Origin of the sequence: Streptomyces echinoruber (genome assembly GCF_014651135.1) — a bacterium.
Classification (GTDB): domain Bacteria; phylum Actinomycetota; class Actinomycetes; order Streptomycetales; family Streptomycetaceae; genus Streptomyces; species Streptomyces echinoruber.
The window spans coordinates 114,190-155,030 of sequence record NZ_BMWH01000018.1 but is presented as its reverse complement, the minus strand read 5'-3'; the positions used below and the strand labels follow the sequence as shown (position 1 = coordinate 155,030).

Sequence of the window (40,841 nt, the reverse complement as noted above, 5' to 3'; positions counted from 1 at the left end):
GGGGCGCGCGGGCGTCCGGCGCGCGCTCCGGCGCGGGGCGGCGGGCCGCGCACCGGCGCCGGGCCCGGACCGCCGGGCGCGCCGACGCCGGGATGCGCCGCCTGCTGCCGCAGGCGCTGGTCGTCGCCTTCCTGGCCGGCGGCACCACCGCCTTCGTCGCCCAGGACAAGGCCGTCCAGCTCGACGTCGACGGCCGCACCCGCACCCTGCACACCTTCGCCGACGACGTCTCCGGGCTGCTGGCCGAGGAGGGCGTGCGAGTCGGCGCACACGACCTGGTCGCGCCCGCCCCCGGCACCGGTCTGAGCAGCGGCGACGAGATCGCCGTACGGCACGGCCGCCCCGTCCGGCTCACCCTGGACGGCCGACGGCGCCAGGTGTGGACCACGGCCCGCACCGTGGACGAGGCGCTGCGGCAGCTCGGCGTGCGCGCCGAGGGCGCGTACCTGTCGGCCTCCCGCTCCCGGCCCATCGGACGCGCCGGACTCGCCCTCGACGTGCGCACCGAACGCACGGTGACCGTCCTGGCCGACGGCCGCGCCCGCACCGTCCGCACCAACGCCGCCACCGTCCGCGAGGCCGTCGAGGAGGCCGGCGTCACCCTGCGCGGCCAGGACGCCACCTCCGTGCCGCCGGGCAGCTTCCCGCGCGACGGGCAGACCGTCACCGTGCTGCGCGTCACCGGTCGCAGGGAGACCACGGAGGAGCCGATCCCCTTCGCCGTCCGGCGCACCGAGGACCCCTCCCTCCTCACCGGCACCGAGGTCGTCGACCAGCCCGGGCGGGTGGGCGTCCGGCGGATCACCTACGCCCTGCGCGTCGTCAACGGCGTCCGCCAGAAGCCGCACCGCGTGCGCAGCGAGGTCGTGCGCGAGCCCGTCCCGCGTGTCGTGCGGGTCGGCACCCGGCCGCACCCCCGCTCCGTCGCCGGCACCGACCACCTCGACTGGCGGGGCCTGGCCGCCTGCGAGTCCGGCGGCCGGCCGCACGCCGCCGACTCCTCCGGCACCTACGGCGGCCTCTACCAGTTCGACCTGATCACCTGGCACGCCCTCGGCGGCACGGGGCGCCCCCAGGACGCGCCGGCGGAGGAGCAGACCTACCGGGCGAAGAAGCTGTACGTGCGGCGGGGGACGGCGCCGTGGCCGCACTGCGGGGAGCGGCTGCGGTCGTAGGGCCGCCGCCCGTCGCACCGGCCGACCTGGGCCACCGCGCCCGGCCCGCCCCCGTACCCTTGTCCCGTGAGCAGCACCCCCGACGCCCTCCTGGGGCCCGCCGACGTCCGCGAGCTGGCGGCGGCCCTCGGCGTACGCCCGACGAAACAGCGCGGCCAGAACTTCGTGATCGACGCGAACACGGTCCGCCGCATCGTCCGCACCGCCGACGTCCGCCCCGACGACGTCGTCGTGGAGGTCGGCCCGGGTCTCGGCTCGCTCACCCTCGCCCTGCTGGAGGTCGCCGACCGCGTCACGGCGGTGGAGATCGACGACGTCCTGGCCGCGGCCCTGCCGGCGACGATCGCCGCCCGCATGCCCGACCGCGCCGGCCGTTTCGCGCTGGTCCACTCCGACGCGCTGCACGTGACGGAGCTGCCGGGCCCGCCCCCGACGGCACTGGTGGCGAACCTGCCGTACAACGTCGCCGTGCCCGTGCTGCTGCACATGCTCGACACCTTCCCGAGCATCGAGCGCGCCCTGGTCATGGTCCAGGCGGAGGTAGCCGACCGCCTGTCGGCGGCGCCCGGCTCGAAGGTGTACGGCGTGCCGAGCGTGAAGGCGAACTGGTACGCCGAGATCCGGCGGGCCGGCGCGATCGGCCGCAACGTCTTCTGGCCGGCGCCCAACGTCGACAGCGGCCTGGTCTCCCTCACCCGCCGCCCGGAGCCGGTCAGGACCTCCGCGACGAAGGAGGAGGTGTTCGCGGTCGTCGACGCGGCGTTCGCGCAGCGCCGCAAGACGCTGCGGGCGGCGCTGGCCGGCTGGGCCGGGTCGGCGGCGGCCGCGGAGGCCGCGCTGCTGACCGCGGGCATCTCGCCGCAGGCGCGCGGCGAGTCCCTCACCGTCGAGGAGTTCGCGCGCATCGCCGAGCAGCGAAGCGCCGCGGACCCCAAACGCGCCGCCGCACGCGGGAAGATCGCCGGGCAGGCCGGACAAGTCGAACAGGCCGGGCAGGCCGAACAGGCAGCCGCCGCCGGACCCGAAGCAGCCGCCGGACCCGAAGCAGCCGCCGGACCCGAAGCCGTCGCCGAGCGCGCGGCGGCCGTCGCCGCCCACTCCAAGGAGCCCGGTCAGCAGTGAGCGTCACCGTTCGCGTCCCCGCCAAGGTCAACGTGCAGCTCGCGGTGGGCGCCGCCCGCCCCGACGGCTACCACGACCTGGCCAACGTCTTCCTCGCGGTCGGCCTGTACGACGAGGTCACCGCCACCCCGGCCGACGAGCTGCGCGTCACGTGCGCGGGCCCCGACGCCGCCCAGGTCCCCCTGGACCGCACCAACCTCGCCGCCCGCGCCGCCCTCGCCCTCGCCGAGCGGCACGGCCTCGAGGCGGCCGTGCACCTGCACATCGCCAAGGACATCCCGGTCGCCGGCGGCATGGCGGGCGGCAGCGCGGACGGCGCGGCCGCGCTGCTGGCCTGCGACGCGCTGTGGGGCACGGGCGCCGACCGCGAGGAACTCCTCGACATCTGCGCCGAGCTGGGCAGCGACGTGCCGTTCGCGCTGGTCGGCGGGGCGGCGCTGGGCACCGGGCGCGGGGAGCGGCTGACCGCCCTGGAGGTCGGCGGCACCTTCCACTGGGTGTTCGCGGTGGCCGAGCGCGGGCTGTCCACCCCGGCGGTGTTCCGGGAGTTCGACCGGCTGGCCGAGGGCCGCACCCTCCCCGAGCCGGTCGCCTCCCAGGACCTCCTGGACGCTCTCGCCAAGGGCGACGCGGACGCGCTCGCCGACGCCGTCTGCAACGACCTGCAGCCCGCCGCGCTGTCCCTCTTCCCGGAACTGGCCGACACCCTCGCGGCCGGCCGCGCCGCCGGCGCCCTCACCGGCCTGGTCTCCGGCTCGGGCCCCACCACGGCGTTCCTCGTCCGCGACGCCGCGGCGGCGCGGGAGGTGGCTAAGGCCCTGCGCGCGTCGGGCACCTGCCGCACCGCGCGGGTGGCGGCGGGGCCGGTGCCGGGGGCGACGGTGGTCTGACGGTGGTCTGACAGTGGTCCGAGGACGCGGAACCGGAACCGGAACTGGAACCGGAACCGGGCCTCTTCGGGCAGGCCCTACGCTGGAAGGCCGATCCATCCCCGCGCGCAGGAGAGAAATGGCCGTCAACCTGGTCAATGTCGAGAACGTCAGCAAGGTGTACGGCACCCGCACCCTGCTGGACGGCGTGTCGCTCGGCGTGTCCGAGGGGGACCGGATCGGCGTCGTCGGGCGCAACGGTGACGGCAAGACGACCCTGATCCGGATGCTGGCGAAGCTGGAGGAGGCCGACGCCGGCCGGGTCACGCACGCCGGCGGGCTGCGGCTGGGCGTGCTCACCCAGCACGACTCCCTCGACCCCGAGGCGACCGTGCGGCACGAGGTCGTCGGCGACATGGCCGACCACGAGTGGGCGGGCGACGCCCGCATTCGGGACGTGCTGACCGGGCTGTTCGGCGGGCTGGACCTGCCGGGCTTCCCCAAGGGCCTGGACACCGTGATCGGACCGCTCTCCGGCGGCGAGCGGCGCCGCATCGCGCTCGCCAAGCTGCTCATCGCCGAGCAGGACCTGATCGTCCTGGACGAGCCCACCAACCACCTCGACGTCGAGGGCATCGCCTGGCTCGCCCGGCACCTGCAGAGCCGCCGCTCGGCCCTGGTGTGCGTGACGCACGACCGGTGGTTCCTGGACCAGGTGTGCACGCGCATGTGGGACGTGCAGCGCGGCGTGGTGCACGAGTACGAGGGCGGCTACTCCGACTACGTCTTCGCCCGCGCCGAACGCGAGCGCATCGCCGCCTCCGAGGAGGCCAAGCGGCAGAACCTGATCCGCAAGGAGCTGGCGTGGCTGCGCCGCGGCGCCCCCGCCCGCACCTCCAAGCCCCGCTTCCGCGTCGAGGCCGCCAACGAGCTCATCAAGGACGTGCCGCCGCCGCGCGACAGCGGCGAGCTGATGCGGTTCGCCTCGTCCCGGCTCGGCAAGACGGTCTTCGACCTGGAGGACGTCACCGTCCAGGCCGGCCCCAAGGTGCTGCTGGAGCACGTCACCTGGCAGCTCGGCCCCGGCGACCGCATCGGCCTCGTCGGCGTCAACGGCGCCGGCAAGACGTCCCTGCTGCGCGCCCTCGCCGACGCCGCCGCCAGTGACGGCGAGAAGCAGCCCGCGGGCGGCCGCATCCGCGTCGGCCGGACAGTGAAACTGGCCTACCTCTCCCAGGAGGTCGCCGAACTCGACCCCGCATGGCGTGTCCTGGAGGCCGTCCAGCGGGTGCGCGAGCGCGTCGACCTCGGCAAGGGCCGGGAGATGACCGCCAGTCAGCTCTGCGAGACGTTCGGCTTCGACAAGGACAAGCAGTGGACGCCCGTCGGCGACCTCTCCGGCGGCGAGCGGCGCCGGCTGCAACTGCTGCGGCTGCTGATGGACGAGCCCAACGTGCTCTTCCTCGACGAGCCCACCAACGACCTCGACATCGAGACCCTCACCCAGTTGGAGGACCTCCTCGACGGCTGGCCCGGCTCGATGATCGTCATCTCCCACGACCGGTTCTTCATCGAGCGCACCACCGACCGCGTCTACGCCCTGCTCGGCGACGGCACCCTGCGCATGCTGCCCCGCGGCATCGACGAGTATCTGGAGCGGCGGCAGCGGATGGAGCAGCGGGCCGCCGCCTCCGCACCGGCGGCCGCACCGCGGCCCGCGGCCGGCAAGCCCGAGAAGAGCGCCGCCGACCAGCGCGCCGCCAAGAAGGAACTGCAGAAGATCGAGCGGCAGTTGGACCGGATCGCGGAGCAGGAGTCCGCGCTGCACGCCCGGATCGCCGAGCACGCCACCGACTTCGCCAAGGTGGCCGAACTCGACGCCGAGCTGCGGGAACTGGCGGGCCGGCGCGAGGAACTGGAGCTGCGCTGGCTGGAACTCGCCGAGGACGTGTGACCGGCCGAGCCGGGCCGTGAAGAGGGCGTGAAGACGCGTAACGGCGGCATCACGGCCCGGTTCGCCCTTGGGAACAGGGGCGGTCTCGGGCCGGTGCCCGGTCGGCGCCGGGTGATAGAAAGAGCCGTCCGAGAACTGTCTGAGAACTGACTGAAAACGGCTCCGGGTCCAGCGCGTGCCTCGGGGGCGTGGCGAGAAATCAGTGAGCAAGGGGGATGCGCTGATGAGTCAGCCGCCGCACGGTCCGCAGCAGCCGAACCAGCCGCCGCAGGGCGACGGATCCGGCGCACCCGGGGATCCCCGGCAGGCCGTGCCCGCGCCGCCGGCCCAGCCGCCCGGGACACCCCCGGCCCCGCAGACCCCGCCGCCCCCGCAGACCCCGCCGGCCGCCGCACCGCAGCCCGGCTACGGCTATCCGCAGCAGCCCGGCCCGTACGCCCAGCCGGGCCCCTACGGACAACCCGGTCCGTACGCCCAGCCGGGCCCCTACGGACAGCCGGGCCAGCCAGGACAGCCGGGACAGCCGGGCCCGTACGCCCAGCCGCAGCAGCCGGGCGCGGGCCCCTACGGCTACCCGCAGCAGCCCGGTTACGGCTACCCGCAGCCTCCCTATCCGAACGCGCCCGGCATGCCCGGCACTCCGGCGCCCGGCGGCGGCTCCCGCAACCCCCTCAAGGGCAAACCGCTGCTCGCCGCCGCGGCCGCCGTGGTCGCGCTGCTCGTCGTCGGCGGCACGGTGTGGGCCGTCGCCGGCGACGGCGGCGACGGCAAGAAGCCCGTCGCCGGACGGAGCGGCGGCGCCAAGCCCTCCGCCGCCGACAGCCCCGTCAACCCCGGCGACGGCCGCGGCGACGGCGGCGCCGACCCGGAGAACCTCAACGACGGCCGCAAGCCCGGCGAGTCGAAGGTGCTGTGGTACAAGGAGGCGCCCGACGCACCCGGTTCCGGCGCCGACGCCCCCGGCATGTGGATCACCGACAAGACGGCGGTGAAGGCCGCGTACAAGGAGGTCGTCGCCTACAACGTCGGCAACGGCAACCCGACCTGGGACCCCGTCACCTTCCCGCAGAAGATCTGCGCGGTCACCCCGCACCAGTCGGCCGACGACAAGGTCGTCGTCGCCTACGAGAGCGGCACCGGCAGCCGCGCCAAGTGCAACCAGCTCCAGCAGATCGACCTGGACACCGGCAAGAAGGGCTGGCACCTCGAGGTCGACGACGGCGCCCTGTTCGACAACACCGTCACCCTCGACCTGTCCCTCACCGGCAGCACGCTGATGGTGGGCCGCGCGCAGTCCGGCGTCGCCTACGACATCGGCTCCGGCCGGAAGCTGTTCGACAAGCAGCGCTACGGCCAGGCGTGCTTCCCCACCGCGTTCGCCGGCGGCGCCCGGCTGATCTCGGTCGCCTCCTGCGGCGCCGGCGGCTCCAACGAGCACGACGAGGTGCAGGAACTCGACCCGAAGACCGGCAAGGCCCGGTGGACCACGAAGATCCCCAAGGGCTGGCGGGTCACCCGCACCTACTCCCTCGACCCGGTCGTGCTCTACCTGACCGACGAGGACAACAAGCACTGGAACATCTCGACCCTCAAGGACGACGGCACCATCCGCTCCCAGGTCGACACCGAGGAGTCCTTCGCCCCCCAGTGCGGCTGGGCGTTCCTCCAGCGCGAGCTGCAGGGCTGCCGGGGCGTCGCGGCCGACCAGGAGAACCTCTACCTGCCCACCGAGGCCTCCAGCGGCCCCAACGAGATCGTCGCCATCAGCCTCGCCACCGGCAAGGAGAAGTGGCGCGTGAAGTCCCCCGGGGACACCTCGATGATGCCGATGAAGGTCGAGGACGGAAAGCTCATCGCGTACGTGGAGCCGTCCTACGACGCCGGCGGCCAGGTCGTCTCCGTCCCCACGGCCGGTTCCGCGCACCGCACGACGAAGCTGCTGCAGAACCCGCAGAGCACCGCCGAGATCGAGGACGGCTTCTACGCGAAGGACGTCGACTGGGTCGACGGGCGCTTCTACCTCTCCACCACCCGGCTGACCGGCAACGACGACGCGAAGGAGAAGCTGATGCTCGCCTTCGGCAAGTGAGACTCCGCCGCGCCGCACGCCTTTTTTCGCCCCCCGCCCCGCCCGACGGTCCGTTCCCGACGAGGTCCCCGCGATGAGCCAGCCCCCCCAGCAGCCGTCCCAACCCCCCCAGCAGTCGCCGCAGCCCCCTCAGCAGCCGCCGCAGCCGCCCCAGCAACAGGCGGCGCAGCCGCAGCAACCGCAGCAGGACGGCTCGTCGCAGCCGCCGCAGCCGTCGCAGGGCGGCTTCGGTCCGCCCCAGGGTCGGCCGGCCGCCCCGTCGCAGCCGGACACCCCGGATCTGTCCAAGAACCCGCAGCCGGGCTACGGTTACCCGCAGCAGCCCGCCCAGCCTCCGCAGCAGCCCGCGGGCCCGCCCCCGCAGGCACCCGGCTACGGCTACCCGCAAGCTCCCCAACCGCCCCAGCCGCCCCCGGGCTACGGCTACCCGCAGCAGCAGCCCCACCCCTATGCGGCGTACGGCACTCCGCAGCCCGGTTACGGCTACCCGGGTGCCCCCGGTGCACCGGGCGGCCCCGGCTTCCCCACCGTGCCGATGCACCCGCAGGCCCCGCAGCCGGCCGGCGGCGGGAAGCTCAGCGCCCAGGCGCTGATCATCGTCGCCGCGGTGGTCGCCATCGCGCTGATCATCGGCGGCGGCGTGTGGTACGCCACGTCCTCCGGCGGCAGCGGGAAGAAGGACGACACCGCGAGCTCCAGCGGCGGCCAGGACGGCAAGGACGGCAAGGGCGGCGGCACCGGCTCCGGCGGGGAGGAGAAGGCGCCCGCCGACCCGGCCTCGCACGTCCTCTTCCAGGTCCCGATGCCGAAGGCCGACAAGGACAGCACCTACGTCACCTCCGGCTCCTGGCTCACCGACAAGGTGTACGCCAAGAGCGGCATCGCCGAGATCGTCGGCTACGACCCCGACAAGGGCACCAAGCTGTGGACGATCAAGCTGCCCGGCCCGGTGTGCGAGGCCAGCCGCTTCATGACCGACGACCACCGCACGGCGATCCTCTACCAGCCGAAGATGCCCCCCAAGGGCTCCTCGGCCGGCTGCAGCCAGGTCGCCGCGATCGACCTCGACGCCGGCCGGAAGCTGTGGACGCAGACCGCCAAGGAGGGCGACGAGCCGATCAGCTTCGACAACATCACGGTCAGCGCGGACACCGTCGCCGTGGGCAGCACCAGCGGCGGCGCCGCCTTCGACCTCGCCACCGGCAAGGCCCGCTGGACGCCCAAGCCCAGCGACAGCTGCTACGACGCCGGCTACGGCGGCGGGCCCAAGCTGGTCGCGGTGCGCAAGTGCGGCCCGTACGACCAGCGGCAGCTGCACATCCAGACCCTCGACCCGAAGTCCGGGAAGGTCGTCTCCGAGTACGTGATGGCCAAGGGCATCGAGTACGCCAGCGTCGTGTCGACCGACCCGCTGGTGGTCGCCGCCGACGTCGGCGACAGTGCGGGCGACGGCAGCGGCATCTCCGACTTCTTCTCCGTGGACAACCGGACCGGCAGGCTGCGCGCCCGCATCTCCGTGCCCGGCGACAAGTACGCGGCCCGCTGCGACGGCATCACCCGGGTCGAGAAGTGCAGCGGTATCGCGGTCGGCAACGACCGGATCTACGTGCCCACCGAGGAGCACGACGGCAGCGCCGACTACAGCCAGACCAACGAGATCGTCGCGTTCGACCTGGCCACCGGCAAGCCGACCGGGCAGCGCGCGGACGCCGGCGACGGCTACACGATCACGCCGCTGCGCATGGACGGCGGCAACGTCATCGCCTACAAGCGCCCGCCGTACGACAAGGGCGGCCAGATCGTGAGCATCGACGGCGGCAGCTTCAAGGAGACCAAGCTGCTGGAGAACCCCGCCACCGAGGCCGTCCGGGACGCGGAGACGACGATGTCCCCCGACTACGCGGAGATCCTCTACGCGCGGGGCCACCTGTACATGTCGGCCGTGTTCGCCCACAAGACGACGTCGTCGTACGGGCAGGAGTACCTGGCGATCGCGTTCGGCACGGGCGGCTGACCCGGCGCGGGCCCTCTCCGTTCCTCCCGTCCCGCATCCCTCCCGCCGTCCCCGCCGTCCCCGAAAGCACGGAAGGTGCGGAAGGCGAGGAAAGCAGGGAAAGGTGAGGGAAGCGGGAAACGGCGGGGAATGGCGAGGAATAGCGAGGAATTTCGACGATCCGGGACGCTTCTCGCCGGTAGGGGCAGCGCGACGTCGAACGAGCGTGTAGCTTCCGGTGGATCGGACCGGGTGTACGGCGGGCGAGGAGGGCGGGGAGACCTCTTCGCCCGCCGGACCAGTGGGCGGCCCTGGTGGGCGGCCACGGGGTGGGACTGGGGGGTTGCTCGATGGGAGTGCGGCTCATGGTGGTCGACGACCACCGTCTGCACGCCGAGGCGCTGGCCTCGGCGCTGAAGCTGCGGGGCCACCGGGTGCTGGCCGCGGCCGCGCCGGTCGCGGGCGCGGCGGACCTGGTGATCGCGCGCGTGCCGGAGGTGTGCCTGCTGGGCACGGCGACGCCGGCCGAGCCCGGCACGTTCGACCCGGTGGCGAAGATCAAGCGGGAGCGTCCGCAGGTCGCCGTGGTCGTCCTGGGCCCGGTGCCCAGCCCGCGCGGCATCGCCGCCGCGTTCGCCGCGGGCGCCTCGGGCTACGTACGGCACGACGAGCGCATCGAGGGCGTGGAGCGGGCGATGACGAAGGCGCGGGCGGGCGAGGCGGCCGTCGCCCCGCAGCTTCTGCAGGACGCGTTCGCGGAGCTGCTCAACCCCGCCGAGCAGCCCGACGACGAGGGCCGGCGGCTGCTGCAGATGCTCACCCCGCGGGAGGTCGAGGTGCTGGTCCGGGTCGCCGAGGGCGAGGACACCCGGCTCATCGCCGCGGGCATGGGCATCGCCCCCTCCACCGCCCGCACCCACGTGCAGCGCGTCCTGATGAAGCTCAACGTCGGCTCCCGTCTGGAGGCGGCCGCCCTGGCGGCCCGCACGGGCCTGCTGGACCGCGCGGGCCCGCTCGCCCGCGTGCGGCAGGCGGACCCGGCCGGCACCGGGGACGGCCGGCCGGAACTCTAGGGACCGGGCGGCCGACGGGACCGGGCGGCCGACGGGACCGGGCGGCCTTCGGCCCCGGGCGGCCTTCGGCCCCGGAGCCGGCCTTCGGCCCCGGCCCCGCGGGAGGCCGGGCCGCTCAGGGATCAGGTCACGAACCGGGCGGCGCCGGGCCGCCCCGGTCCGGCGCCGCCCGCCGTCACTCCGCCTGCTTCCGCTCCTCCAGCAGCTCCTCCACCGGCGGCGGGGCCGGCGGGCGCAGCTTCATCCAGACCAGGAAGAAGACGCCGAGGAGCAGCATGCCGATGCCGGTCCACAGGTTGATGTTCACGCCCACGGCCTTGTGGATCGCGGCGTCGGAGGCGGTGAGGCCGGCGATCGTGACGATGACGCCGTAGAGCACGAACAGGCCGCCGATGATGCGCCGCAGGTCGAAGATGCGGGCCGCGGTCGCGGACTTCTGCTCCAGCTCGGAGACCTCCCGCAGGACGTCCTGCTCGGAGTACTCGGAGTGCTCGGAGTGCTCGGAGAAGCCGGAGTACCCGGAGTTCTCGGGGGTGCCGGGGTTGTCAGCCATGGTCCTTCAATCCTCCCGCGGTCAGAGCGAGAACGGGATGTAGCACAGGGCGGCCAGGACGATCGCGCTCCAGCCGAGCAGCGCGGGCCTGCGGTACCAGGCGTCGTCGCCGGCGGCGGGAGGCTCGGACATGCCGGGGATGGGGGTGCCCCCGGACGAAGTCTGGGGGAGGGTGCCGTAGACGAGTCCTTGGAGCTGCTCCTCGGTGCGCGGCTTGGTGAACAGCGACACGACGAACATCACCACCGCGCCGGCCACGAAGCCGGCGATCGCGGAGACGAAGTTGGCGCCCTGGTCGGAGGGGATGTCGACGATGCCCTGCTTGTAGAGGACGAAGTAGTTCACCATCGCCGCCGTGGTGCCGGCGAGCAGACCCCAGAAGCCGGACTTCATCGACGCGCGCTTCCAGAACATGCCGACGATGAAGACGACGAACATCGGCACGTTGAAGAAGGAGAACAGCGTCTGCAGGTAGGCCATGATGTTCGAGAACGACGAGGCCAGGAACGCCGTCCCGATCGAGGCGAGCACGCCGATGGCGGTGATGATCCGGCCGAAGCGCACGTAGTAGGAGTCCTCGCGGCCCTTGACGACGTACCTGCTCCAGATGTCGTTGGTGAACACGGTGTTGAAGGACGACACGTTGGCCGCCATGCCCGCCATGAACGCCGCCAGCAGGCCGGTGACCGCGATGCCGAGCACGCCGTTGGGCAGCAGCTCCTGCATCAGGTAGGGGATGGCGTCGTTGTACTGCAGGTCGGAGCCGGAGGTGCCGATCTTCGGCACGAGCGCGGCGGCGGCCAGGCCGGGGATCATCACCAGGAAGACGATGAAGATCTTCGGGAAGGCGGCGATGAGCGGGGTGCGCTGGGCGGCGGAGAGGTTCTTCGCGGACAGCGCGCGCTGCACCTCGGCGAAGTTGGTCGTCCAGTAGCCGAAGGACAGCACGAAGCCGAGGCCGAGGACGATGGTCAGCCAGTTGGCGCCCAGCGGGTTGGGGCTGCCGATGCCGGTGCCGCCCCAGGCGGTGGTGAAGTTCGCGCCGTGCTCGGCGGTGAGCTTGTCGGTCAGGCCGTCCCAGCCGCCGACCTTCTTCAGGCTCAGCGCGACGATCGGGATGAGGGCGGCGAGGATCACGAAGAACTGCAGCACCTCGTTGTAGATCGCCGACGACAGGCCGCCCAGGGTGATGTACGCCAGCACGAAGAAGCCGGCGACGACGATCGCCACCCACTGCGGCCAGCCCAGCAGCGCCTCGACGACGATCGCGAGGGCGTAGAGGTTGACGCCGGAGATGAGGATGGCCGCGAAGGCGAACAGGATCGAACTCAGCAGGTGCGCTCCCCGGTCGAAGCGCAGCAGCAGGAACTCCGGCACGGAGCGGACCTTGGAGCCGTAGTAGAACGGCATCATCACCAGGCCCAGGAAGACCATGGCCGGGATGGCGCCGATCCAGTACCAGTGCACGGTGTACGCGCCGTACTGGGCGCTGTTGGCGGCCATGCCCATGATCTCGGTGGCGGCCAGGTTGGCGGAGATGAACGCCAGGCCGGTGATCCAGGCCGGCAGCGAGCGTCCGGAGAGGAAGAAGTCGAGGCTGGTCTTGACCGAGCGGCGGGCGGCGAAGCCGATGCCGAGGACCACGGCGAAGTAGATCGCGAGGATCGTGTAGTCCAGCCCGTTCGTCGGGAGCCGTAGCTCCGCCGCCAGATATGTAGGGGTCTGCATGCGTACTCGCTTCGTTGCGCGAACTGATCCTGAGCGGAACCTACGTCTCGGCGTTCAGTATGTGAACACTTTTGATGAAGGTCTTTGTTTGATTGTGATGGGAAAGTCTCTGATCGGTTGTGGTGTGTTATGTTTGATTGTGTTGGGTGATTGGGTGGGGAGCCAAGGCCACAGGGAGTCCGGAGTGAAGAAGACCTCGACCCGGCTGGCGGACGGACGCGAGCTGATCTACTACGACCTGCGCGACGACACCGTGCGGGACGCCGTGGACCGCCGCCCGCTCGAACGGACCGTCACGCGCTCCGAAATCCGCCACGACGCGCTGCTCGGCGACTCGGTCGCGATCGCCTCGCACCGGCAGGGCCGCACCTACCACCCGCCGGCCGACCAGTGCCCCCTGTGCCCGTCCCGCGGCGAGCGGCTCAGCGAGATCCCCGGCTCCTCCTACGACGTCGTGGTCTTCGAGAACCGCTTCCCCTCCCTGGCCGGCGACTGCGGCCGCTGCGAGGTGGTGTGCTTCACCCCCGACCACGACGCCTCCTTCGCCGACCTGAGCGAGGAGCAGGCGCGCCTGGTCCTGGACGCCTGGACCGACCGCACCGCCGAGCTGTCGCATCTGCCCTCCGTGAAGCAGGTGTTCTGTTTCGAGAACCGGGGCGCGGAGATCGGCGTGACCCTCCAGCATCCCCACGGGCAGATCTACGCCTACCCCTTCCTCACCCCCCGCACCGCGCTGATGCTGCGCTCCCTCGCAGCCCACAAGGCGACGTCCGGCGGCGAGAACCTCTTCGACGTCGTCCTGGAGAGGGAACGCGCCGGGGAGCGGGTCGTCCTGGCGGGTGAACACTGGGTGGCCTTCGTGCCGTACGCGGCGCACTGGCCCTACGAGGTCCACCTGTACCCCCGGCGCCGCGTCCCCGACCTGCTCGCGCTCGACGAGGCGGCCCGCGCCGAGTTCCCCCGGATCTACCTGGACCTCTTGAGGCGCTTCGACCGGATCTTCGGCGAAGGGGAGCCCCCGACGCCGTACATCGCCGCCTGGCACCAGGCCCCGTTCGGCCGGCTGGAGGGGTACGAGGGCGTCACACGCGACGAGTTCGCGCTCCACCTCGAGCTTTTCACCATCCGCCGAACCTCCGGCAAGCTGAAGTTCCTCGCGGGTTCCGAATCCGGCATGAGCGTGTTCATCAACGACGTGCCGCCGGAGCGCGCGGCCGAACGACTGCGAGAGGTAGCTGGTTCATGAGCGGCAAGTATCTGGTCACGGGCGGCGCGGGATACATCGGCAGCGTGGTCGCCCAGCACCTGCTGGAGGCCGGCCACGAGGTCACCGTCCTGGACAACCTCTCGACGGGGTTCCGCGAGGGGGTGCCCGCGGGGGCGGCCTTCATCGAGGGCGACATCCGCGACGCCGCCAAGTGGCTGGACGACTCCTACGACGGCGTGCTGCACTTCGCCGCGTTCTCGCAGGTCGGCGAGTCGGTGGTGAAGCCGGAGAAGTACTGGGACAACAACGTCGGCGGCACCATGGCGCTGCTGGAGGCGATGCGCGCCGCGGGCGTGCGCCGGCTCGTCTTCTCCTCCACGGCGGCCACCTACGGCGAGCCGGAGCAGGTCCCGATCGTCGAGACCGCCCCCACCCGGCCCACCAACCCCTACGGCGCCTCCAAGCTGGCCGTCGACCACATGATCACCGGTGAGGCGGCCGCCCACGGCCTGGGCGCGGTCTCCCTGCGCTACTTCAACGTGGCCGGCGCCTACGGCGCGTACGGCGAGCGCCACGACCCCGAGTCGCACCTCATCCCGCTGGTGCTGCAGGTCGCGCAGGGCAGGCGGGAGGCGATCTCCATCTACGGCGACGACTACCCGACGCCGGACGGCACCTGCATCCGCGACTACATCCACGTGGCGGACCTGGCCGAGGCCCACCTGCTCGCCCTGGACGCCGCCGAGCCCGGCGAGCACCTGATCTGCAACCTCGGCAACGGCAACGGCTTCTCCGTGCGCGAGGTCGTCGAGACGGTCCGCCGGGTCACCGGCCACCCGATCCCGGAGGTGATCGCCCCGCGCCGCGGCGGCGACCCGGCCGTCCTGGTGGCCTCCGCCGACACCGCCCGCGAGAAGCTGGGCTGGAACCCCTCCCGCGCCGACCTGGCGGGCATCGTCAGGGACGCCTGGGAGTTCGCGCAGCGGCGCGCTCGGTAGCCGCACCGAAGCAGCTGCGCCGAGTAGCCGCGCCGAGGTAGCTGCGCTGAGTAGGACACACAGGAAAGGTCAGGGGTCAGGGATGAGCGAGGCTGCCGCGGGGACCGTCGCCGAGCGGTTCCGAGAGCTGTACGGGGCGGACCCGGAGGGGGTGTGGGCGGCGCCGGGCCGGGTCAACCTGATCGGCGAGCACACCGATTACAACGACGGCTTCGTCATGCCGTTCGCCCTGCCGCACACCACGGTGGCGGCGGTGTCGCGCCGCACGGACGGCGTGCTGCGCCTGCACTCGCAGGACATCGCAGGCGCGACGGGCGCGGCGGGCGGGACCGGCGGCGTCGTCGAACTGCGCGTGGCGGACCTGACCCCCGCCTCCGACCGGGAGTGGACGGCCTACCCGGCGGGCGTGGTGTGGGCGCTGCGCGCGGCCGGGCACGAGGTGACCGGCGCCGACGTCCACCTGGCCTCGACCGTTCCGGTGGGCGCGGGCCTGTCGTCGTCGGCGGCGCTGGAGGTCGTGGTGGCCCTGGCCCTGAACGACCTGTACGAACTGGGCCTGAAGGGCTGGCAGTTGGCCCGCCTGTGCCAGCGCGCGGAGAACGTCTACGTCGGCGCCCCGACCGGCATCATGGACCAGACGGCGTCGGCATGCTGCCAGGACGGCCACGCCCTGTTCCTCGACACCCGCGACCTGTCCCAGCGCCAGGTCCCCTTCGACCCGACCGCGCACGGGCTGCGGCTGCTGGTCGTCGACACCCGCGTCCAGCACGCCCACAGCGGCGGCGAGTACGGCAGGCGCCGCGCCGGCTGCGAGAAGGGCGCGGCCCTGCTGGGTGTGGACGCCCTGCGGGACGTCGCCTTCGAGGAACTGGAGGCGGCGCTGGAGCGGCTGGGCGACGAGGAGGAGGTGCGCCGCCTGGTCCGCCACGTCGTCACCGAGAACCACCGCGTGGAGCGCGTGGTGTCCCTGCTGCAGGCGGGCGAGACGCACGCGATCGGCCCGGTCCTGACGGAGGGCCACGCCTCGCTGCGCGACGACTTCCGCATCTCCTGCCCCGAGCTGGACCTGGTCGTCGACACCGCCAACGCCGCGGGCGCGCTGGGGGCCCGCATGACCGGCGGCGGCTTCGGCGGCTGTGCGATCGTGCTGGTGCGGGAGGCGGACGTGGAGGCCCTGACGAAGGCCGTCCAGGACGCCTTCGCCGCGGCCGGCCGCACCGCGCCGCGGGTGTTCACCGCGGTGCCGTCGGCGGGGGCGCGGCGGATCGGGTGAGCTGCTGGGGCAGCGTGTACATCGGGTGAGCTGCTGGGTCAGCGTGTACATCGGGTGAGCTGCTTGGTCAGCGTGTACTCGGTGATCCCCGGCGGGTAGTCGGGGATCACCGCCACCACCTCGTAGCCCTGCTTGCGGTAGAAGTCCGGGGCCTGGAAGTCCCAGGTCTCCAGGCGGGCGGCGCGGCAGCCGCGGTCGCGGGCGGCGATGGTCTCCGCGCGGGCCAGCAGGCGCGAGCCCAGGCCGGCGCCCCGGTGGGGTGCGGCGACCCACAGGTAGGTGACGTGCAGCCAGCCGGCCCAGGTGTGGCCGACCAGCCCGCCGGCGAGGTCGCCGGTGCCGTCCGTCGCCCAGACGTGCAGGGGCACCTCGCGGGCCGCGGGGGTGTCGCGCAGCGCGGCCAGGACGGGGGAGGCCGCCGTGTTCGTGTCGCGCAGGCGGGAGCGGAGCAGAGCGCGCCGTTCGTTGTCGACTTCTGCCTCGATACGAAACATGCGGCACACCCTAGACGCCGCAAGAGGGCCAGTTCCGTGAATCGTCTTCCCCTCTCCGCCCCCGTCCGTACTCTGAGAGCAGCGCCGGTGGGGGCCGGCGTGGATCAGGGGGGCCGGGACGGCCGGGTACGGAACCGGAAGCGGGGGTAGCAGTTCCTGCACGGCACCGACGCGTCCTTGGACCATCCGGACCCGTCTCCGGACAGTGGGGGTTTTCAGTGGTGCGTATCCGAGTCCTGGTCGTCGACGACCACCGCATCTTCGCCGAGTCCCTCGCCGCGGCCCTGGCCGCCGAGCCCGACGTCGAGGTGTCCGCGGCCGGCTCCGGTCCGGCCGCCCTGCGCTGCCTGGAGCGGGCGGCCGCCGAGGGCCGCCGGTTCGACGTGCTGCTCGTCGACGCCGACCTGGGCGCCGGCACCCCGGGCGTGCGGGCCGCGGTGCCGGTCGGGGAGGCGGGCGAGGACGGCGTCGTCGACGGGATCTCGCTGGTCGCGGGGGTGCGCCGGGCGCAGCCGGGGGTGCGGACCGTCGTACTCGCCGAGAAGGACGACCCGCGCCGGGCCGCGCTCGCCCTGCAGGCCGGGGCCGGCGGGTGGGTGGCCAAGGACTGCTCCCTGTCCCGGCTGCTCACCGTCATCCGCGGGGTGCTGCGCGACGAGACCCACCTGCCGCCCGCCCTGCTCACCGGGGTGCTGCGGGAGCTGACCGCGGCCCGGCGGCACCGCACGGAGAGCGAGCGGCTGGTGGAGTCGCTCACCCCGCGCGAGCGGGAGGTGCTGCGCTGCATGGTCGCCGGGCTGGGCCGCAAGGCCGTCGCCGAGCGGCTGTTCCTCTCCCCGCACACCGTGCGCACCCACATGCAGAACGTGCTGGGCAAGCTGGGCGTGCACTCCACGCTGGCCGCCGTCGCGCTCGCCCGGCGCGCCGGAGTCGGGCCGATCGACCTGGCCGGGGATCTAGCCGGGGATGTTGTCGAACGGGGCGGTCAACTGGCGTAGCAGACCGGCCAGCTCGGTGCGCTGGGCCGGGGACAGCTCCGCCAGGATCGCCCGCTCCTGCTCCAGCAGGCCGGCCAGCGCCTGGTCGGCGCGGTCGCGGCCCTCCCCGGTGAGCCGGACCAGCACCCCGCGCCGGTCGCTGGGGTCGGGCAGCCGCTCCACCAGGCCCTTCTTGGCCAGGCGGTCGATACGGTTGGTCATCGTGCCGGACGTCACCAGCGTCTGCGTCAGGAGCTGGCCGGGGGAGAGCTGGTACGGCGTCCCCGCGCGGCGCAGCGCCGTCAGGACGTCGAACTCCCACGGCTCCAGGCTGTGCTCGGCGAACGCCAGCCGACGCGCCCGGTCCAGGTGCCGGGCGAGCCGGCTCACCCGGCTGAGCACCTCGAGCGGTTCCACGTCGAGGTCGGGGCGCTCCCGGCGCCACGCCGCGACCAGCCGATCGACCTCGTCCTCCATGGCGATCAGTGTAGTGGTTGTGTCGACGTTAAGTCTCTTGATGACGATTATCTTGACATCGAGATATCAGGGCGGGAGGCTGGACCCGCACCGCCCGTCACCGGTTCCCCTCGGGAGACTCCCATGCCCACCGCCGACCCCACCTGGGACCCCGCCCAGTACCTGCGCCACGCCGACCACCGCACCCGCCCCTTCACCGACCTCCTCGCCCGTATCCCCGGCCTTCCCGCCGACGCGCCCCGCATCGCCGACCTGGGCTGCGGCGCCGGCAACGTCACCGCCCTCCTCGCCGACCGCTGGCCCGCCGCCCGCATCACCGGCTACGACACCTCCGCCGAGATGCTGCGGCGCGCCCAGCAGTACGCGGGGGACACCCGCGGCGGCGGACGGCTGGACTTCGCCCACGCCGACGTGCGCACCTGGACGCCGGCCGAGCCGCACGACCTGATCGTCACCAACGCCGCCCTGCAGTGGGTGCCGGGGCACACCGAGCGGTTCGCCGACTGGATCGCGGCCCTCACCCCCGGCGGCGTCCTCGCCCTCCAGGTGCCCGGCAACTTCGACGCGCCCAGCCACCGCCTCATGCGCGAACTCGCCCGCTCCGCCCGCTTCGAGGACCGCCTCGCCGGCGTCCTGCGCCACACCGACGCCGTCCCCGACCCGGGCGTCTACCTGGAGCTGCTGACCGGCCTGGGCTGCACGGCCGACGTGTGGGAGACGACGTACCTGCACCTGCTGCAGGGCGAGGACCCCGTGCTCGACTGGGTCAAGGGCACCGGGCTGCGGCCCGTGCTCACCGCCCTCGCCGACGACCCCGAGACACTGCGGGCGTTCCTCGCCGAGTACCGGGCCGCCCTGCGCCAGGCCTATCCGGCCGGGCCGCACGGCACGCCGTTCCCGTTCCGGCGCCTGTTCGCCGTCGCCGTGAAGGAGGCGTGATGCTCATCGCCGTCGACCACGTGCAACTGGCCGCGCCGCCCGGCTCGGAGGAACGGCTGCGGGCGTACTACGCCGGTGTGCTCGGCATGACGGAGATCCCCAAGCCGCCCGTGCTCGCCGCGCGCGGCGGCTGCTGGTTCCGCTCCGGCACCGTCATCCTCCACCTCGGCATCGAGGAGGACTTCCGGCCGGCGCGGAAGGCGCACCCGGGGCTGCGGGTGACGGGCATCGACGCCTACGCCGAGCGGCTGCGCGACTGCGGCGCCCCCGTCACCTGGGACGACGCCCTGCCGGGGCACCGGCGCTTCTACTCCGAGGACCCCGTCGGCAACCGGCTGGAATTCCTGGAGCCCCTGGCTACAGCTCCCTGAGAGCGGCCGCCGTGATGTCGATGCCGACGGCGAACGGCACCGACAGCTCGAGTTTGTCGTGGTGGATGCCGGTGACCGCATACGTCCTGGTCACCGGGTCGAGCTCATAGGTCCGCACCACCGGGTGCTGATCCCCCTCGGCCATCTCGACCAGCCAGAAGTGCGGGATGCCGGCGGCCGCGTACTTGCGCGGCTTGGTGTCGTGGTCACGCGCCTCGGAATCGGGGGAGACGACCTCCACGGCCAGGACGACGTCCCCTGCCTCGAACCGGGTCTGCTCCATCCCGGTGACGGAGTCCGCGCGCACCACGCTGACGTCCGGTTCGGGGCCGTTCCTGCGGTCCAGGACGACGGTCATCTCCCGCATGACTTTCAGGTCGCCGGGCGCCCAGCACCGCAGTCCACCGACCAGCAGGTCGATCATCAGACTGTGGAAACGTGGCCGCGGACCGGCGAAGACCAGACTCCCGTCGATCAACTCGGTGTGCGGCGGGAGGCCGGGCAGCGTGAACAGGTCGTCGACCGTGTAACCCTCGGGCGGCGACACGGGCCAACGGATGCCGGGCTCGTCGGCGGGCTCGGGCGTCGGCTCGGCGTTCATGGTGATCCCCCATGAACGGGATTCTGGCCTGCGTATCCACGGTAATCGCCGCGGTCGGTGAGCCGTCACCGCAACGAGTGATCGAATCCCCCTGCCGGGGGCTCCTCAGCTCTTGCGGTGGCCTATCAGCCGCGGCTTCTGCTCCAGCCCGTCCAGGCCGTGCCACGCCAGGTTCACCAGGTGCGCGGCGACCTCCGCCTTGCGCGGGCGGCGCACCTCCAGCCACCACTGCCCGGTCAGCGCCACCATGCCGACCAGGGCCTGCGCGTACAGCGGGGCGAGCTTGGCATCGAAGCCGCGGGACTTGAACTCGCGGCCCAGGATGTCCTCCACCTGCGTGGCGATGTCGGAGATGAGGGAGGCGAAGGAACCCGTGGACTGGGGGATGGGGGAGTCGCGGACCAGGATGCGGAAGCCGTCCGTGGACTCCTCGATGTAGTCCAGCAGCGCGAACGCGGCCTGCTCCAGCAGCTCGCGGGGGTGACCGGCGGTCAGCGAGCCGGTCACCATGTCCAGCAGGCGCCGCATCTCGCGGTCCACCACCACCGCGTACAGCCCCTCCTTGCCGCCGAAGTGCTCGTACACCACCGGTTTGGACACCCCGGCCTTCGCCGCGATCTCCTCCACGGAGGTGCCCTCGAAGCCCTTGGCCGCGAAGAGGGTGCGACCGATCTCCAGCAGCTGCTGGCGGCGCTCGGCACCGGTCATACGGGTACGGCGCGCTCGCCGCGGCTTGTCTGCGCTGGTATTGCTGGAGTCGGTCGCCACGCGACCATCATGCCGCCTTCGCGGGCTCCTTCCGCCGCCTGGAGGCGTCCTCACCGGTGCTGCGGCGCGAATCGATACGCGAGCGTGACGGCCAGCGCACGTCGTAGGCCCAGCCGAGCCGCTCGAACCAGCGGATCAGACGCGCACTGGAGTCGAGCTGGCCGCGCTCCACACCGTGCCGGGCGGAGGTCGGGTCGGCGTGGTGCAGGTTGTGCCAGGACTCGCCGCAGGACAGGATCGCCAGCCACCACACGTTGCCGGAGCGGTCCCGCGACTTGAACGGGCGCTTGCCGACCGCGTGGCAGATCGAGTTGATCGACCACGTCACGTGGTGCAGCAGCGCCACCCGGACGAGGGACCCCCAGAAGAACGCGGTGAACGCGCCCCACCACGACATCGTCACCAGCCCGCCGATCAGCGGCGGCAGCAGCAGCGACAGAGCCGTCCACAGCGCGAACTGGCGGGAGATCGCCCGCAGCGTGCGGTCCTTGAGCAGGTCGGGGGCGTACTTGTCCTGCGGGGTCTGCTCCTCGTCGAACATCCAGCCGACGTGCGCCCACCACAGGCCCTTCACCAGCGCGGGCACGGTCTCGCCGTAGCGCCACGGGGAGTGCGGGTCGCCCTCGGCGTCGGAGAACTTGTGGTGCTTGCGGTGATCGGCCACCCAGCGCACCAGCGGCCCCTCGACCGCCATCGACCCGGCGATGGCCAGCGCGATCTTCAAAGGCCGCTTGGCCTTGAACGAACCGTGGGTGAAGTGGCGGTGGAAACCGATCGTGATGCCGTGGCAGCCCAGGAAGTAGAAGAACACCAGCAGGCCGACGTCGAGCCAGCTCACGCCCCAGCCCCACGCCAGCGGCACGGCCGCCAGCAGCGCGAGGAACGGGACGGTGATGAACAGCAGCAGCGTGATCTGCTCGATCGAGCGCTTCTGCTCCCCGCCCAGCGTGCCGGGCGGCAGTGGAGAGCCGGTGGTCTGCGGTTCCTTCCCTGGATGAGCCGCCTGCGGGGCGTCTTCGATCACATCGGAGCTCGTGGTCATGGGCGTCCCTGTGGGGTTGAGATGTCGAGGCGGTGCCGGATCGCGGGACCACACCTCTTCCTACGGTCCCGTAACCTACGGCATCGTAAGTATGGCAGTGAGCCGCCCGGCGGCAAGAGCCCAAAGCCCTGCGCGTGGCTTCCGACACATATCCTTGGAACGGTCGGACAGCGCGGTCCGCTCTGAAATGTCTTCCCGGAAGCCCACCTCCCCATGCGACTCCACCGCGCGGGTGCGGCCCCCGGGTACCCCTTCAGCCGAGCCTCGAACCAGCTTCTGAGAGCTTCCACACTGCAAGGAGCCGCACCTGTGAGCAGTGCCGACGACCAGACCACCACGACCAGCAGTGAGCTGCGCGCCGACATCCGCCGACTGGGCGACCTGCTCGGTGAGACCCTCGTACGCCAGGAGGGCCCCGAAGTCCTCGAACTCGTCGAAAGGGTGCGCCACCTCACCCGTGAGGACGGCGACGCGGCCGCCGAACTGCTGCGCGGCATCGAACTGGAGACCGCGGCCAAGCTGGTCCGCGCCTTCTCCACCTACTTCCACCTCGCCAACATCGCCGAACAGGTCCACCGCGGCCGCGAACTGCGCGCCAAGCGCGCCGCCGAGGGCGGCGTGCTCGCCCGCACCGCCGACGCCCTGAAGGACGCCGACCCCGAACACCTGCGCCAGACGGTGAAGAACCTCAACGTCCGCCCGGTCTTCACCGCCCACCCCACCGAGGCCGCCCGCCGCTCGGTGCTGAACAAGCTGCGCCGCATCGCCGAACTCCTGGAAACCCCCGTCCAGGGAGCCGACCGCCGCCGCCACGACATCCGCCTGGCGGAGAACATCGACCTCGTCTGGCAGACCGACGAACTGCGCGTGGTCCGCCCCGAACCCGCCGACGAGGCCCGCAACGCCATCTACTACCTCGACGAACTCCACGCCGGCGCCGTCGGCGACGTCCTGGAGGACCTCACCGCCGAACTGGAACGCGTCGGCGTCAAGCTCCCCGACGACACCCGCCCCCTCACCTTCGGCACCTGGATCGGCGGCGACCGCGACGGCAACCCCAACGTGACCCCCGAGGTCACCTGGGAGGTGCTCATCCTCCAGCACGAGCACGGCATCAACGACGCGCTGGAGACGATCGACCAGCTCCGCGGCTTTCTGTCCAACTCCATCCGCTACGCCGGCGCCACCGAGGAACTGCTCACCTCCCTGCAGCAGGACCTGGACAACCTGCCCGAGATCAGCCCCCGCTACAAGCGGCTCAACGCCGAGGAGCCCTACCGGCTCAAGGCCACCTGCATCCGCCAGAAGCTGATCAACACCAAGCAGCGCCTGGCCAAGGGCACCCCCCACGAGCCCGGCCGCGACTACCTCGGCACCAGCGAACTGCTGAAGGACCTGCGCATCATCCAGACCTCGCTGCGCGAGCACCGCGGCAGCCTGTTCGCCGACGGCCGCCTGGACCGCACCATCCGCACCCTGGCCGCCTTCGGCCTGCAACTGGCCACCATGGACGTCCGCGAACACGCCGACGCCCACCACCACGCCCTCGGCCAGCTCTTCGACCGCCTCGGCGAGGAGTCCTGGCGCTACGCCGACATGCCCCGCGACTACCGCGCCAAGCTCCTCGCCAAGGAACTGCGCTCCCGCCGGCCGCTCGCCCCCACCCCCGCCCCCGTCGACGCCGCCGGCGCGAAGACGCTGGGCACCTTCCAGACCATCAAGCGGGCCCTGGAAGTCTTCGGACCCGAGGTCATCGAGTCCTACATCATCTCCATGTGCCAGGGCGCCGACGACGTCTTCGCCGCCGCCGTCCTGGCCCGCGAGGCCGGCCTGATCGACCTGCACGCCGGCTGGGCCAAGATCGGCATAGTGCCCCTGCTGGAGACCACCGAGGAACTCCGCGCCGCCGACACCATCCTGGAGGACATGCTCTCCGACCCCTCCTACCGGCGGCTGGTCGCCCTGCGCGGCGACGTGCAGGAGGTCATGCTCGGCTACTCCGACTCCTCCAAGTTCGGCGGCATCACCACCAGCCAGTGGGAGATCCACCGCGCCCAGCGCCGCCTGCGCGACGTCGCCCACCGCTACGGCGTCAGGCTGCGCCTCTTCCACGGCCGCGGCGGCACCGTCGGCCGCGGCGGCGGCCCCACCCACGACGCCATCCTCGCCCAGCCCTGGGGCACCCTGGAAGGCGAGATCAAGGTCACCGAGCAGGGCGAGGTCATCTCCGACAAGTACCTCATCCCCTCCCTGGCCCGGGAAAACCTGGAACTGACGGTCGCGGCCACCCTGCAGGCCTCCGCCCTGCACACCGCCCCCCGCCAGTCCGACGAGGCCCTCGCCCGCTGGGACGCCGCCATGGACGTCGTCTCCGACGCCGCCCACGCCGCCTACCGGCGCCTGGTGGAGGACCCCGACCTGCCCGCCTACTTCTTCGCCTCCACCCCCGTCGACCAGCTCGCCGACCTGCACCTGGGCTCCCGCCCCTCCCGCAGGCCCGACTCCGGCGCCGGCCTGGACGGCCTGCGGGCCATCCCGTGGGTGTTCGGCTGGACCCAGTCCCGGCAGATCGTCCCCGGCTGGTTCGGCGTCGGCTCCGGCCTGAAGGCACTGCGCGAGGCCGGCCTGGACACCGTGCTGGAAGAGATGCACCAGCAGTGGCACTTCTTCCGCAACTTCATCTCCAACGTCGAGATGACCCTCGCCAAGACCGACCTGCGCATCGCCAAGCACTACGTCGACACCCTCGTCCCCGACGAGCTCAAGCACATCTTCGACACCATCCAGGCCGAACACGACCTCACCGTCAGCGAGGTCCTCAAGGTCACCGGCGAAAAGGAACTCCTGGACCACCAGCCGGTACTGAAGCAGACGTTCGCCATCCGCGACGCCTACCTCGACCCGATCTCCTACCTCCAGGTCACCCTCCTCAAGCGGCAGCGCGACGCGGCCGCCCGCGGCGAACAGCCCGACCCGCTCCTCAGCCGCGCCCTGCTGCTCACCGTCAACGGCGTGGCGGCCGGCCTGCGCAACACCGGCTGACACACCCCGCGGAAAAGGACGGTGCCCCGGGCTCGTACGAGCCCGGGGCACCGTCATGCCGTGCGCCCGGTACGCACCTCCCGCGCCGCTGCTCAGCCGCGGGACGCGTGCCGACGCCGCAGCAGCAGCCAGCCGCCCGCCGCGACCAGCGCCGCCGCCACGCCCGACAGCATCCCGACCGGGGCGCTGCCGCCGGTCTCGGCGAGGCCGCCGCCCGGCGCGGACGGCGAGGAGGCCGAGGACGCCGCACCGGCGGAGGCGGACGCGGAGACCGACGGCGAGGGCGAGGCGGACGGCGAGGACGAGGAAGAGGACGACGCGGACGCGGAGGCGGACGTGGACGCGGAGGCGGACGTCCCGGGCGTCGAACCGCCGCCCTGCTGCTCTCCGCACTCCGACCAGAACACCTTGTGCTTGGCCGCGCCCTTCTCCCCGTCGAAGTTCCAGAACAGCTTGTAGTGCCCGTCGGGCAGCTTCATGTCCTGCGTACGGCCGTGGCCCTCGGCGTCCAGGGTGATCGAGCCGGACTTCACGCTCTCGCCCTTCGCCCTGGCGGCCGGGGCCCAGACGTCGATGTGCCAGTCGACCCGCTGGGCGCCGTCGAAACCGAAGGCGTCCAGGTAGAAGGCGCACACATGCGGTTCGTTGCGGCGCAGCTCCGCACCCGTGGCCGCATCATGGATCTTCACCGTGCCGTTGTCGCCGGGAGCGGTGGCGTGCGCGGCGGACGCGAACAGCAGCGTCGTCGAGACACCGGCGGCCAGCGCGCCGGCGCGGATGAGGTGGTGCATGGGGCAGTCCATATTCGGTCAGCGACGAGGAATATGGGGGTGGCGGCTCAGCATCCAACCCGCGACCGCCCCAGGACAATCACGAACACACAACAGTCACGGGCATCACAACCGACAGCTGGGGCGCAAGGGTCAGACGGCCACAAAAGCCGCCGTCAGCAGCGCCACCCCGGCCCCCGCCAGCACCCACGCCGTCCGCCTCAGCCGCATCCCCCCGGCCACCACGACCGACGCCAGCAGCAGCGCACCCCCGAGCGGGACCCACGCGAACAGCACCCCCGCCGGACCCGAACGCACCGCCCGGTCGGAGTTCGGCTTGACGACCACCGTGTACGTCCGCCCCGCCCGCACCCCGGCCGACCGGTCCACCACCACCCGGTCCCGCGCCACCCCCGGCGACAGCGGCCGGAACGGCCCCGTACACGTCTCGGCACCGCAGCGCGTCACCGTCACCGTGCCGCGCTCCCGGCCCTTGGTCAGCATCACGTGCTGCGCCGTACCCCACGACGCCCACACACCCCCGACCACCAGCAGCGCCGCGACCACGCCCATCACCGCGCGCTGTCCGCACCGCAGCACCGCCCCGGCGGCCGGAGAGGAGAAGACGGCAGAAGGCATGGCCGGGATCATTGGCCATGCCTTGGCTCCCGGTCAAACGCGCCGAGCGGAATGTCAGCAGATGCACCCCCTGCGCCCCCGCGCCCCCTTGCGCCCCCGCACCCCTTGCACCCCCGCCCGGGAGCCCCGCGAACCCCGGCGCCCCGCCCGGACCTCCGCGCCCCGCTCAGGAGTTGTACGCGCTCTGCGCCCGCTCCAACCCCTCCGCCACCAGGCACTCCACCGCGTCCGCCGCCCGGTCCACGAAATAGTCCAGCTCCTTGCGCTCCGCCGCCGAGAAGTCCTTCAGCACGAAGTCCGCCACCTGCATCCGCCCCGGCGGCCGCCCGATCCCGAACCGCACCCGGTGATAACCGGCACCCAGCGCCTTCGTCACCGACTTCAGCCCGTTGTGACCGTTGTCCCCGCCACCCAGCTTCAGCCGCAGCGTCCCGTACCCGATGTCCAACTCGTCGTGCACCGCCACCACCCGCTCCAGCGGCACCTTGTAGAACTCCGCCAGCGCCTTCACCGGACCGCCCGACAAGTTCATGTACGACATCGGCTTCGCCAGCACCACCCGCCGGCCGCCCGGGCCGACAGGACCGAGCCGGCCCTCGACGACCTGCGCCTGCGCCTTCGCCGCCCGCTTGAACCGGCCCCCCATCCGCTCCGCCAGCAGATCCACCACCATGAACCCGACGTTGTGCCGGTTCATCGCGTACTCCGGCCCCGGATTGCCCAGCCCCACGATCAGCCACGGGGCACCGGCATCGGTCGTCACCAGCATGTCTCCTTCATACGCGTCAGCCGCCGCCCCCAACGGGAACGACGGCTGACGACAAAACGATGACCGCGAAAAGATCGCGAACTCGCGAGAACCGCGAGGGATCAGGCCTCCGCGCCCTCTTCGCCCTCACCCTCGCCCTCGGCCGGCGCCTCACTCTGGCTCGCCACAACCTGCAGCACGGCCGTCTCGCCGTCCGTCGCCAGCGTCACGCCCTGCGGCAGCTCGATGTCCTTGGCGTGAATGGTGTCACCGGCCGACAGACCCTCGACCGACACCGTCACCGCCTCCGGGATGTGCGTGGCCTCGGCCTCGACCGGCAGCGCGTCCAGCAGGTGCTCCAGCAGGTTGCCGCCCGGAGCCAGCTCACCCTCGGTGTGCACCGGCACCTCGACCGTGACCTTCTCGCCCCGCTTGACCAGCAGCAGGTCCACGTGCTCCAGGAAACCCTTCAGCGGGTCGCGCTGCACCGCCTTCGGAATCGCCAGCTCGCTGCGCTGCCCGTCGATGTCCAGGCTGATCAGAACGTTCGGCGTACGCAGCGCCAGCAGCAGGTCATGACCCGGGAACGTCAGGTGCACCGGGTCCGCACCGTGCCCGTACAGCACACCCGGCACCTTGTGGGCACGGCGAATACGACGCGCGGCACCCTTGCCGAACTCGGTACGCGTCTCGGCGGTGAGCTTCACCTCGGACATCTTCACTCCTCGTAGGACTTCACGAACGGACAGGGTCACCCGGCCGAACGGCCTGCTACGAAGAGCGCGCGTCGATAACGGACCACCGTAGAGCCTCTTCCGAAGCGGTACGGCCTCCCTCGCCGAGCAACCCCAGCAGGATACTCGGCGAAGGAGGCCGCGGAAAAATCGATCAGACGACCAGGCGATCAGACGCGGCCGGCGACAGCCGGGCGCAGCCGACGACGCCTCACTGCTCGTCGAACAGGCTCGTCACCGAACCATCCTCGAACACCTCGCGCACCGCGCTCGCGATCGTCGGCGCGATCGACAACACCGTGATCTTGTCCAGCTCCAGCTCACCCGGCGTCGGCAGCGTGTTCGTGAACACGAACTCGCTCACCTTCGAATTCTTCAGCCGGTCCGCCGCCGGACCCGACAGCACACCGTGCGTCGCCGTCACGATCACGTCCTGAGCACCGTGCGCGAACAGGGCGTCCGCCGCCGCACAGATCGTGCCGCCGGTGTCCACCATGTCGTCCACCAGGACGCAGATACGTCCCTTCACATCACCGACGACCTCGTGCACCGTCACCTGGTTCGCCACGTCCTTGTCACGGCGCTTGTGCACGATCGCCAGCGGAGCCCCCAACCGGTCGCACCACCGGTCCGCCACCCGCACCCGGCCCGCGTCCGGCGAAACGATCGTCAGCTTGTTGCGGTCCACCTTGTTGCCCACATAGTCCGCCAGCAGCGGCAACGCGAACAAGTGGTCCACCGGACCGTCGAAGAAACCCTGGATCTGATCCGTGTGCAGATCCACCGCCAGCAGCCGGTCCGCACCGGCCGTCTTCATCAGATCCGCGATCAGACGCGCCGAAATCGGCTCACGGCCCCGGTGCTTCTTGTCCTGCCGCGCGTAACCGTAGAACGGCACGATGACGGTGATGGAGCGCGCCGACGCCCGCTTCAGAGCATCGATCATGATCAACTGCTCCATGATCCACTTGTTGATCGGAGCCGTATGGCTCTGGATCAAGAAGCAGTCGGCACCACGCGCCGACTCCTGATAACGCACATAAATCTCACCGTTGGCGAAATCGAAGGCCTTCGTCGGCACAACCCCGACACCCAGCTCGTGGGCGACCTCCTCGGCAAGCTCGGGGTGGGCGCGGCCGGAGAAGAACATCAACTTCTTCTCGCCGGTCGTCTTGATCCCGGTCACAGCACAGTCTCCTCAGAGGTTCGCAGCTGGGTGTGGCTGAAAAAGAGCGACATGGGGGCAATACGGGGGATGCAGCCCCTGCACCTCTCACGGTAGCCCGTCCCGGAAGACCCACTTTCAGGCGGGTCCGCCACCACCCCCCTCAGCCCTCCTCCTCCACCGCCCGAGACGCCGCCTCGGCCGCCTTCGCCGCCGCACTCCCCGGACGCTTGCGCGCCACCCAACCCTCAATATTCCGCTGCTGACCACGAGCCACGGCCAGCGAACCGGGCGGCACATCCTTCGTGATCACCGAACCCGCGGCACTGTACGCCCCGTCCCCCACCGTGACAGGCGCCACATACATGTTGTCCGCACCCATACGACAGTGCGAACCCACCGTCGTGTGATGTTTGCTCTGCCCGTCGTAGTTCACGAACACACTCGCCGCGCCGATGTTCGTGTACTCACCGATCGTCGCATCACCGACATACGACAGATGCGGCACCTTCGTACCCTCACCGATCGACGCGTTCTTCGTCTCCACATACGTGCCGATCTTCGCCCTCGCCGCCAACCGCGTCCCCGGACGCAAATACGCGAACGGACCCACCGAAGTGTCCGGACCGATCTCGGCACCCTCACACACCGCGTTGTCCACCCGCGCCCCCGGACCCACCCACGTGTCCGACAACCGGCTGTTCGGACCCACCTCCGAGCCCTCGCACAGATGCGTGGCACCGTGCAACTGCGTGTTCGGATGCACCACCACATCCCGCTCGAACGTCACCGTCACATCCACCCACGTACTCGCCGGATCCACGACCGTCACCCCATCCAGCATCGCCCGCGTCAACAACCGCTCGTTCAAAATCCGACGCGCCTCGGCCAACTGCACCCGGTTGTTGATGCCGGCGATCTCCCGATGATCACCCGCCAGGCACGCCCCCACACGGTGACCGGCCTCCCGCAGGATCCCCAGCACATCCGTGAGGTACTCCTCACCCTGGCTGTTGTCCGCACGGACCTTCCCCAGCGCATCCGCCAGCAACCGCCCGTCGAACGCGAACACACCCGAGTTGATCTCCCGGATCCCCCGCTGCTCCTCCGACGCGTCCTTGTGCTCCACGATCGCCGTCACCGCACCCGAGGCATCCCGCACGATCCGGCCGTAACCGGTCGCATCCGGCACCTGTGCGGTCAGCACCGTCACCGCATTGCCCCCGTCGTGATGCGCGGCCACCAGACGGTTCAACGTCTCCCCCGTCAGCAGCGGCGTGTCCCCGCACACCACCACCACGGTCCCCGCCACGGAACCGCCCAGCTCCTCCAACGCCATCCGCACGGCGTGCCCGGTACCGCGCTGCTCCTCCTGCACCGCCGTCCGCACACCGGGGTCGACCTCGCTCAGATGCGCGGCGACCTGCTCCCGGGCGTGCCCGACCACGACGACGAGCTGCTCCGGCTCCAACTCACGGGCGGCGGCGAGGACGTGACCCACCAGCGAACGGCCACAGATCTCGTGCAGAACCTTCGGTGTGGCCGACTTCATACGGGTGCCCTCACCCGCTGCAAGAACGACGACGGCTGCCGGGCGGATGACGCTCACGGGGTTGCCCTTCGGCTTCGAGATGGGTGGGGGTGACATCCGCAGGATAGCGGGGGGTTTCCGAAGGGGGACGAGAGCGGGTCCCGACCTGGGTGGGTCGGGACCCGAACTGAGGTCTCTTGTGCTGTGACTCCCCCGCAAGGATTCGAACCTTGTCCTGCTGGTACCAAAAACCAGTGTGCTGCCAGTTACACCACGGGGGACAGCGCCTCAGACCTTACCGGAGTTGCGTTGCAGGCCAGCAACGATTCCGTTCCACCAGCCCTCGATGCGGCAGTACAGCTCCGCTCCCTGGAGGACACGGACGTCGAGACAGCCATAGTAGGCTTCGCCGATGTTCTTGCGGACCGTCTTGGGGTTGTGCTTCTTGAGAGTGGTGCGTTGGAGGGCCGAGACGTCCACGCCCACCAGGTCTGCCCAGTAGCGTTCGGCGGCGGCCACGTCGGCACTTTCGTGGATCATGACCCGGAAGCGCAGGCGTTCGCGATCCACACCCAGCAGCTTGAGCCAGGCCAGGAAGACCAGGATCACCCCGGGGTCGCTGTTGACGAAGACGACCCCTTCGCGTCGCTGGTACGGCTTGCTCTTCTGCCCCTCGGCCCAGTAGAGGGCTGTGCCTGTCAAGAGCAGTTCCCGGTCCGTGAGGTTGGCGATCTCCGCTTCGGCCTTCTGCTTGATGCGCTCCCGTTCTTCCGCTTGGGCGGCACGCGCCCTTGCCAGACCGGCGTGCATGAGAGCTCGTTGTTCCTCTGGCGTGTAACGCGGTTCCGGTTTCGGCAGGTCCCGTACCCACAGCGACACCGAGCTCCGTGAGCAGCCGAGCTCAGCCTCGATCTGGTCGTACGTACAGCCTTGAAGCCGGAGTTCCCGCGCCCTCTGCCGGAGGTCGTCCTTGGCGTTGGGGCGCTTGGTCCAGGCCGGCGCGGGTTCACCCTCGACCAGGCGCTGGAGGACGTCCTTGTTGTGGACCTGCAATGCGTCGCGGATCTGCCGGAGGCTGTAGCCCGCGCGTCGCAGTGCCACCGCCTTCTCTCGCAGTCCCTCGAAGTCGGCGTATTTGCCTGTGGTCTGTGCCATAGGCATACGGTCCAAGCGGAATGGTCGGTTCAGTAGTCGAACGGTCGACGTTCAGTAGTTCGAGTGATTTCGGGTGGTTTCGCTTCCGGTTGGTCACGGACCGTGGTGTGGGGTGGTGCGGGAAACTCGCCGGAAGTGCGGCGCGGGGCGCCCGTAGGCTGGAAGGCATGACCTCGACGGGGGAAGACCACGCGCCGGCCCCGACCGGGCCGTGGTGGTGGTCGAGATGGCGCAGTGCGGTGCTGGACGTGTGTCTGGCGCTGGTGTCCGCGTTGGAGTGCGGCGCGGAGGGGATCCCGTTCGCGCGGGACGCGGGGGTCCCGGTGTCGGTGGGGGTGGTGTTCGGCCTGCTGGCCGGGTCGGTGCTGGTGCTGCGGCGGCGGTGGCCGATCGCCGTGGTGCTGGTGGCCGTCGCGATCACGCCGGCCCAGATGGGTTTCCTGATGGGCGTGGTCGGGCTGTACACGCTGGCCGCCGCGGAGCTGCCGCGGCGGGTCATCGGGGCGCTGGCCGGGATGTCTCTCGTCGGTACGTTGATCGTGACGTTCGTGCGGGTGCGGCAGGACATGGACCGGGGGGACTGGACGCTGGGGGACTGGTTCCTGCCGTTCGCGGCGATCGCGACGTCGCTGGGGTTGACGGCGCCGCCCGTGCTGCTGGGGCTGTACGTGGGGGCGCGGCGTCGGCTGATGGAGAGTCTGCGGGAGCGGGCGGACAGTCTCGAGCGCGAGTTGCAGTTGCTGGCGGAGCGGGCGGAGGAGCGGGCCGAGTGGGCCCGTAACGAGGAGCGGACGCGGATCGCGCGGGAGATGCACGATGTGGTCGCGCACCGGGTGAGTTTGATGGTGGTGCACGCGGCGGCGTTGCAGGCGGTGGCGCGGAAGGATCCCGAGAAGGCGGTGCGCAACGCGGCGCTCGTGGGGGACATGGGGCGGCAGGCGCTGACGGAGTTGCGGGAGATGCTCGGGGTGCTGCGCAGCAGTGAGCGGCCGGTGTCCAGGGGGGTGCCGTTGGCCGCGGTGGGGGCGGCCGCGGCGGCGGCCGCGTCGCGGGCCGAGGTGGCGGGGGCGGCCGTGGCGGCGGTGTCCGAGGGGCCGGGGTTGTCGGCGTTGGAGGAGTTGATCGGGCAGTCGGCGGCCGCGGGGATGGTGGTGGATTTGTCGGTGGAGGGGGAGGCGCGGTCGTATCCGCCGGAGGTGGAGCAGACGGCGTACCGGGTGGTGCAGGAGGCGTTGACCAACGTCCACAAGCATGCGGCGGGTGCGAAGACGCATGTGCGGGTGGCGCACCGGGGGTCGGAGATCGCGATGCAGGTGGAGAATGAGCCGCCGCCGGAGCCGGCGTCGGCGGAGGCGGCGGGGTTGCCGTCGGGTGGGAACGGCCTGGTGGGGATGAAGGAGCGGGTTGTGGAGCTGGGCGGGGTGTTCGTGTCGGGGCCGACGGAGGCGGGGGGCTTCCGGGTGTCGGCTGTGATTCCGGCGCCGTAGCGGTCGGTGGTCGGCCGGTCGTGGCGGCCGGTGGTTGGTGGTCGTGGCGGTCGGTAGCCGGCAGTCGTAGTGCCTGGTGGTCGTAGTGCCTGGTGGTCGGGGCGGCCGGTGGTCGTGGCGGGGCGGGTGCGGGTGTCGGCCGGGTGCGGGTGCGGGTGTCGGCCGGGTGCGGGGCGGGTGGCGGGTGTGGTGGGCGGTCCGTCGGGGCGGTGTTGCGCGGGGGTTTTTCAGGCCGTGGTGAGGCGGGTCGGTTCGATGCCTGTGACGAGTGCGGTGAGGGCGTGGTCGATGTCGGGGCCGAGGTACCAGTCGCCGGTGTGGTCGACGGCGTAGACGCGGCCGTCGGTGTCGATGGCGAGCAGGGTGTGGGTGGCGGTCTCGGTGCCGAGGGGGCTGAGTTCGGTGCCCAGGGCGCGGCCGAGGTCGCCGAGGGTGCGGGCGAGGTGGAGGCCGTGCAGGGGGTCGAGGTCGAGGTGGGCGGGGGCGATCTGGCGGCCGGGTCCGGTGGGGGTGAGGGTGAGGCCGCCGAATTCGGCCCAGGCTTCGACGGCGGCGGGGAAGACGGCGTGGCGGTGGCCGGCGGGTGAGGTGTGGGCGCGCAGGGTGTCGGCCCAGGTCTCGGCCTGTTCGATGTCCCAGCGTCCGGGGTGCCAGCCGGCGGCGCGCAGGGTGGCGTCGACGGGGACGGGGAAGCGGGTGGTCGAGGTGCGGTCGGTGTGCATCTGCCCTTACGTCCGTCGTGCGTACGTCTGGTGTGTGCGGGTGCGGGGTGTGCGGGTGGGGGGTGGGGCGGGGGTCAGTCGGTGGTCGTGGGGTCGACGACGCGGACGCCGAAGTGGGCGGTGAGGGCGCTGCAGGCGCGGCAGGGCGGGGCGAAGGTGCCGTGCAGGGGGTCGCCGTCCTCGCGGATGTGCCGGGTGGTGAGTTTGGCGTGTTTGAGGGCTTTGCGGGCCTCGCCGTTGGTCATGGGTTTGCGGGCGGCGCGTTTGCTGCGGGTGGCGTCGGCGGTGGCGATGTGCCGGGAGATGAGGATGGTTTCGGCGCAGCGGCCGGTGAAGCGGTCGCGCTGGTCGCTGGTGAGGGTGTCGAGGAAGTCCTGGACGAGGGGGTGCAGGGCGGGGGGTGTGTCGCCGCGGGCGGCGGTGCCGGTGAGGGTGGCGCCGCGTACGGACAGGGCGGCGGCGATGGTGGGGAGTATGCCGTCGCGGCGGTGGCGCAGGACGGGTGCGGGGGGTGTGTCGGCGGTGCTCCAGCCGATGCGGGGGTCGCCGGGGTGGGGGATGCCGGCGCGGGGGTCGGGGGAGCGGTCGGCGTGTGGCTTCGTCGGTGTCGTTCTCATGGTCGTCGTCCCTCCGGGTGTCCCCCTGGCGGTCACAGAGTGCCAAATGGCGTGGCGGGTGCGGAAGCTGGGTCGGCGGGTGGGCGTGTTGGGTCGGCGGTGCGTCACGGCGGGGTGACGGCTGGTCACGGGGGGTGGGCCGGGGGCGGGTGCGGTGGTGGGGGGTGGTGCGGTGGGCCGGTGACCGGGGTCGGTGTACCGCATAGGCTGTCGACCGTCCGTGAACGTCGGTTCGTCGGTCCGGGGGACCGATTCGCACAGAACGCCGCAGGGGGCAAGCGCCATGACGACAGGTCGGCTCGGGCTGGGGGCGCCGTCCAGCCGCCAGGCTGGGGGACAAGCCGCGCCGCCGAACGCGGCCTATGCCGGGCAGGTCGTGCATTTCCCGGATCCGGTGCGGGCCGCCCGGCATCCGCGGGGGGTGCGGGTGGACGAGCGGGGTTATCCCGACTTCTCGCCGTACGCGCGGGCGGCCGCGGAGATCGCGGAGCCGCCGGAGGGCTTCGGTGTGGACGAACTGCGGTTGACGGACTACGTGTCGGCGAACGCGGCGCTGGCCGCGGCGGGGCACGAGTTGTGGGACACGGTGCCCCATGTGGCGACGCCGCACGGGTGGACGTGGCACCACGTGCCGTTCACGCGGCGGCTGGAGCTGGTTCCGGTCGAGGTGAAGGCGCTGCTGCGGCACCACGGCGGGATCGCGACCGCCAACGTCGATCAGGCGAAGCGGGGCACCCGGCCGCTGCCGGAGACGCGGCCCGCGCACTTCCGGCTGCCGAAGTCGGGGGTGGCGGTGACGGAGGCGCAGGTGCAGGGCGTCGAGGAGGACCTCGGTTACCGGCTGCCGGGCGCGTACCGGTCGTTTTTGAAGGCGGCGGGCGGGTGTGCGCCCGTCGGGACGGCGCTGGACGCCGAGTTGGGGCTGCTGATCGACCAGCCGTTCTTCACGGTGCGGGACGAGGCGGCGGTCAATGACCTGGTGTACGTCAACAAGTGCCTGCGGGACCACCTGACCAAGGACTATCTGGGGGTGGCGTTCGTGCAGGGCGGGCTGCTGGCGGTCAAGGTGCGGGGCGACCGGGTGGGTTCGGTGTGGTTCTGCGCGTACGACGACGTGCGGGACGTGGATCCGTCGTGGTCGCAGGCGGAGCGTGTGGAGCGGTTGCTGCTGCCGTGCGGTGAGGACTTCGACGCGTTCCTGTCGCGGCTGGCCGGCGATCCGCCGGAGTTGGAGACGGTGGCGAACCTGATGGTGGACGGCGGGTTCGCGCGCGCCGTGCCGGTGTCGTCGGTGGGGGAGTGAGCGCAGGCCATGGTGACGTTCGCGCAGGCGCAGGAGCGCGCGGAGGAGTGGATCAACGGCGATGTGCCGTCGTACCAGCACCGTGAGGTGCGGGTGCGGGAGTTCGAGCTGGGGTTTGTGGTGTGGGCGGAGGACCGCGCCGACGGGCCGCGGTCGGACGGCGGCGGGCAGCGGCTGGTGATCGCGCGGGACAGCGGTGAGGCCACGCTGTGGCCGGCGCTGCCGGTGGGCGAGGTGATCCGCCGGTACGAGGAGCGGTACGGCCGTACGGACGTGGGCGGACCGGCGGTGCCGGCGGCCGCTCCGGCGCGGGTGGATTTGAACCAGACGTCGTTCCTGTTGTCTCCGCCGGAGTGGTTGCAGGAGGCGGCGGACAAGCTGGGGATTCCGGACCAGCGGGGCGGGGTGCGGGCGGCCGCCGCGGCCGCGGAGGGGTCGGGGGATTCCGGTGCGGGTGCGGGTGCGTCGGATGCGTCGGGCGTGCCGAGTGCGGGCGCGTCGGATGCGTCGGGCGTGCCGAGTCCGTCGAGCGTGCCGAGTCCGTCGAGCGTGTCGGACGCGTCGGACACATCGGGTGGATCGGGCGCTCCGGGTGCGTCGGGCGCTCCGGGTGCGTCGAGCGCTCCGGGTGCGCCGAGCGCTCCGGGTGCGCCGGGTACGCCGCCCCCGCCGTCCGGTGCGCCGGGTGTCCCCGTGGGGGCGACTCCGTGGGCGGGGACGGACACCAGCGCCGAGGCGGACGAGGACCGTTCGGTGCCGTTGCCGGAGACGGTGTTCGCGCCGCCGCTGAGCACTCCCCGGGCGGAGGCGCGGCCGGGCGCGGCGCCGGACGAGCGGACCCGGATGATGGAGGGCGGGAGCCAGTTGCCGCCGACGGCGGTCGCTCCGGCGGTGGACGAGCAGGGGCAGCCGGCCGGGCCGGGTGCGCCGGTTCCGCCTCCGCCGGGCAGCACGCCTCCTCCCGCGCCGGCCGGATCGTCGTACGGCCCTCAGCAGGGCCCGGGGAGTCCTGCGGCTCCCGGCACCCCGCCCCCGCCGCCCGGTGCGCCGAGCGCCGCCGACCTCGCGGACGCCGCCGCCGGCAAGGCGGCCCCTCCGCCGCGGCGCGGCGCGCCGGGCACGCCGCCCCCGCCGCCGAGTGCTCCGGGTGCTCCGGGCACGCCGCCTCCGCCGCCCGGTGCGCCGGGCGGTGCCGCGACGCCGGCCGGCGGGTACGTCCCGACGCAACTGGTGTCGTCGCTCGGTCCGCAGGGGCCGGAGGGACCGGAGGGACCGGAGGGGGCGGCCGGAGCGGGCGCCCCGCAGGCGCCGGGTGCGCCGGGCACACCTCCGCCGCCGGGTGCTCCGGGTACGCCGCCTCCGCCGCCGGGTGCTCCCGGCGCGCCGCGCACGCCCGGCGGTACGCCTCCGGGTGGTGTCCACCACGCGGCCACCATGCTCGCCGACCCCCACCAGCCTGGCGGCAGCCTGGGCAGGGGCGTACCGCAGCCGCCCGGCCCTCCGGGTGCCCCGGGTGCCCCGGGTGCCCCGGGTGCGCCGGGTGCTCCAAGTGCTCCCGGTGCTCCGGGCGCGCCGGGAACTCCGCCCGCTCCTGGTGCCCCGCAGCCGCCGGCCGCCCCGCAGCCGCCGGCCGCCCCGGGCGCGCCGGGTGCCGTGCACCACGCGCAGACCGTGCTGGCCGCACCTCCGGCCGGCGGCCCCGGCGTGCCTCCGCCCCCGCCGCCGCAGCCGTCCGGCGCGGTGCCGCCCGGAGCCGTCCCGCCGCCCGGCGCGGTGCCGCCCCCGGTCGCGCCCCCGCCGGTGCCGTCCGGCGCGGTGCCGCCTCCCGGTGCCATGTCTCCCGGAGTTGTGCCTCCCGGTGCCGTGCCTCCCGGTGCCGTGCCGCCCGGCGCGCCGATGCCCGGGCAGCAGCCGCCGGCGTACGGCTATCCGCAGCAGGCGCAGCCGACGGTGGGCCCCGGCTACCAGGCGGTGCTGCGCTACCGCGCGCCGGACGGGACCGAGCAGCAGCTCATCCGGCGTTCGGCGCCGGGGCTGCCGCACCCGGAGTGGCAGATCTTCCACGAGCTGCGGGCGATGAACGTGCCGCCGGACCAGGTGCTGGAGCTGCACACGGAGCTGGAGTCGTGCGAGCTGCCGGGCGCGTACTGCGCGCGGATGATCCGCGAGCAGTGGCCGCAGGCGCGCATCACGTCGATCGCGCCGTACGGCACGGACCACGCGAGCCGGCAGCAGGGCATGCAGCAACTCCTCGCGCATCAGGGCGAGTTGCACCAGGTGGCGGACGGGCCGGCGCGGCCGGCGCCGGTGCGGGCGCCGCTGCCGCCGGTGCAGGCGGCGCCGCCGCTGCCGCCGGAGGGTGTGGCGCAGGAGCTGGCGGGGGCGTTCGGGCCGGGGGTCTTCCGGTTCGAGCAGGCCGCGGTGGACCGGCAGGGCGTGCCGCCGGTGGTGGCGCACTCGCTGGTGGTGGCCGGGCTGCCGCTGGACATGGGCCCGTTCTTCTGGGCGCAGGCCCAGCCGGGCCGCCCGGTGCCGACGCTGGCCGAGCTGGCGGCGGAGCGCGGGGTGCGGCCGGCGCCGGACGCGGGGTCGTACCTGGTGCTGGGCAGCGACTTCGGCAAGGCGATCTGCGTGCAGTACGGCACGGCGAACATCGTGGCGGTGCCCGTGGAGGCGGGGCCGGGCGGTGCGCCGGTGCCGCCGCAGTTCGTCAACACCGGGCTGCTGGAGCTCCAGCGCTGCCTCGCCCTGCTGGGCCGGATGTGGCGGCTGCGCTACGGCCTGAACCAGGAGCAGGCGGGCCGCTGGACCGTCGACTTCCAGGCCCAGCTCGCCGCCTTGGACCCGGCGGCGCTCGGGTCGCCGGAGAGCTGGTGGTCGGTGGTGCTGGAGCAGATGTGGGACGGCCTGCTGTGATCCGCCGCTGAGCGGCGGGGCGCGCCGCGCGGGAGGGCCGGGCCCGGTCGGACGACCGGACCCGGCCCTCTTCGCTGTCCGGAGTGTCGGTTAAGCACATTTACGTCCTTTACCTCAAGATGTGCGTGCCGTCATCGGCTCGCGTCCGTCCGGTGGAGAGGGGTCCAGCATGAGAAGCCGCGGTTACCGTCCCGACCAGGTCGACGCGTACCTCCAGGCCCTCTCCGACGACCGGGACGCCGCCTGGGAGCGGGCCGCGCGGCTCACCGTGCTGGCCCGCGAGATGGCGGCGGAGGCGCGCCGGCTGCGCGAGGTGGTCGCGGGGCTGGCTCCGCAGACGTACGAGACGCTGGGCGAGGACGCCCGGCGGCTGTTCGCGCTGGGGCAACAGGAGGCGCGCGCCGTGCGGGAGCGCGGGCGGCAGGAGGCGCGGCGCCTGGTGGAGGAGGCGCGGGCGCACGCGGCCGGCGTGTGCGAGGCGGCGCGGGCGCACGCCGACGCCGTACGCGCCCAGGCGGACGAGGACGCCCGGCAGCGCCTGCTCGCCGCGCGCGCCGAGGCCGACGAGGTGCGCGTCGCGGTCCGGCGGCAGATCAGGGAGGGCCGCCGCGAGGTGCTGGGCGTGCTGCGGGAGGCCAGGCGGCAGGCCCAAGGACGGCCGGCCGACCAGGCCCGGGAGTACGCCGAGCGGTGGGCGCAACTGGAGCGCGAGGAGGCCGAGCGCGCCGCTGCGCTGGACGCCCGGCACACCGCGGACACCGCACGCGCCGAGGCCGCCCTGGCCGAGGCCCGGCGGTCCCTGGCCGGCGCCGAGCGCACCGCCCGGCGCCGCCAGGAGCAGGCCCGGGCCCGTGCCGCCGAGATCCTCGCCGAGGCCCGAAGCCGCGCGGACCTCGTCGCCCGCGAGACCGAACGCGTCCTGCGCGCGCACGGCGAACACCACCGGGACCAGGCCCACGCCCGTACGGACCACGCCCCCGTCCACGCGGACCACGCCCGTACGGATCACGTCCACGCCCGCGCGGACCACGCCCGTACGGATCACGTCCACGCCCGCGCGGACCACGCCCGTACGGATCACGTCCACGCCCGCGCGGACCATGCCCACACCCGCGCGGCCCGGGACCGCGGTCGGCCGGCCGCCCTGACGGGGCGGCCGGCACCGGCGGAGTAACCGGCCCGGGCCGCGCGGGGCCGCGCCGGCCGGGCCCGCGTCCCCGGGCCCGGCCGGTGGAGTGCCCGGTCGGTGGAGTGCCCGGTCGGTGGAGTGCCTGGCCGGTGGAGCACCCCGCCGGTGGAGTGCCCGACCAGCGAAGTCGTCGCGGGGTGCCGAACTGCCGTCGGGGGCGGTCCGAGCTGCCGCGCCGCCACTGGTGGAGTCGTTCTGGGCTGTCGTGGCACCGCTGCCGGGGGTGGGCCGGGGTGCCGGGCTGTCGCTGGGGGCGGTCCGGTCCGTCGTGCCGCCACTGGTGGAGTCGTTCTGGGCTGTCGTGGCACCGCTGCCGGGGGTGGGCCGGGGTGCCGGGCTGTCGCTGGGGGCGGTCCGGTTCGCCGTGCCGCCACTGGTGGAGTCGTTCTGGGCTGTCGTGGCACCGCTGCCGGGGGTGGGCCGGGGTGCCGGGCTGTCGCCGGGGCCGGTCCGGTTCGCCGTGCCGCCGCCGCGGTGTGGCTCAGTCGCCGGGGTCGGTCCGCACCGGGAAGCGGCGCGGGGCCACGAGCAGCAGGACCAGGAAGGCCAGGGCCGCCGCGCAGGACGCGCCGACGTACACCGCGTGCACCGCGTCCGCGATCGCGCGCCGGGTGGCCTCCGGCGCCGTGCCCGCGTCCAGGGCGCGGGTGACGGAGTCCAGGTCGCCGGCGCCGCCGAGGCGCGCGGCGAGGACGCCGTTGGCGACCGCGCCGAACAGGGACGCCCCGAGGGTCTGGCCGGTCTGGCGGCAGAAGAGGACGGACGCGGTGGTGGTGCCGCGCTCCGACCAGCCCACCGTCGACTGCACGCCGACGATCAGCGGGAGCTGGAACAGGCCGAGCGCGCCGCCCAGGCAGAGCATCAGCAGCGTCGGCTGCCACGCCCGGCCGGGATAGGGCAGCAGCGGGAACGCCAGCAGGATCAGCGCCGCGACGCCGATGCCGAGCAGCGCGGTGTCGCGGAAGCCGAGGCGGCGGTAGACGTGCTGGCTGAGCGCCGCCGACACCGGCCAGCTCAGCGTCCACACGGACAGCACGAACCCGGCGGTCACCGGCGCGAGCCCCAGCACCGCCTGCGCGTACGTCGGCAGGAACACCGTCGGCGCCACCATCAGCAGACC

Annotated in this window: 35 protein-coding genes and 1 tRNA gene (1 of these 36 running past the window's edge); 18 read left to right on the top strand and 18 right to left on the bottom strand. The window is 72.6% G+C overall.

Translation table 11 applies throughout. The features are described 5' to 3' along the window. From IE225_RS20930 to IE225_RS20900, 7 genes are all read left to right on the top strand, one after another. Positions 1–1,175 (top strand): resuscitation-promoting factor (locus IE225_RS20930; RefSeq protein ID WP_190059116.1); only part of this gene is annotated, 1,175 nt, incomplete at its 5' end. A 66-nt stretch (positions 1,176–1,241) separates the two neighbouring features. Further along, the gene (gene rsmA / locus IE225_RS20925) at positions 1,242–2,297 is read left to right on the top strand and encodes a 16S rRNA (adenine(1518)-N(6)/adenine(1519)-N(6))-dimethyltransferase RsmA (RefSeq protein WP_190059115.1); all 1,056 of its coding nucleotides are present in this window, start codon (positions 1,242–1,244) and stop codon (positions 2,295–2,297) included. Further along, a complete protein-coding gene (locus IE225_RS20920; RefSeq protein ID WP_190059114.1) occupies positions 2,294–3,187 on the top strand; it encodes a 4-(cytidine 5'-diphospho)-2-C-methyl-D-erythritol kinase in 894 nt (297 codons plus the stop codon). The genes rsmA and IE225_RS20920 overlap by 4 nt, the downstream gene beginning before the upstream one ends. Positions 3,188–3,305: 118 nt before the next feature. Further along, a complete protein-coding gene (locus tag IE225_RS20915; RefSeq protein WP_190059113.1) occupies positions 3,306–5,120 on the top strand; it encodes an ABC-F family ATP-binding cassette domain-containing protein in 1,815 nt (604 codons plus the stop codon). 223 nt (positions 5,121–5,343) lie between these two features. Next, positions 5,344–7,209 carry an outer membrane protein assembly factor BamB family protein gene (locus tag IE225_RS20910; protein WP_190059112.1) on the top strand — a complete coding sequence of 622 codons (1,866 nt, stop codon included), beginning with the start codon at positions 5,344–5,346 and terminating at the stop codon, positions 7,207–7,209. A gap of 73 nt (positions 7,210–7,282) precedes the next feature. Next, entirely contained in the window at positions 7,283–9,223 is a 1,941-nt protein-coding gene (locus tag IE225_RS20905; RefSeq protein WP_190059111.1) for an outer membrane protein assembly factor BamB family protein, read from the top strand. Between the two features lie 329 nt (positions 9,224–9,552). Further along, positions 9,553–10,275 (top strand): response regulator transcription factor, encoded by a 723-nt coding sequence (locus tag IE225_RS20900; protein ID WP_190059110.1) that lies wholly within the window; start codon positions 9,553–9,555, stop codon positions 10,273–10,275. A gap of 175 nt (positions 10,276–10,450) precedes the next feature. Here the strand turns inward: IE225_RS20900 and IE225_RS20895 are convergent, their stop codons facing one another. Both IE225_RS20895 and IE225_RS20890 read right to left on the bottom strand, forming a co-directional pair. Continuing rightward, positions 10,451–10,828, bottom strand: coding sequence for a hypothetical protein (locus tag IE225_RS20895; protein ID WP_190059109.1), 378 nt, complete (start codon positions 10,826–10,828; stop codon positions 10,451–10,453). 21 nt (positions 10,829–10,849) lie between these two features. Next, the gene (locus IE225_RS20890) at positions 10,850–12,556 is read right to left on the bottom strand and encodes a sodium:solute symporter family protein (protein ID WP_190059108.1); all 1,707 of its coding nucleotides are present in this window, start codon (positions 12,554–12,556) and stop codon (positions 10,850–10,852) included. A gap of 184 nt (positions 12,557–12,740) precedes the next feature. On the opposite strand from IE225_RS20890, the gene galT reads away from it, so the two are divergent. The 3 genes from galT to galK all read left to right on the top strand — a co-directional run bounded on the left by galT (position 12,741) and on the right by galK (position 16,034). Beyond that, positions 12,741–13,802: a galactose-1-phosphate uridylyltransferase gene (galT, locus tag IE225_RS20885; protein WP_190059107.1), complete on the top strand. Its 1,062-nt coding sequence runs from the start codon at positions 12,741–12,743 to the stop codon at positions 13,800–13,802. Further along, a complete protein-coding gene (gene galE, locus IE225_RS20880; RefSeq protein WP_190059106.1) occupies positions 13,799–14,761 on the top strand; it encodes a UDP-glucose 4-epimerase GalE in 963 nt (320 codons plus the stop codon). Before galT ends, galE begins: the two co-directional genes overlap by 4 nt. 82 nt (positions 14,762–14,843) lie before the next feature. Continuing rightward, positions 14,844–16,034 carry a galactokinase gene (gene galK / locus IE225_RS20875; RefSeq protein WP_190059105.1) on the top strand — a complete coding sequence of 397 codons (1,191 nt, stop codon included), beginning with the start codon at positions 14,844–14,846 and terminating at the stop codon, positions 16,032–16,034. 38 nt (positions 16,035–16,072) lie between these two features. Here the strand turns inward: galK and IE225_RS20870 are convergent, their stop codons facing one another. Further along, the gene (locus IE225_RS20870; protein WP_190059104.1) at positions 16,073–16,528 is read right to left on the bottom strand and encodes a GNAT family N-acetyltransferase; all 456 of its coding nucleotides are present in this window, start codon (positions 16,526–16,528) and stop codon (positions 16,073–16,075) included. A gap of 218 nt (positions 16,529–16,746) precedes the next feature. On the opposite strand from IE225_RS20870, the gene IE225_RS20865 reads away from it, so the two are divergent. After that, the gene (locus IE225_RS20865; protein ID WP_190059103.1) at positions 16,747–17,526 is read left to right on the top strand and encodes a helix-turn-helix transcriptional regulator; all 780 of its coding nucleotides are present in this window, start codon (positions 16,747–16,749) and stop codon (positions 17,524–17,526) included. Here the strand turns inward: IE225_RS20865 and tamR are convergent. Next, on the bottom strand, positions 17,485–17,982 hold the full coding sequence (tamR, locus tag IE225_RS20860) for a MarR family transcriptional regulator TamR (protein WP_190059102.1): 498 nt from the start codon (positions 17,980–17,982) through the stop codon (positions 17,485–17,487). The genes IE225_RS20865 and tamR overlap by 42 nt on opposite strands. A 123-nt stretch (positions 17,983–18,105) precedes the next feature. On the opposite strand from tamR, the gene IE225_RS20855 reads away from it, so the two are divergent. Then, positions 18,106–18,921: a trans-aconitate 2-methyltransferase gene (locus tag IE225_RS20855; RefSeq protein WP_190059101.1), complete on the top strand. Its 816-nt coding sequence runs from the start codon at positions 18,106–18,108 to the stop codon at positions 18,919–18,921. Continuing rightward, entirely contained in the window at positions 18,921–19,292 is a 372-nt protein-coding gene (locus tag IE225_RS20850) for a VOC family protein (RefSeq protein WP_190059100.1), read from the top strand. The genes IE225_RS20855 and IE225_RS20850 overlap by 1 nt, the downstream gene beginning before the upstream one ends. On the opposite strand, the gene IE225_RS20845 is transcribed toward IE225_RS20850, so the two are convergent. From IE225_RS20845 to IE225_RS20835, 3 genes are all read right to left on the bottom strand, one after another. Continuing rightward, positions 19,279–19,893: a Uma2 family endonuclease gene (locus tag IE225_RS20845; protein ID WP_190059099.1), complete on the bottom strand. Its 615-nt coding sequence runs from the start codon at positions 19,891–19,893 to the stop codon at positions 19,279–19,281. The two genes, IE225_RS20850 and IE225_RS20845, sit on opposite strands and share 14 nt — an antisense overlap. A 105-nt stretch (positions 19,894–19,998) precedes the next feature. After that, positions 19,999–20,601: a TetR/AcrR family transcriptional regulator gene (locus tag IE225_RS20840; protein WP_229879833.1), complete on the bottom strand. Its 603-nt coding sequence runs from the start codon at positions 20,599–20,601 to the stop codon at positions 19,999–20,001. Between the two features lie 67 nt (positions 20,602–20,668). Then, entirely contained in the window at positions 20,669–21,703 is a 1,035-nt protein-coding gene (locus tag IE225_RS20835; RefSeq protein WP_190059097.1) for an acyl-CoA desaturase, read from the bottom strand. 309 nt (positions 21,704–22,012) lie between these two features. On the opposite strand from IE225_RS20835, the gene ppc reads away from it, so the two are divergent. Then, positions 22,013–24,745, top strand: a complete 2,733-nt coding sequence (gene ppc / locus IE225_RS20830; RefSeq protein WP_190059096.1) for a phosphoenolpyruvate carboxylase — start codon at positions 22,013–22,015, stop codon at positions 24,743–24,745. A 92-nt stretch (positions 24,746–24,837) separates the two neighbouring features. Here the strand turns inward: ppc and IE225_RS20825 are convergent, their stop codons facing one another. From IE225_RS20825 to IE225_RS20790, 8 genes are all read right to left on the bottom strand, one after another. Next, positions 24,838–25,536, bottom strand: a complete 699-nt coding sequence (locus IE225_RS20825) for an LPXTG cell wall anchor domain-containing protein (protein WP_190059095.1) — start codon at positions 25,534–25,536, stop codon at positions 24,838–24,840. A 132-nt stretch (positions 25,537–25,668) separates the two neighbouring features. Continuing rightward, positions 25,669–26,154, bottom strand: coding sequence for a hypothetical protein (locus IE225_RS20820; protein ID WP_229879831.1), 486 nt, complete (start codon positions 26,152–26,154; stop codon positions 25,669–25,671). A gap of 166 nt (positions 26,155–26,320) precedes the next feature. Continuing rightward, on the bottom strand, positions 26,321–26,923 hold the full coding sequence (gene pth, locus IE225_RS20815; protein ID WP_190059093.1) for an aminoacyl-tRNA hydrolase: 603 nt from the start codon (positions 26,921–26,923) through the stop codon (positions 26,321–26,323). A 101-nt stretch (positions 26,924–27,024) separates the two neighbouring features. Further along, positions 27,025–27,618, bottom strand: a complete 594-nt coding sequence (locus IE225_RS20810) for a 50S ribosomal protein L25/general stress protein Ctc (protein WP_190059092.1) — start codon at positions 27,616–27,618, stop codon at positions 27,025–27,027. 229 nt (positions 27,619–27,847) lie between these two features. Beyond that, a complete protein-coding gene (locus tag IE225_RS20805; RefSeq protein ID WP_190059091.1) occupies positions 27,848–28,822 on the bottom strand; it encodes a ribose-phosphate diphosphokinase in 975 nt (324 codons plus the stop codon). Between the two features lie 142 nt (positions 28,823–28,964). Continuing rightward, positions 28,965–30,410 (bottom strand): bifunctional UDP-N-acetylglucosamine diphosphorylase/glucosamine-1-phosphate N-acetyltransferase GlmU, encoded by a 1,446-nt coding sequence (gene glmU, locus IE225_RS20800; protein WP_190059090.1) that lies wholly within the window; start codon positions 30,408–30,410, stop codon positions 28,965–28,967. A gap of 130 nt (positions 30,411–30,540) precedes the next feature. Continuing rightward, positions 30,541–30,613 (bottom strand) — tRNA-Gln (locus IE225_RS20795). A gap of 7 nt (positions 30,614–30,620) precedes the next feature. Further along, on the bottom strand, positions 30,621–31,487 hold the full coding sequence (locus IE225_RS20790; RefSeq protein WP_190059089.1) for a hypothetical protein: 867 nt from the start codon (positions 31,485–31,487) through the stop codon (positions 30,621–30,623). A 167-nt stretch (positions 31,488–31,654) separates the two neighbouring features. Here IE225_RS20790 and IE225_RS20785 point away from each other — a divergent pair, with 167 nt between their 5' ends. Next, the gene (locus tag IE225_RS20785; protein WP_190059088.1) at positions 31,655–32,974 is read left to right on the top strand and encodes a sensor histidine kinase; all 1,320 of its coding nucleotides are present in this window, start codon (positions 31,655–31,657) and stop codon (positions 32,972–32,974) included. 227 nt (positions 32,975–33,201) lie between these two features. Here IE225_RS20785 and IE225_RS20780 read toward each other — a convergent pair whose 3' ends face one another. Further along, positions 33,202–33,696 (bottom strand): SUKH-3 domain-containing protein, encoded by a 495-nt coding sequence (locus IE225_RS20780; RefSeq protein WP_190059087.1) that lies wholly within the window; start codon positions 33,694–33,696, stop codon positions 33,202–33,204. A gap of 74 nt (positions 33,697–33,770) precedes the next feature. Continuing rightward, complete coding sequence (locus IE225_RS20775; RefSeq protein ID WP_190059086.1) at positions 33,771–34,313, bottom strand: YwqJ-related putative deaminase; 543 nt, start codon at positions 34,311–34,313, stop codon at positions 33,771–33,773. Between the two features lie 283 nt (positions 34,314–34,596). Here IE225_RS20775 and IE225_RS20770 point away from each other — a divergent pair, with 283 nt between their 5' ends. The 3 genes from IE225_RS20770 to IE225_RS20760 all read left to right on the top strand — a co-directional run bounded on the left by IE225_RS20770 (position 34,597) and on the right by IE225_RS20760 (position 39,706). Next, a complete protein-coding gene (locus IE225_RS20770; RefSeq protein ID WP_190059085.1) occupies positions 34,597–35,616 on the top strand; it encodes an SMI1/KNR4 family protein in 1,020 nt (339 codons plus the stop codon). Between the two features lie 9 nt (positions 35,617–35,625). Beyond that, positions 35,626–38,532, top strand: coding sequence for an SUKH-4 family immunity protein (locus tag IE225_RS20765; protein WP_190059084.1), 2,907 nt, complete (start codon positions 35,626–35,628; stop codon positions 38,530–38,532). A 169-nt stretch (positions 38,533–38,701) separates the two neighbouring features. Then, positions 38,702–39,706, top strand: a complete 1,005-nt coding sequence (locus tag IE225_RS20760; protein WP_308432529.1) for a cellulose-binding protein — start codon at positions 38,702–38,704, stop codon at positions 39,704–39,706. Between the two features lie 496 nt (positions 39,707–40,202). Here the strand turns inward: IE225_RS20760 and IE225_RS20755 are convergent, their stop codons facing one another. Next, positions 40,203–40,841, bottom strand: partial view of an MFS transporter gene (locus IE225_RS20755; protein ID WP_229879846.1) — the 3' portion only. 858 nt of this gene lie beyond the right edge of the window; 639 of the gene's 1,497 nt are visible here — the last part of the coding sequence; its start codon lies beyond the right edge, outside the window; it ends in the stop codon at positions 40,203–40,205.

What these genes read in the sequence shown, in the direction of transcription:
- IE225_RS20915 (WP_190059113.1), top strand. Translation starts at nt 3,306, where the DNA reads ATGGCCGTCAACCTGGTCAATGTCGAGAACGTCAGCAAGGTGTACGGC.
- IE225_RS20850 (WP_190059100.1), top strand. Translation starts at nt 18,921, where the DNA reads ATGCTCATCGCCGTCGACCACGTGCAACTGGCCGCGCCGCCCGGCTCG.
- IE225_RS20790 (WP_190059089.1), bottom strand. Translation starts at nt 31,487, where the DNA reads ATGGCACAGACCACAGGCAAATACGCCGACTTCGAGGGACTGCGAGAG.
- tamR (WP_190059102.1), bottom strand. Translation starts at nt 17,982, where the DNA reads ATGGAGGACGAGGTCGATCGGCTGGTCGCGGCGTGGCGCCGGGAGCGC.
- IE225_RS20845 (WP_190059099.1), bottom strand. Translation starts at nt 19,893, where the DNA reads ATGAACGCCGAGCCGACGCCCGAGCCCGCCGACGAGCCCGGCATCCGT.
- IE225_RS20785 (WP_190059088.1), top strand. Translation starts at nt 31,655, where the DNA reads ATGACCTCGACGGGGGAAGACCACGCGCCGGCCCCGACCGGGCCGTGG.
- IE225_RS20890 (WP_190059108.1), bottom strand. Translation starts at nt 12,556, where the DNA reads ATGCAGACCCCTACATATCTGGCGGCGGAGCTACGGCTCCCGACGAAC.
- IE225_RS20810 (WP_190059092.1), bottom strand. Translation starts at nt 27,618, where the DNA reads ATGTCCGAGGTGAAGCTCACCGCCGAGACGCGTACCGAGTTCGGCAAG.
- galK (WP_190059105.1), top strand. Translation starts at nt 14,844, where the DNA reads ATGAGCGAGGCTGCCGCGGGGACCGTCGCCGAGCGGTTCCGAGAGCTG.
- IE225_RS20910 (WP_190059112.1), top strand. Translation starts at nt 5,344, where the DNA reads ATGAGTCAGCCGCCGCACGGTCCGCAGCAGCCGAACCAGCCGCCGCAG.
- IE225_RS20775 (WP_190059086.1), bottom strand. Translation starts at nt 34,313, where the DNA reads ATGAGAACGACACCGACGAAGCCACACGCCGACCGCTCCCCCGACCCC.
- IE225_RS20820 (WP_229879831.1), bottom strand. Translation starts at nt 26,154, where the DNA reads ATGCCTTCTGCCGTCTTCTCCTCTCCGGCCGCCGGGGCGGTGCTGCGG.
- pth (WP_190059093.1), bottom strand. Translation starts at nt 26,923, where the DNA reads ATGCTGGTGACGACCGATGCCGGTGCCCCGTGGCTGATCGTGGGGCTG.
- IE225_RS20770 (WP_190059085.1), top strand. Translation starts at nt 34,597, where the DNA reads ATGACGACAGGTCGGCTCGGGCTGGGGGCGCCGTCCAGCCGCCAGGCT.
- IE225_RS20895 (WP_190059109.1), bottom strand. Translation starts at nt 10,828, where the DNA reads ATGGCTGACAACCCCGGCACCCCCGAGAACTCCGGGTACTCCGGCTTC.
- galE (WP_190059106.1), top strand. Translation starts at nt 13,799, where the DNA reads ATGAGCGGCAAGTATCTGGTCACGGGCGGCGCGGGATACATCGGCAGC.
- IE225_RS20905 (WP_190059111.1), top strand. Translation starts at nt 7,283, where the DNA reads ATGAGCCAGCCCCCCCAGCAGCCGTCCCAACCCCCCCAGCAGTCGCCG.
- IE225_RS20900 (WP_190059110.1), top strand. Translation starts at nt 9,553, where the DNA reads ATGGGAGTGCGGCTCATGGTGGTCGACGACCACCGTCTGCACGCCGAG.
- IE225_RS20840 (WP_229879833.1), bottom strand. Translation starts at nt 20,601, where the DNA reads ATGACCGGTGCCGAGCGCCGCCAGCAGCTGCTGGAGATCGGTCGCACC.
- IE225_RS20870 (WP_190059104.1), bottom strand. Translation starts at nt 16,528, where the DNA reads ATGTTTCGTATCGAGGCAGAAGTCGACAACGAACGGCGCGCTCTGCTC.
- IE225_RS20825 (WP_190059095.1), bottom strand. Translation starts at nt 25,536, where the DNA reads ATGCACCACCTCATCCGCGCCGGCGCGCTGGCCGCCGGTGTCTCGACG.
- IE225_RS20855 (WP_190059101.1), top strand. Translation starts at nt 18,106, where the DNA reads ATGCCCACCGCCGACCCCACCTGGGACCCCGCCCAGTACCTGCGCCAC.
- IE225_RS20765 (WP_190059084.1), top strand. Translation starts at nt 35,626, where the DNA reads ATGGTGACGTTCGCGCAGGCGCAGGAGCGCGCGGAGGAGTGGATCAAC.
- IE225_RS20835 (WP_190059097.1), bottom strand. Translation starts at nt 21,703, where the DNA reads ATGACCACGAGCTCCGATGTGATCGAAGACGCCCCGCAGGCGGCTCAT.
- IE225_RS20760 (WP_308432529.1), top strand. Translation starts at nt 38,702, where the DNA reads ATGAGAAGCCGCGGTTACCGTCCCGACCAGGTCGACGCGTACCTCCAG.
- IE225_RS20780 (WP_190059087.1), bottom strand. Translation starts at nt 33,696, where the DNA reads ATGCACACCGACCGCACCTCGACCACCCGCTTCCCCGTCCCCGTCGAC.